Source organism: Arthrobacter sp. 05T420 (assembly GCF_056396305.1).
The window spans coordinates 115037-170632 of sequence record NZ_JBFTLG010000014.1 but is presented as its reverse complement, the minus strand read 5'-3'; the positions used below and the strand labels follow the sequence as shown (position 1 = coordinate 170632).

The following is a 55596-nucleotide window of genomic DNA, read 5'->3' as shown; positions in this document are numbered from 1 at the left end:
GGCGCTGCTGAACACATGCTGCTGGCGTTTTGGAGGGAACTCCCGCCGGCGAGCCAGCTTCGCTGGGCATACAGGCTGCTTGTCGAGGGCACGGCGCCGACGACCTGTGCCCATTGGTATCCGGTCGAGTAGAGCCCTGTCTTGGCGCCGATGCTGGCAAAGTAGGCGGCCATGCCCTCCAGATCGGCTCTGTTGGCGGCCTTGTCCTTTGACCAGGTGTTGTCAGTTTCGACGTCCAGCCACCAGGTGTAGGAGGCCGGGTTCTTGACCCCGCGGATGGTGGCGTCGTCGTAGGCCTTTGCGTACCCGTACATATAGGAGCACGCCGAGCCGACCGAGCCCTTGGTGCACTGGCCATAGGGGTTGGTCACGGTCTTCCCGGCATAGGTGTTGCTGGTGGGCCACCAGGAGCCGGCGGTCCCGGGGTTTCCGGTGTTTACGTACAGGGCCACGAGGGGCTGGCCGGTCCCGCCGGTGGACGTGGCCGCCCAGGACAGCTGCGTGGCCAGGCACGAGTTGGTGTTGTTCGCCAGACCGTTGTTCACACCGATGATCGCGAAGCTCTGGCCCTTGGGCAGAGGTTTGCCGCACTGCGGCCAGGACACGTCGACGCCGGGTCCCGCGGGCGTGACTGCGGCTGTGCCGGCCGAAGTCTTGGCGGCGGTGGTGTAACCGGCCTTCGTTCCGGTGACAGTGACGGTGATGGCCTTGCCGGCCTGCGCTGCGGCCAGTTTGTAGGTGGCGGCGGTCGCGCTGGTGATGACGACCCCATTGGCCTTCCACTGATACTTCAGGGTGACGGGTGCCGGACCCCATGTGCCTGGGACCGCGGTGAGGGTGTAGCCGGCTTTTGTCGTGCCGGTAATCGTCGGCACCGGGGCAGGATCGAGCGTGCCAGCGGCGATCGCTGCGGTGGGGGTCGAGGTCTTCGAGGCGGTGGTGTAGCCGGCCTTCGTTCCGGTGACGGTGACGGTGATGGCCTTGCCGGCCTGCGCTGCGGCCAGTTTGTAGGTAGCGGCCGTCGCGCCAACGATGACGGCGCCGCTCGCCTTCCACTGATACTTCAGGGTGACGGGTGCCGGACCCCATGTGCCCGGGACCGCGGTCAGGGTGTAGCCGGCTTTTGTTTTGCCCGTGACCGTCGGCACCGGGGTCGTCTTCAACGGCGCGGCGGACGCTGCAAGCACCGCCGTCGTCGTAGCCGACGCAGCGGATGCGGGGGCAAGCGGTGCCAGGGAAAGCATCATGCCCACAACCAGGAACAACGGAATTGGAAGAGTCCGGACGCGGTCGAATAACAGCATAAAAATTTCCCCCAAGTTGCCGCGCCCGGAACAGGCTGCGCTAGAGCCCGCAGAATTGCAGACAGCGTGAAGCAGACAGCGTGAATCTAGCACGGGGAGGTGTTCCTCAACGAGCATTTGCAGCTTTGCGGGCGACGGACGCACGCAAAGGTGCTCTTCAGGAACGCTGACTCCTGCCGCGCTTCCTGAGCGCAAAGAAGATGACGACAGCCGCGGCACCGCCGGCAACAAGCAGTGATCCCAGAGCGATTAGTGAAGTCGCACCTGCTTGCGTGGTCGGGGTGCCCTGGGCCGCCGGTGTGCTGGCGGGCGGGGTGGCTTGGGCAGACGGAGCCGTGAGGGACGGTGTGCTCCGGCTCGGAGTCCCTGCAGCAGAGCGAGAAGGAGGAGCTGTGGCGGCGGCAGGAGGGGCCGCTGTGAAGACGTCGTTGACCACTCCCATGATGAACCGGTCGCCGGGACCGAGTGTCTGCACTACCCGCGTTGAGGTCGCGAGTGTTGTGGAGACGCATCCTGCCGAAACCCGGTTCCCGGCGCCGAAGAAGATCGCGTAGTCGGCGCCCGGGATGGGCACGGTATCCGGCAGGCGGTTGTAGTTGATGACGGCAGCTTGCTCATATGTGCCCTGGTTCATCCAGTACCAAAGGTTCTCGTCAGCTGGGGATCCGCCGTCCACATAATTGTTGTAGGCGGGGCTGCCCGGTCCGCCCCACCGCGATCTCCGATTGACCGTGTGGTAAAGCAGTTTGGTGCCCGGATCCGCCTTGCCTAGGGCCTCGGTGGCCGAGAACGAACCAGTGGGTGACCGGTACTCGCCCTCCCGCAACTGTCCATGCGGGGCGAACCCGTTCTTGCCGATGAAACCGGTCTGCTGCCACTCCTGGACATACATGTCGCCGTTGCGTACACAGCCTGTGATCAGCACAGCGTTCTGTGACGCCTCGGCGGCAGTGACGAACACCACTCTGTTAGCCGCGCCGGTACTGTACCGGGTCTGGTGCGCGCTTAACTTTGCGCAGGGTGCGGTTTCCTGCGGCGATGCTTGGGCGGCGGGAGGGAGCGCCGGGAGGACCCCCATGGTGAGCGCAGTGAGCGCCGTGAGCGGCAGAATCCCACAAGTATGGCGTAGGGCCATGGCTTCATTTTAGACCGCATGCGTACGGCCCTGCCCCGGAATCCGGTAGCAGGGCCGTACGCATGCGGTGCTGAATCGAAAGCCTGGCGGCTACTCCGGAACCACCAGGGCGGGGGTGTCCTTCCGGATGGTCTCGCCCCGGAAGAAGCCCGGATGCAGCTTCACGGTCACCAGCATGACCACGACGCCGAGGGCCAGGATGCCGATGCCCAGGACGAACACCAGGCCCACACCGAAGACCTCGGAGCCGCTGCCGAATTCCGGCGCCCAGCTGTCCACGGCGGTCTGGAAGAAGACCACGGTGAGGACCAGACCGCCCAGGACCGGGAACAGCAGCCGCATGAAGAAGTTGCGGACGCTGGCGAACAGGCTGTGCCGGAAATACCACGTGCAGGCGAACGCGGTGAGGGCGTAGTAGAAGCAGATCATGAGGCCCAGGGCCATGATGGTGTCGTTGAGGACGTTCTCGCTGACCACCTTCATGACGGCATAGAAGCCGCCGGAGATCACGCCGGCAATCACCGTGGCGTAGCCCGGGGACCCGAAGCGCTTGCTGACGGATGCGAAGCGCGGCGGCAGTGCCCCGTAGTGCCCCATGGCCAGCAGGCTGCGGGCGGGGGAGGCCATGGTGGACTGCAGGGAGGACGCGGTGCCGGAGAGCACGGCCAGGGACATCAGGATGGCCAGCGGACCCATGACGGGGGAGGCCAGTGCTGCAAAGATGTTCGCCTGGTTGTCCGGGTTGTTCAGGCCGATGCCGTCGGCTCCGGTGCCGGCCACCATCATGGTGGCCACGATCACGGCGAGGTAGAGCGCCAGGACGGCGACCGCCGTCGTGGTTCCCGCCCGCCCGGCGGTGCCCCGGCCGCCCTTGGTTTCCTCGTTCACGGTGAGGCAGACGTCCCAGCCCCAGTAGACGAAGACGGCCAGTGACATCCCAGCGGTGAACTGCTCGAAGCTCTCGATCTTGGCCGGGTTGAACCAGTCCCAGCTGAACGCGAGCGAGGTGCCCGCGTCACCGGAGGCTGCGTGGCCGAGCGCCATGATGATGAAGACCGCCAGGACCAGCACCTGGAAGCCGACCATGCTGTACTGCACGAGCTTGGTGGCGTGCAGGCCGCGGTAGCTGACCCAGACGGCGAGTGCCACGAACACCAGGCAGGTAACAATGTTCACTGCCGTGTTCGAGGTCAGGTCCGCGAGCCCGGGGTTGTTGAACACCTGGGCCAGGAACAGATAGAAGAAGTCCACCGCGACGCCGGCAAGATTGGACAGGACGATGATGTTGGCGGCCAGCAGCCCCCAGCCGCCCATCCAGCCGACAAACGGGCCGAACGCCTTCGTGGCCCACGTGAAGGTGGTGCCGCTGTCCGGGGAATCGGCGTTGAGCTCGCGGTAGGCGAACGCCACCAGGATCATGGGGATGAACGCGACGATGAAGATCGCCGGCAGCTGCACGCCCACGGCGCCGACTGCCGGTCCCAGCGAACTGGTGAGGCTGTAGGCGGGCGCCACGGAGGAGATGCCCAGGACCACGACGGCCAGCAGGCCAAGCTGGCCGCCCTTGAGCCCCTTGCCCGTGATGCCGTGTTTGGAACCGGCCGGATCGACGACGTCGTGCGTGGTGATGCCGTCTTCACGGCCGATAGTTTGACTCATGGCTGACCTTTGTTCTGGGAGGCGGACGGTTGCTGTTGGGTGATGCAGTGGATGCCGCCGCCGCGGGCGAAGAGCTCGCGGGCGTCGATGCCCACCACTTTGCGGCCGGGGTAGGCGTCGGCGAGGATGCGCAAGGCTTTTTCGTCCATGGGGTCCCCGAACGTGCAGGCGATGACGCCGCCGTTGACCACCAGGTGGTTGATGTAGCTGTAATCGACGAAGCCTTCCTCGTCCGTCAGGGTCTCCGGGGCGGGGACCTCAATGATGTTCCATTCGCGGCCGGCCGCGTCCCGGGTGGTGGCGAGGTGGCTGATGATGTCCCGGCTGACCTCGAAATCGGGGTGCGCCGGGTTCTGCTGGGAATGGACCAACACGGTGCCCGGGGACGGGATGGCCGCGACGATGTCGACATGGCCGCGGGTGCCGAACCGTTCCGAATCCCGGGTCAGTCCGCGCGGAAGCCAGACGACGTGGCTGGCGCTCAGGGTCCGGGCCAGTTCTGCCTCGACGTCGGCCTTGCTGAGCCCGGGGTTCCTGCCCGGATCCAGCTGCACCGTCTCGGTGACAAGGACCGTGCCTTCGCCGTCGACGTGGATGCCGCCGCCCTCATTCACCAGCGGCGAGACGAGGTGGTTGGCACCTGAGCGTGCCGCAACGGCAGCTGCCACGAGCGAGTCCTTGTCCCATGCGGCCCAGTCCTGGCCACCCCAGCCGTTGAACACCCAGTCCACGGCGCCGAGCCGGCCGGCGTCGTCCAGGACGAAGGTGGGGCCGATGTCTCGCATCCAGGCGTCGTTCAGCGCCGCGGTGACCACCTCGATGTCCGGGTGGAGGTAGCGGGCAGCGGTCTCTGCATCCGCTGGGGCCACCAGCATGGTGACTGGTTCGAATTCCACGACGGCGTTCGCGACGGCGGCCCAGACGGAGCGGGCGGCGTGGGCTTCTGCCGCACTGTCGCCCAGCGTGTAGCCGCCGGTGGGGAACGCCATCCAAACGCGGTCCTGGGGTGCCGTTTCGGATGGCATCCGCCAGGCGCTCATGCCGTGACCTTCTGCGCCGTGGGGTTCAGTGCGGTGGGCTGCAGTGCGGTGGCCTCATACGCATCGAAGCCGAGCGGGGCGTCGGCACGTAACGGTTCGGTCAGCCGGGCGTAGGTGTCCGGCCGGCGCGTGGCCAGGAACGGGAAGAGCGTGAGCCAGTCCTTGCGCTGGTCAAGGTCCAGTTCCGCGACCAGGACGGCGGATTCGTCCCGCGGTGCCTGGGCGAGGATCCGTCCATAGGGATCGGAGATGAAGGAGGAGCCGTAGAAGTTCAGTGTTCCTTCACTTCCCCAGCGGTTGGGGACAACCATGAACAGTCCGTTGGCAATGCCGTTGCCCACAATGACCTGCTGCCACAACGGCTGGGTGTCGAAGTCCGGGTGGTCCGGCTCGGAGCCGATGGCGGTGGGGTAGACCAGGAGCTCCGCCCCGCCGAGGGAGTAAATCCGTGCCAGCTCGGGGAACCATTCGTCCCAGCAGGTGGGCATGCCCAACCGTGCGCCGCCGAGTTCGGCGGGGGCATGGACCTCGTAGGCGTCATCGCCGTCCGGGGCCTGGCGGAAGAACTTGTCCTCGTAGTAGCCGGCCGTGACGGGGATGTGCAGCTTGTGCGTGCGGGCCAGCAGTTCGCCGTCGGGGGATACCAGAATGGCAGTATTCAGGCCCAGGCCGTCGTCGGAACCGTCCGGGTTCTCCGCCTTCTGGTACAGCGAAGCGTGGACGCAGATTCCATGCCGGCGGGCCGCGTCCGCCGCGAAGCGGAAGGTGGGGCCGGTGAACAGGTCCTCGGCGATGTCCGAGGGCCGCGGGCGGCGGGCCCCGCCCCGGGCGGTGTCGTTTTCGGGAAGCGTGTCCGCAGGGTACCGGGACAGTGTGAGCTCGGGCAGGAAGACGACGTCGGCCCCCAACCGGGCGGCCCGCCCGATGCCTTCGTCCAGTTCGGCGTGCAGGGCCGCGGCGTCGGGCTGCCACCGGTGCTGCACGACGCCGACCCGGAGTGCCGGCCGGCTGGACGGTGTTGTGCTGGACGGTGTTGTGCTGGACGGTGTTGTGCTGGACGACGCTGGGCGGGCGGGGGAGTTCGGGGTGTCGAGGGACGTGATTTCGATCATGGCTACTCCAGTGAGACGGGGGTCACATAAATGAACGCTGTTCATTTAGTATTGGGCTGATTGCGGTGCGGGGCAAGACCTAATATGAATAAAGTTCATTTATTTATTGGCGGCCCTACGGGTGCACCGTGTCCGGGGATGCTGCCGGGCGCCGCTGGCCCTCGGTGGGCGCTCCGTAGGCGCGGGACATAAGGCCCTAGACCGCGGTTTGGACGCGGCGGACTCTGGGCGTATGACTCCAACGAACCCCGGGGCGGCTCCGGACATCAATCCCGCTCAACTCAAGGAACAGCCGACTGCAGTGGTGCGTGAGACTGTCCCGATGAATGCGCTCCGGGACTTCTTCGGCCGTGCCTTCGGCGCCGTCATGGGTGCGGTGCAGGAGCAGCATGTCCAACTGGCTGGACCTCCGTTCGCGCTGTACCGAGGCAAGCCGACCGACGTCGTCGACGTCGAGGCGGGGTTCCCCCTCGCGGCACCTTTCACAAATCCAAGCGGCGTGGATACCGCGGTGGTAGCCGGGGAACTCCCCGCATGCCGGGCCTACGAGGCGATGCACATCGGGCCCTACGAATCGCTACAGCAGACCTACGGCGCGATCATGGCCCGGATGCGGCAGGACGGTGCGAGTCCGGGCGAAGCAATGTGGGAGTACTACCTCACCGATCCCGGCGCCGAGCCCGACCCGGCGAAGTGGCAGACGCTGGTGGTCTGGCCGGTCGCCTGAACTGCCCTCGCGCTGGCCGCAGCCGGGGTTCCGGACAGGGCCGCTGCCCTGGGCTTCCGCACCCCCTCCGTCTCATTCTGTCTGATTGGCCACACTATTCCTCAACTCCGTGCATAATGTCCTAAACTGCTTCACTGAGGTGCCTGAAATGGCGCTGCGCAGCAACGAAAGTGAACCCCGATATGGCTACCGATTACGACGCCCCACGCAAGACAGAAGAAGAATCTCCCGCTGAGTCGCTGGAGGCCCTTCAGGCGTCCCGCAGCGGCGGCGCGCAGACTGCTGTGATCGACGTCGATGAGAACGACACCGCCGAAGGCATCGATCTTCCGGGCGCGGATCTGTCCGGCGAAGAGCTGACGGTCATTGTTGTTCCCGAGCAGTCCGATGAATTCACCTGCTCCTCCTGCTTCCTGGTCCGCCACAGGTCCCAGGTGGCCCTCGAAAAGAACGGCATGAAGTACTGCCGCGACTGCGAAGGCTAAGAACCTTCCCGCGGCCAGCTGCTCCGCAGCTGGCGATGCCCCGGAATCGACGAGACAGCAAGCCGCACGAAGCGCCGGACCCGCGAGGGTGCCGGCGCTTCGGCGTTTCTGGCAAAGCCCACGGCTGCGCGTGTTATCTGTTCGTGAAGGAAGGTCTCGGGATCTGTCTGTGAAATCCGTCCGTGACCAGGGACAGGCCTCATTAACGGTTGGGCGCCGAAACGCTTGAGGACCTCGCCCGCCGGTTCCGCGCCGCCTACGCTGGAAGCGTCTGACCTGCACTGACTGTTCAGCCAGCCCAAGAGCTCAGGCAGCACCAAGGGTGGCCCGCAGTGATGAAGATCCAGTTGAAGAAGTTCCAGGTGAAGAAGACCCACGCTTTGCTCGGGGCAGTGCTGATGGCAGCCGGTCTCGGGGTGCTTGCGCCGGCACCGGCCGCCGGCCTCGGGGAGCTTAGTCTGGCGCCGGCCGCCGCGGACCCGTACTGCGGACAGGTCTGGGGTTCGCTGAGCAAAACGGATCCGGCCATGAGCAAGGCCAAGGTGGTGAACGTGCGGACCGGTCAGCATTACTGTTTTGACCGGCTAGTCATTGACCTGAACGGCCCTGTAGCCGGCTACACCATCCGGTACGTGCCCCAGGTGGCACAGGACGGGTCCGGCCTGCCGATCCCGCTGGAAGGCCAGGCCTTCATTCAGCTCACGGTCAATGCGCCTGCATATGACGACGCCGGCAATCCCACCTACAACCCGGTGAACAAGAGTGAACTGACGGACGTGACCGGCTACCAGACATTCCGGCAGGTGGCGTGGGCTGGCAGCTTCGAAGGTTACAGCAGCCTTGGCATGGGAGTCCGCGCACGGCTGCCGTTCCGGGTCCAGACCCTGTCAGGGCCGGGCGCCGGGTCACGGCTCGTCGTGGACGTGGCGCACTTCTGGTGACGCCCGGGGCTGCGCAGCGTCGAGCTGCCCGGAGCTGCTCCGAGGCGCGCGCCTTGCTCCGCGGACTGGCTAGAGCAGGTGTATTGGCTAGAGCGAGCCGAGCTCGGCCCGGAGCGGGAAGTCACGGCCGTCCAGCACCAGCTGCGTGCAGCGGCCCGTGCCGGGGTTGAGAACGATCGGCGCCATGAGGTTGACCGTCGTGGAGCCGGGGGAGTGGTTGACCACGATCAGCACCTGGGGGGCCTCCTGCTCGTCGAGTTCCAGGGCCTCCAGCGATGCTGCCGGGATCGGTGGAGCGTAGCTCGGGGCAAACACGGCGGCGTCGGCCAGGAACAGCCGCACCGGACTGGACCCGGCCTCCAAGGCGTACAGTCCGGCCGCGCCCTCGACGCTCCGCAGCACGAAATCGTGCAGGTCCTCGAAGCCCGGCATGGGTGCGGTGAAAGTGAGGGGAAGGCTAGCGACGGGAGTGTCCATGACCGGGGCGCTCACCGCAGGAAGTCCATCAGGGTGGGCTGAAGCACCCGGGCCGTCGCGGCGAGGGCCACTTGGTAATTGGTCTCCTGAAGTTTCAGGTCCATGATGACGCTGCCAAGGTCTGCCGTCTCAATCCCGGTTTTCTGTGCGTCCAAGGTGGCCTCCAGTTCTGTGTTGGCGCTGCCAGCCCGATCCAGCCGCGCCTGGCGCGTTCCAATTTCCGAACGGCCGTTGACGATGTTCTTGAATGCCGTGTCCACTTGGGCGGCCCGGGGCGATGTGTCCGTCCCCGCCCGCAAGTCGGCGGCCATCTGGCTCACGATATCGAAGACAGAGCCGGTGCCGCTACCGAAGATCGCGGCACCGTCGGCGTCGACGCGGACGGTTTCCGTGGCGCTGATGCGGCGCTCCACGGGGCTCTTGGGCAGCCCGTCGAGCGCGGGCGGGGTACCGGTGAAGGCACTGGCGGCATCCGAGCTGCCGGCAAAGATGTTGCGGCCCAGATTCTTGCTATTGGCGATCGAAACCAGGTCCTTGGTCAAGGAGTCCAGCTCGTTGGCGATTGCGTCCTTGCCGGTTTGGTTGAGCGAGCCGTTACCGGCCAGGACCGTGAGATCCTTGATCCGGTGCATCACGTTGGTGGCTTGTTCCAGTGCGGAATCCGCCGCCGTGAGCCACGTGTTGCCGTCGTCAATGTTGCGGCTGTACTGGGCGTTGGCGGCGAGGAGGGCGCGGGTCTCGAGGGCCTGGGCGGTGGCGGCAGGATCGTCCGACGGGCGCGAGATCTTCTTGAGCGTGGTCGCTTTTTCCTGAAGCTCGGCCAGCCTGGACTGCTGGGTCTGCAGCGTACGCTGGGCGTTCGCGCTCATGGTCAGGTTGGTTACCCGGTTCAGCATGTGGCTACCTTCCTACCAATCCGGTGCGGTTGATCAGGACATCGAGGGCTTCGTCGACGGCGGTCATCACACGGGCTGCGGCCTGGTAGGCGTGCTGGTTGGTGAGCAGGCTGACGTTTTCCTCATCCAGGCTTACTGACGCCTGGGAGGACCGGCTTGTCAGGGCGGATACCTGAGCGGCATTGGTGAGTGTTTCGTGTTGCTGGGCTCCGCGGGACTGAACGCCGATGTTTGTGACAATGCCTGACCAGGCTTTGTCCGGCGAGGTTGAACCCGTACCGAGCTGCGAGATCTTGTCCGCGATGCTGGCGTCAAGGGCGCCGCCAGTCGACGCCTTGAGGGCGATGTCGGCGGTGTTTGCGGGTCCCTTGATGTTCAGCGCAGCGGGGCCGGCACCGGTGATAGTGAAGAAACCGACGCCGGTGGCGCCGGTGCCCGTGACTCCCGTCGCGTGGATAGGGTTCACGGCCGTGGCGAGGGCCGCGGCGAACTTGTTAAAGGACTCGGCGGCCTCGGCGATGGCGCCGCCGGAGCCGGGCGTGGACGGCGGTGTGGCGGCGGGCGCCAGCACGGACAAGGCGCCGGCGATTTCGCCACCGTCGACAGGTACGGCGACACCGCTCCGGTCTGCCCATTCAAGTTGAACCGGCGTTCCCATCCGGTCCGATGAGGAACCCGAGATGGCGAGCGTCCGGACTGACCCGCCGGTGACCAGCGCGTTGCCGCCGACAAGCACGTCGACTGTGCCGTCGGATTGCTCGCGGACAGTGCCCCCGACGAGTCCGGCAATCTTGTCCGTGAGCTTGGCCCGTGCATCGATCAGTTCATTGGCCGACCCGCCGGCGGCCAGGGTAGACCGGATAGTGGTGTTGTACGAAGCGACCTGGGCGGCGGCCGCGTTGACGGCGTCCACATTGTCGGAGACCTGGGCGCGGGTCCTGCTCCACTGCGAGTCGAGGGCCTGGTACGCGGAGGAGATCTTGTCCGTCACGGAGTTAGCGGCATTGAGCAGAAGCCCTTTCGGGCCGTCCTCCGTGGGCTGGTTGGCAGCGGCTTGCCACGCGGACCAAAAACCCTGCAAAGCGGTCGAGATGCCGTTCTCTCCGGGCTCCTGAAGCACGCCTTCAATGCCCTGCAGAGCGGACGAACGAACACTTGCGTAGCCGGCTTGGGCTCCGGCCGAGCGGACGGTGCCGTCGAGGAAGCTGCTGCCGAGCCGTGCGATGGCGTCCACCGAAACACCCTGGCCGGGCTGCAGTGTACCGCCGCTGAAGAGCCCGCGGGCAGGCGCGGCCAGCGAGGACTGCTCTACACGTTGACGGGTGTATCCCTCGGTGGCGGCATTGGCGATGTTCTGCCCAGCCACGTTCATGCCTTGCTGGGCAGCGGTCAACCCGCGGTAGGCGGTGTTCAGGGCGCCGAAGGTGCTCATGGTCGCTTCCTTAGAATTGCTGGTCGAAGATGCGGGAACCGGCGGATTGCCCGGTCTTGCCGTGGGCGTCGTAGGTGCCGGCTGCGGCCGCGGGGTTGAGGTCGGCAAGCGACTCCTGCGTGGAGCGCACCGCTGTGCGCAGGTACTGCTCGTTGGAATCCCGCAGTTCCTTGATTAGGGCGGTCTGGCGGGTCAGTGCCGTCAGGTGCGCAGTAAGGACCTCGGCCCAAGCGCCTTCCGGGGCGGCGGCGGCGAGTTCGGCCAGCGAGGCGTCGGTGGGGAGTCCCCAGACCTCGGCGACGACGGCCGCTTCGATGGTGCGGGCCAGGCTCGCCTGGGAGAGGTGACCCAACACCTGCTCCACTTCCTTGGTCCCGTGGGGCAGCCAGCGGGACTTGCCCGAGGTCAGCAACAGCTGTTCTTCCTCAAGCTTGAAAGTCAGAACGTCCAGGAGTTCACGCTCCCGCCACAGCAGGGCTGAAAGTTCGTGGATGGCCATGGTCCGGACGGCTCCCTCATGTGTGAATGGTGCGAGTGACTGGTGCGGTGGTGTCCCGAAGCGTCTATGTCATCGTGCGGACGATGCGCCAACAGCTGGGCTCGTAGAAACTATCGGCGGGGCCGGGGGATCCGTTAGCGGAATAAGACTGGTAACACGGGGAATTTGGCGCGAAGGAAAATCCGAAAACAATTTTGGATTTCTCCTTACCTGTGCTTCCCAAGTGGCGATAACTACTCCTGAAGGCCCACGGACGGGCCATCGCATACAGTCCCACTCACGGAGGAAACATCATGGGCTTCGTTATTAACAACAACCTCGCGGCTAACAACTCGTACCGTAACCTCAACGCTACTCAGAGCGACCTTTCCAAGTCATTGGAGAAGCTGTCCACCGGCCTGCGCATCAACCGTGCAGCTGACGATGCAGCCGGTCTTTCAATCTCCGAGGGCCTGAAGTCTCAGGTCAGCGGTTCTGCCCAGGCAGCCCGCAACGCTCAGGACGGCATCTCGGTTATTCAGACCGCGGAAGGCGCCCTGACCGAGGTCCACTCCATTCTGCAGCGTATGCGCGATCTCGCTGTCCAGGGCGGTAATGACACGAACAATGGCGACGCTCGCACAGCGATCCAGACCGAAGCTGACGCCCTCGGCAAGGAACTCGACCGCATCACGACGTCGACGAACTTCGCTGGAATCAAGCTGCTCGATGGTTCGGCAGGCGCTGCGACGAACGGAAAGCTCAGCATCCAGGTCGGCGCGGATGGCTCGGCCGACAATGTGATCTCGGTTGATCTCGGAAACGCTGCTACCAGCATCAACACGGGCGGCAAGACGTTCTCCTCGACGACCGGTGCTACCGACTTCAAGGTGGACACGGCTGCGAACGCAACGCAGACCATCGCCGATCTTGACGCCAGCATCAAGGCGGTTTCCACGCAGCGTGCTGACCTCGGCGCCTCCCAGAACCGCCTCGAGCACACGGTTAAGTCCCTGAATGTTGCCGGCGAAAACCTGCAGGCCGCTCAGTCCCGCATCGCCGACGTCGACATGGCTCAGGAAATGGTCAAGTTCACCAAGGCCAACATCCTGTCCCAGGCTGGCACCGCCATGCTGGCCCAGGCAAACCAGTCCAGCCAGGGTGTTCTTTCCCTCCTGCGCTAAGCCCGGTTCCGGCAGTCCGGTAGTCCAGAAATGAGTCTGCCACCCTGATCGGACGAAGAGACACCCCCGATCACTATGCTGCGGAAGGGCCGGACGATGGCATAACCATCGTCCGGCCCTTACGTGCAGTATTTGTATTTAGAAACAGCATCAGCAACAAAGCAGATTTTGACAGCAAGGGGAGGCAGCGATGGGGATCTCACTCGACGGACTGGCCAGCGGGCTCGATACCACCGCGCTTATCAGCTCCATCATGCAGTCGGAAGCAATCCCGCAAACGCTGCTCAAGAACAAGTCCTCGGACATCCAATCCATGGTGTCCGCGCTCCAGGGACTCAACAGCAAAGTAGCCGCCCTCGCGACGCAGGCCACGGCCGCAGCCAAGCCGGGCGCCCTGGACCTTTACACCGCGACTACGAGCAGCGACAAGGTCGTGGCCACCACTACTGCCGCCGCCAAAGCAGGCTCCATCGACTTCCAGGTAAACCAGCTGGCGCAGACCCAGGTCACCGTGACACCCAAAGTGAACGCCGTGGTTGGGTGGCCGTACACCACCATGACGATCAACAGCGGGGGCAAGGACTATACGATCGAGCCGCTCGGGAGCAACCTCGACGACGTCGTTACCGCAGTGAACGCCGCGGGCGCCGGCGTAACTGCAACAAAAGTGGCCGTCGGCGGCGGGGACTTCCGAATCCAGTTCGCCGCCACGAAGTCCGGCGAGGCCGGTGCCTTCACTATTTCCGATGCCGGCACGACTTTCACGGATGTCAAGACCGCTCAAGACGCAGAGATCACCCTCTGGCCGACGAGTCCAACTGCCGCTCAGGTCGTGAAATCTTCGACCAACACCTTCACCGACCTTCTGCCTGGCGTGACCCTCACCGCCAAAGAAGTGACCGCCGCTCCCGTGACCCTCACCGTTGCCCGGGACGACGCCGGGATCACGAAGCTGGCCTCGAATCTAGTCGACGGTGTCAACGGCATTTTCTCCCTCGTGGCGAGCAAAACCGCGGTGAGCACTACGACCAACACCAGCGGCACCACCACGAGCGCCGGGGTTTTTGCGGGCGACAGCACCGTGCGTTCGGTGAACCAAAGCATTCTCTCGGCCGCATCACTGCCAGTCGGCACCCCGCCGCGGTCGCCGTCGGAAATCGGCATCAGCATCACCAAGACCGGCACCATGGAATTCGACGCCACAAAGTTTGCTGCCGCCCTGGCCGCTGATCCCGCAGGCACTGCGGCTAAGGTCCAGGAGATCGCCGGGCGCATCGCCAGTGCGGCCACCGCGGCGTCGGACAAGTACGACGGCACGCTGACCACCACCATCACCGGCCAGCAGTCCGAGGTCCGTGACCTTGCGAATCGGATCGGCGACTGGGACACCCGCCTCGCCTCCCGCCAAGCCACCCTGAAGAGCACCTACTCGGCCCTTGAGGTCGCGCTCAGCAACATGAAGGCCCAGCAGACGTGGCTCTCCTCCCAACTCGCCGGCCTCTCCTCAGGAAGTAGTTCAGCATGACCACCACGTCCTACGGAAGCGCGGCTCAGCGCAACCAGTACCTCGAGGACTCCGTCCTCTCGGCCCCGCCGGCGCGCCTGCTCACCATGCTCTATGACCGCCTCCTCCTGGATCTTGGCCGGGCGGAGACAGCGCAGCAGGGAGCCAACTGGCCCGTCGCCTCGGTAAACCTCCTGCATGCCCAAGCCATCATTGCCGAGCTCGTGTCGTCCTTGAAGACTGATTCCTGGGATGGCGCCGACGGGCTGATCGGCGTCTATAACTACGCCTTTACGGCCCTGGTCAACGCCAACATCCAGCGCGACCCGGCTTTGACCCGCGAAGCCATCGAACTGTTGGAACCCCTGCGCCAGGCCTGGCACGAGGCCGCGGCCGTCATCCCGGCGCCTGCCACCGCCAGCCGCGGAACCGCCGCAACCTTCCCCGCCGCAGCCCCCACCGCCTTCTCGGCAGCCAGAGCCTGGAACTCCCAGCCCGGAACAGGTGGCGGGAGCCTCGGTTTTGGCTGAGCGGGCTGACGCGGATACCGGCCTTGGGGAAGCCGGTGACAACCACACCGCCGCAACCCTGCCCGAATCCGCGGCCGCTGACACAGCCCTGACGGCTTGGACGGCTATCTTGGATGTGCTCGAAATGGCGGTGCAGGCCGCCGAACGTACCCTGAAGGATCCTCTGGGCCCGCTGTCCGCCGCAGCGCCTCACCACGTGGCGCCGCTGCCCGTGGAACGCTGGACACCGCCTTCCCGGCCCGGACCGTTGCCGGCGGCCGCGCGGCGTCGCGCGGCCGCGCTGGCCGCAGCCCAGGAACGTGTTGCCCACCGGCTCGATGAAGCCCGAATGGACGTGGCCCGTCAGCTCCAAGCGGTGTCCTCAGTGCCCGGTGTGGGCGAGTCTTCGGCCGCGATCTACCTCGACGTCAACGGCTGAAATCTCCTCAGCTCAAATCTTCGAAAGAACTGTTGCATTTTCACCTAACGCGGCGCTGACCAGTGCCGATAACCACTGTTAGAGCACGGATCGCTCGCTTACCGGCCACGGATCGGCCACCCCCACCTTTCCCAGGCAGGACTCTGTGCTCGAATCCGTGACTTCCGCCGCCTTGGCCAGTGCCATGGACGGGCTGGCATTGCGCCAGCGCACCATCGCGAACAACATCGCGAACATCAACACGCCAAATTACCACGCGAAGCGCGTCAGCTTTGAGGACGCCCTCGCGGCGTCGGTGAAGTCCGGCGACGGCAGCGTCCAGGCAACCACGGCAGAGTCCCTGGAGCCCACCCAGCTCAACGGCAACAACGTCAACTTGGACACCGAAACGCTATCCAACATCGACACCGTGCTGCGCTTCCAATTCGCCGCCCGCGCCGTCAACACCGAATTCACCGCCGTTCGCTCCGCCCTGAGGACCAGCTGATGACTTTCGACGCTATCGGCATTGCAGGCTCCGCCCTCACCGTCCACCGCAAGTGGCTCGATGCTGTCTCGGACAACCTCGCCAACATGAACAACGCCTCGGCCACGTCCGGCCCTGCCTTCCAGGCCCGGTACGTCGAGGCCGCCGAAGGCTCGGAGGGCTCGGGCGTGTACGTCAAGAGCACCCAGCTCGGAAACGCCGCGGGCAGGATCGTCTACCAGCCGGATCACCCGCTGGCGGACGCCAACGGCAACGTCAAGTACCCGGACATTGACATGGCCGAACAGATGGGCGCGCTCATCATCGCCCAGCGCGGCTACCAGGCAAACGCACAGGTAGTGGATCGCGCCCGCGAAACTTACATGGCCGCCCTTGAGATTGGACGCTCCTAATGACTGTCGCCCCCATCGCCCCCGTCCAGGGTGTCCTGCCAACAAGCTATGTCACCGGCGCAAGCAACGGAGCGGCCCCGGTTGCCGGCACGGACGGCTCCGCCTTTGCAACGTCCCTCACCGGCGCGGTGGATAACCTCCAGCAGCTGCAGTCGACGTCGAACCAGCTGGCTGTCTCTGCCGTCACCGGCAACCTGGACGACATCCACACCGCGACGCTGGCCGCTACCCGCGCCCAGGTGACGCTCGAGCTCATGGCCACCGTGCGCAATAAGGGCGTTGACGCCTTCAACGAGATCATGAGGATGCAGGCCTGATGCCTCCGCAGATAACCGCCTTCTTCCAGCGCTTCGGCGCGAGCCTGAAGAGCTTCACCGCCGGCCAGCGCACCTTGGCCGTGCTTGGCGCTGCCCTGCTGGTGGTCGGCATTGTGGCTTTGTCCGCCTGGCTCACCCGCCCGGTGCTCACCCCCCTGTTTTCCGGCCTCCAGATCACCGACGCAAACGGCATCGTCGAACAGCTCCGCAAGGACAACGTTCCGTACGAGCTCAGCGACGGCGGATCCACCATCCTGGTGCCGCAGGACAAGGTCTACGACGAACGCCTCAAGGCCGCGGCCGCGGGCCTGCCGACTGCCGCCGCCACCGGGTACTCCCTGCTGGACAAGATGGGCGTGACGTCCTCGGAGTTCCAGCAGTCCGTGACGTACAAACGCGCCCTCGAGGGCGAACTTGCCAGCACGATCTCCGCCATGGACGGCGTGAAAACCGCCGCCGTCCGGCTCGCCATCCCCGAAAAGACGGTGTTTGTGTCCAAGACCCCGGACACCACCGCCTCGGTGTTTATTGAAACCGACGCCGGAGCCACCCTGTCCAGTGACCGCGTGCAGGCGATCGTCCACCTGACCTCTGCCGCCATCGAAAACCTCAAACCCGCCAACGTCTCCGTGGTCGATTCCCAGGGCAACGTGCTGTCCACTGTTGGCGGCGGGACCGCAGGCTCGTCCACCAAGCAGGCCAGCGACTACCAGCAGCGCACTTCGGACGCCGTCAAGGCCGTCATGGACCGCGTAGTGGGCCCGGGGAACTCCACGGTCGCCGTCGCCGCCGATGTGACGGGCGAATCCGCACAGCAGAAGAGCGAAACTTTCTCCAACACCGCCGGCGCCCTGCCGCTCAGTGAATCGTCCAAGACCGAGAAATACACCGGAACCGGGGGAGGGGCCGCCGGCGTCCTCGGCCCGGACAACATCGCTGTGCCTGGCAACACAAGTGGAAACGGCAACTTCGATTCCTCCACCGCGACCAAGAACAACGCCGTCAACAAAGTCACCGAGGACCGGGTCATCCCGGCCGGTGCCATCAAGCGGCAGACCATCTCCGTAGCCGTCAGCCAGGCTGCCGCCGGCGGCCTGAACCTCGCTTCGCTGAAGAACCTGGTCACCTCCGCAGCCGGAGCCGACACCGCGCGCGGCGACGTTGTCACCGTTGAGGTGGTGCCGTTCAGCACCGCCGCCGCCGACGACGCCGCCAAAGCGCTCGCCGATGCCAAGGCCAACGCCGAAGCCGAAAAGCAGGCCGCGTTCTTCGGCACCATAGTCACCGCGGGCAGCATCCTGCTGGGCCTGCTGATCCTGGCCCTGGTGGTCACGATCATCCTGCGGCGGCGCCAGAAGCGCGAGCCCGTGGACCTCGGCGAACGCCTGGACCTGGAGATCATGCCCGTGGCACCGCCCGTGGTGGCCCTTCCCCCCGCCCCAGCGACGTCGGCGATCCCGATCACCGCCCTGCCCCCGCTTCCCGGCCCGAGCATCGAGCAGCTGGAATCCGAGCGCCGCCGGTTTGAGATCGACAGCATGGTCGCCGCCAACCCGGAGCGGGCCGCCGATTACCTGCGCAGCCTCATGGATGACAGGCAATCGGTATGAAAACAGCCGATACGCTCCTCTCCGGCACCCAGCGTGCCGCCGTCGTCCTGATGCAGATGAGCCCCGAGAATGCCGCCAAAGTCATGGCCCAGCTCACGGACACCGAGGCGGAGGAAATTGCCGGGGAGATCGTCAAGCTCCGCAAGGTGGACCCGGACGTCGCCGAGCAGATCATGAAGGACTTCCACCAGACCGCGCTGACCAGCCCGCGCCAGGCCCGGGGCGGCCGGGAACTGGCCGAGGGCTTGCTGGAGGCGTCCTTTGGCTCGGAAAGGGCCGCCGGACTCATGAACCGTCTCACGGTCAACATGGCCGGCAAGTCCTTTGAGTTCCTCGAAGACATCGAGCCCGTGCAGGTCCTGGCCCTGATCGACGGCGAACTGCCGCAGACCATCGCCCTGGTCCTCGCCCACCTCAGCCCGCGCAAGGCCTCGGCCGTGATGTCCGGGCTGCCCGGCTCCCTGCGCGCCGACGTCGCCCTCAGCATCGCCACCATGGGATCCGGCGCGCCCGAGGCGATCGGGATCGTCGCCGATACCCTCAAACTCCGCGGCGGCGCTGCTGTGTCCCAGCAGGCCTCCAAGGTGGTCGGCGGCATCCAGCCGCTGCTGGAGATCATCAACCGGACAGACGCCGGCACGGAACGGTCCGTGCTGGACGGCCTGGACCTGCTCGATCCCGACCTTGCTGTGGAGATCCGGGCCCAGATGGTCACCTTCGACGACATCGTCAAACTGGAGCGCCGCGACGTGCAGCTGGTGCTGCGCGGACTCGACGCCGCCGTCCTGGCGATGGCCATGAAGGGCGCCTCCGAGCCGGTCCTGGAGACCATCACCACCAACGTCTCCGGGCGCAACCTGGAAATCCTCGAATCCGAGATCGCCGGCCTGGGGCCGCTGCGGGCCTCGCAGATCGAAGAGGCGCGGGCCGCCGTCGTCCGGTCCATCCGCGAGCTCGAGGCCGAAGGCCAGATCACCATCCAGCGCGGGGACGAGGAAGACTATGTCTACTGACAGCGGCGCTGCCCCTGCCCCGGCGCGCATCGTCTTCCCCTCGCTGCGGTCAAGTGGCCCGGCCGCCGAGCAGGCTGGCTACACCGAGGGCCACGCCGCCGGCTATGCAGCCGGGGTGCGTGCCGCTGCGAAGGAACAGCGCCGCTGGCGGGACCGGATGGCCGCCGAACAGGCCGCCTCCCTGGCCGCCGGGCAACAGGACCTGGACCGTGCCGTACGTGCCCTTGCCGTCGCGCGGACCGATTTTTCGCACCGCAACGTGCAGGCCCTGCAGGACGCCGAGGAAATCCTGGCCCGCACGGCCCTGGAACTGGCGGAGGCCATCCTCGGCTACGAATTGGCCGAAGGCACCCGGACCGCCCGTGCCGCCCTGGCCCGCGCCCTTTCCGGGAACGATGCCGCAACGGTGCTGGCCATCCGGCTGCACCCGGCGGACATCGATGTCCTCAGCCGGGAAGGCCAGGACCTGCCCGCCGGGCTGCCGCTCATCGCGGACCCCTCCCTGGGCCGCGGCGACGCGAAGGTCGAGTACCAGCAGGGCTGGTTCGATGCCAGCCTCCGCACAGCCCTGGGGCGTGCCCGCACGGCACTGTTGGGAGAGGCGCAGTTGGGAGAGGCACAGTTGGGACAGGCCGGACAGGCCGACGCCGATCCTTCCGGCGGCATTGCCGCCGGAATTCCCGGTGATTATCCCGGCGGCGCTTACCGGGGACAGGGATGATCGCCGAGTGGCGCCCGAAGGGTGCCGACTATGCCGCCGCGCTGGCCGCGGCTGCTCCGCAACGGGTTGGCGTCGTCACTTCAGTGATCGGTCTGGGCCTGGAAGTGTCAGGACTGGATTGCGCGCTGGGTGACCTCGTGACCGTGGGGGAGAACCCGGGCCTTGACGCCGAAGTCGTCGCCGCACTGGACGGCTCCGTGCGCTGCATGCCGCTGGGTCGGCTGGCCGGCGTGGCCGCCGGTGATCCCGTCCGTACCAAGGGCAGCGCGGTGCTGGTTCCCACCGGGCGAGGTCTGTTCGGCCGCGTCCTTGACGGCCTGGGACGGCCGATCGACGGCAAGGGCCCACTGCTCAGCGGACCGCGCGTGCCGATCGACAACGAGGCGCCCAACGCCATGAAACGCGCCCGCATCGACACCGCGCTGCAGACCGGCGTGCGCGTCCTGGACACCATGACGACGCTCGGCAAGGGCCAGCGCATGGGCCTGTTTGCCGGCTCGGGCGTCGGCAAATCCTCCCTGCTCTCCATGATCGCCCGGGGTACCGACGCGGAGGTCTCGGTGATCGCCCTCGTGGGCGAACGCGGCCGCGAAGTCCGTGAATTCCTCGAGGACGACCTCGGCGCCGCCGGCCTGGCGCGCTCCGTGGTGGTGGTCGCCACCTCCGACGAACCAGCCCTCATGCGCATGCGCGCAGCCTTCACCGCCACCAGGATCGCCGAGTCCTTCCGTGACCAGGGCCAGGATGTGGTCCTCATGATGGACTCCCTCACCCGCGTCGCCATGGCCCAGCGCGAGATCGGCCTCTCGGCCGGCGAGCCCCCGGCCACCCGCGGCTACCCGCCGTCGACCTTCTCCATCCTGGCGCGGCTGCTGGAACGCGCCGGCACGGCCGAAACCGGCTCTGTCACCGGCATTTACACCGTGCTGGTGGATGGCGATGACCACAACGAGCCCATCGCCGACGCCGCCCGGTCCATCCTGGACGGCCACGTGGTCCTGGACCGCAAGCTTGCCATCACGGGCCACTTCCCGTCCGTGGACGTGCTCGGCTCCGTGTCCCGGGTGGCCAGCAAGGTCAATTCGCGGCCCCAACTCGAGTCAGCGGCCACGCTCCGCCGGGTCCTCGCGGCCCGCAAGGCGGCGCAGGACCTGATCGACGTCGGCGCCTACCAGACCGGGACCAACCCGCTGGTGGACGCAGCGCTGAACCACGAGCACGACGTCAGCGGTTTCCTCCAGCAGCCGATGGACGAATCCACGGCCCACCCCGAGTCCTGGCAGCGGCTCGGCCACCTCACTTCGATCCTGGGAGCAGCAGCATGAACCGCGAATTTTCTCTAGCTGGCCTCCTGCGCCTCCGCCAGCTCCAGCAGGACCAGGCGGCGACCGGGCTGGCCCGCGCGCGCTCACGTTCCAGCTCCGTGCGGGTACGCGAGGCCGCCGCCCGCCGCGAGCTTGCGGCCACGGATGACCCCATCTCCAGCTCGGCATCCTTGCGCGCTGTGGCCGCCGCCCGCTCGTCCTCGCACAGCATGCTCGCGGACCTGCAGAACCTCACGCACCTGGCCGAGGTTGACGAGGCCAAGGCCCGCGCGGAGTTCATCGCGGCCCGGACACGGTCCGTGGGGCTGGAAAAACTGGAAGCCCGCCACGACGCCGAGGTCAACTCCGCGGACCTGCGCGCCGAACAATCCGCCCTGGACGAGATCGCCTCGACGCTCTGGCACCGCGACGAACTGCAGGTGAAGCCATGAGCATGACCGAAGCGATCAGCCGGATGCAGGGCATTCAGTCCATGATTGCGGAACTGACCCGGCCCGCGGCCACGGAAACAAGCGCCGCCAAGGCTGCGGCGGCGACCTCGCTCGCGACCGCGACGGGCACAGGCGACTCCGGCACGTTCACCCAGGCACTTGCCGCGGCGTTGGGCGGGAACGGCACAACCGATGCCGCTTCCCTCACGGACGGCCTGGGCCTCGGCACGTCACTGGGGCTCGGCGGCACGACGGCGGCCGGGACCGCCGCGCTCACTGGCGCCCAGTCCACGGGAACCGTACACACCGGCGGTGCCGCGACGGGCAACGACGTCGTGTCAGTGGCAAAGAAGTACATCGGTGTTCCCTATGTGTGGGGCGGAACCAATCCGGCCACCGGCATGGACTGCTCCGGCTTCACCCAGCGGGTCTTCAAAGACCTCGGTGTGGAGCTTCCCCGCGTGGTGAGCGACCAGATGCGCCAGGGCACCCCGGTGGCCTCCCTCGCCGAGGCGAAACCCGGAGACCTTCTGGTGAGCTTCGGCGGCAACCACATTTCCATCTACCTGGGCAACGGGAAGGCAATCGACGCTCCCGTGCCCGGCAAAACCATCCAGATCCGCGACGCCTGGGAGCAGCAGTCCAACCTGACCTCCATCCGGCGCATCGTTCCCGCAGGGACGGCATCATGAAGGCCGCAGCATCGATGGCTCTCGCGGCTGCGCCGGCAACTGCCGCACCGGCCCGGGCAGCCCGGCAGGGCACGGAACCGCGGGGCGGCAACGGGAACCCGGAGGCCGCGTCCTTCGACGCCGTCCTCAACGACGTCCAGGGTGCAGAAGGCAACGGCAGCGCTGCCGGGCCGGGCACCGCCACTGAAGTACCGGTGACCGACGACGGGGCGCCGGAACGTCCGGAGCGCGACGGCGGCGCGGATCTCGCTTCGCCGGCCGGCCCCGCCGGAAACCCCGTGACGGCTGACGCCGCCCCTTCTTGGGCCGCTCCGGGAACCGATGCCGCCTCGGCTGCCGGCCCTGGGCCTGCGCAGATTGCCTCAGTCCAGGTCGCCCCAGTCCAGGTCGCCCCAGTCCAGTACGCACCGGCTCAGCTCTCCTCGGCCCAGTTCGTCTCCCTTACCCAGACAGGACCGTCAGCCCAGGCCCGTGCGTCAGCGCAGCCCGGACAGGCAGCGCAGGCCCTTGCGCCGGCGTCGGATCGTATCGATCGTTCCCCTGCTCCGGGACAGGCCGGCGTCGCCTCCGTAACCGCGGCCGTTCATCCGGCCGTTCCTCCCGCCGTTCTTCCCGCCGCGGTGGCGGCCGCCGCCGCCCAGGGCCCAGTTATCGCGGCCACTGGATTGTCCGCGACGCTGCAGCAGAGGCCTGTCTCCGTCCCCGACCGGACCGTGCGGGAGGGCAACCCGCCCGCCGGTGCGGCCGCACAGACCATGGGCGCAATCCCATTTGCCGGGGCTGCCAGCGGATCCATTGCGCCCGGCGGCCTGCCAGCCACCGCCCCGGTTTCCGCCCCTGCAGCTGCCCCTGCCTCCGCCCAGATTTCTACACCGGCCGCCGCGTCTGCCATCGCTGTGGCCTCTCCGTCGGTTTCATCGGTCTCCGGCACGGAGGGGACCACTGCTGCGCCCGATCTCGCCCAGGTGGCCAGCGGGTCGCCCGCGGCTGCATCTACCGGTGGGGCCCCGGCCGCCACCGTGGAGGCGGCCCCCGCCGCCTCCACCACACCGGCCAAAGCGGTAGCAATGACCGCGTCAGGACTTGGCGGACGTGGTTCTGTGCATGAGGCTTCGCCAGCGGGCACCGCCTCAGCGGCTACCGGGCCCGCGGGCAACGGGACAGGCGCCACCGCTGCAACCACCGTCGTCGCTGCCGTCGCGCCGCCCGCGTCCGGGCAAGCCCGGACCGCCACGACCCCCACGACCGCCGCCGCCAGCGCCGTGGGTAGCGCCGTGGCTCCCGCGGCCGCTCCGGCGCGCGCCGACATCCTGTCAGGTCCGGCCGCCGCGCCGGCGGGCAAGCCCGCAGAGACACCGTCCGCTCCGGACAACACGGGCCCGGCGCTGGCTGTAACACCCGCCCAGCCGCCCACGGCCGCAACGGTGAGTCAGCCTGCGTTCCAGCCCGCAGCACAGCCTGTGTCACAGCCTGCGTCCCAGCCGGCCCCCCAGTTCGCGGCGGCCCTCCAGCCGCAGCTGGCCAAACCGCTCTTCACGCTCGTGGGGGCGCCGCACGGCCAGCACATCATGACGCTCAAGGTCAGCCCTGAAGATCTCGGCCCGCTGACGGTCCGGGCCCAGATCGACGCCGCGGGCGTCCGGATTGAGCTCTTCGCCCCGGGCGACGCCGGACGTGAAGCGGTCCGCGGCATCCTGCCTGACCTCCGCAAGGAACTCCGCGAGGCCGGATTCGGGGCCAGCCTCAGCCTTTCAGATCACAGCGGCCCGGGAGGCTCCGGACTGAGCGGGGGCCACAACGGCACCGGCCAGGACCGGGCAGGCTCCGGCGCCCAGTTCGCCGCCGGCCGTGACCCCGGCGGTGGCGGCTCCGGCCCGGGCGGCCGGAACGGGCCGTCCGAGCCGAGGCCCGGACACCGCTGGGACGCGCTGGCCGATGATCAAGCCCTGCGCACCGCCAGGAAATTGAACGGCCCCCAAACCACCCTCGACATTCTTGTCTGACACGAAGGAACGCGACTTATGACGATTCAGCCGATCGCATCCCAGCCGGTAACGGCGGTGGGGGAGGCCTCCCAGGCATCCGCCGTGCGGACACCTGCGCAGAGCATGGATGCCAACGTGTTCATGCAGTTGCTCGTGACGCAGCTCAAGAACCAGAACCCGAGCGCGCCCATGGACACCAACCAGATGATGAGCCAGACACTCCAGCTCTCCATGATGGAAAAAATGACCGAGCTGACCACCAACAGCAAGGAGGGATTCTCCCTCCAGATGCGGACGGCAGCCGCCCAGCTGATCGGACACTCGGTCGGCTACACCCTCGCGGATGGCACCACCGGGGCCGGCATCGCCAAGTCCGTCTCCTACGCGGGCTCGGTCCCGTCCGTCATGATCGGCGACCTCGCCGTTCCCCTCGACTCCGTCACCGGGCTCACTGCTCCGGCCGCTTCCTAACCAGTTTCTTCACCCGTAGAAAGGCAGTTCCCATGCTCCGCTCGCTGTACTCCGGAATCTCGGGCCTTCGCGCCCACCAGACCATGCTGGACGTTACCGGCAACAACATCGCCAACGTCAACACCGCCGGCTTCAAGGCCTCCTCCACCCAGTTCCAGGACACCCTGTCCCAGCTGCAGCAGGGCGCCACCGGCCCGCAGCCCGCGACCGGCGGCAGCAACCCGGCCCAGATCGGCCTCGGCGTCCGGGTGGCCGGTGTCACCACCAACTTCTCCCAGGGCTCTTCGCAGAGCACCGGCCGCGCCAGCGACATGATGATTTCCGGTGACGGCTTCTTCGTCACCAGCAAGGGCGGCAGCCAGCTGTTCACCCGAGCCGGTGCGTTCAGCCCGGACGCGGCTAACCAGCTGGTGAGCCCCGACGGCGGCATCCTGCAGGGCTGGACCGCCACCAACGGCGTCATCAACGCTGGCTCTCCGGTCGGCGACATCACGCTGAACCCCAACACCATGGTGGCCAAGGCCACGGATACGGTGACGCTGGACGGGAACCTGCCCAGCGACGTCGCAAATGGCACCAAACTGGACCGTGTCGTCAATGTCTACGACGCCAACGGGAAGGAAAGCAGCCTGACGCTGACGTTCACCAAAACGGGGGCAGGCTGGGATGCTTCCGGCGACGGCGGCGCAACAAACGCGGGTTCCCTGGCCTTCACCAACGGGAAGCTGAACGCTGGTGCCCCCATCGCCATCAACGGCATCACGATCGACGTCTCCAAGGTCTCCGGCTACGCCACCATGAGCTCGCTGGCCGTCAGCGGCCAGAACGGTGCCGCCGTCGGCAAGCTCGAGTCCTACTCGCTGGGCAGCGACGGCTCCCTGATCGGGTCGTTCAGCAACGGCATCAAGCAGGTCCTGGCCAAGATCGCCCTCGCCAAGTTCACCAACCCGGCCGGCCTGGAGAAGGCCGGCGGCTCCTCCTACGTGGCAACCGGCAACTCCGGCGGCGTGCAGCTCGGTGCCGCGGGCGACCCCGGCATCGGCACCCTGACCAGCGGCTCACTGGAAATGTCGAATGTTGACCTGTCGCAGGAGTTCACCAACCTGATCGTTGCCCAGCGCGGCTTCCAGGCCAACGCCCGCATCATCACCACCTCCGATGAGGTCCTGCAGGAACTGACCCAGCTCAAGCGCTAGTCCCCCTGCCGCTAACCCCCCACCCCCCGCGTTGCCCTATCACGTACGGCTGTCACCTTTTAGCAGCCAAAAGTGATAGGGCAACGGGTCTGTTAAGGCAGAGGGCAGGGGGCACGGGCGGGGCCCGGGGGCTCGCCGTCAGGCAGCCTGCCAGGACACGGGAAGTTGTTTCACTCCATAAACGATTGTGCTTTCCATCCGCTCCAGCTGCGCCCCGGGAGCCACGGCCAGCCCGGGCAACCGGGAGAGCACGGCCTGCAACGCTATCCTGGCCTCGAGACGGGCCAGGGGCGCGCCGAGGCAGAAGTGGACGCCCTGCCCGAAGGCGAGGTGCCGGTTCGGTGAGCGTCCGACGTCGAACACCTCAGGGTGCGGGAACTGCTCCCCGTCACGGTTCGCCGAGCCGATCCAGGCCACGATCGGGGAGCCCGCAGGTATGGGCAGGCCGCGCAGGGTCGTGTCGACGGCGGAGATCCGGTACATGGACTGCACGGGGGAGCGGTACCGCAGCACTTCTTCGATCGCCTGCGGGAGCAGCGCCGGCTCGGCGATCAAGCGCTCCGCTGTGCCCGGCGCTTCGGTGAAGCACAGCACCGCATTGCCGATCAGGTTGGTGGTGGTTTCATTGCCGGCAACGAGCAGGAGGGCGCAGAATCCGAGCAGCTCCATGACGCTGAGCTTCTGCCCGTCGATCTCGGCGGCGAGGAGCGCGCTGATGAGATCATTGCCCGGCCGGCGGCGCCGCTGCTCGATCATGCCCGTGAAGTACTCCGCCATTTCCCGGTGCGCGGCCATGTGCCCGGTCTCGTCGGCGCCCGGGCGGGTCTGGCTCACGATCACGTCGGACCACTGCTTGAACCGGTCCCGGTCCGCGGCCGGGATGCCCATCAGCTCCGCGATCACGATTACCGGCAACGGATAGGCCAGCCGGTCGATCAGGTCCGCGGCGCCGGCACCGACCACCGGGTCCAGCAACTCGTCGCTGAGTTCCGAGATCCGCGGGCCGAGCGCTTCCACTGACCGTGGGGTGAACGCCTGGGACACCAGGGACCGCAACTGGCGGTGCCTGGGAGGGTCCGTGTTAATCAGGCTGGCGGCGAAGAGCTGGCCCGTTTCGGAGGGGTTGTCCCCGCCGATCCGGGAAGAAAACGTGGCGTGCTCGGACAGGACACGCTGCACGTCGTCGTAGCGGAACACGTGCCACACCCCGGTCTCCTGGTCCTGGAAAACGGGTTCACTGTGGCGCATGGCTTCGTAGCGGGGAAACGGGTTCAACGGCTGCTCCAGAGCCGGAAATGGCACCATGGCTGGCCTTCCTGACGAGGCGGACGGCCGTCGCTTGCTGGGACTGGACCAACTTGCAAGGGACGAGTTGCCACCGAGCAGGCGTCCGACGGGACGGGCCGCGCGGCCCCGTCAGCCCCCACCCTAATACGGCGGAACAGCCTTGGCATGGGGATTCTGGCCCAACTCCGCCACCTGGCGGAACCGGCACGTTGCCGCGGCGCCTAACGAAGGGGCCGGTCCTGCCGACAGTACGGAGGAGAACACCCTTCCCCTCACAGAGCAGAATCGGCCCATGATCGTCGTCACACGCCTCAACGGAACGCGCTTCGCGGTCAATCCGGACCTCATTGAACGCATCCACGAGAGCCCGGATACGCACTTGGTGACGCTCGACGGCGCCGCCTACGTGGTGCTGGAAAGCCTCGCCGAAGTGGTGGAGCTCATCGCCGACTACCGGGCATACATCCTGAGCAAGGCCCGGGACTTTCCGGCCATCACCGGATATCCACTCAGCCTGGTCCGGACCGACGATCAGGACGACGACCCCTCCGACGACGGCGCCGGCCCCACGGCGCCCGCGCAACCCAGAAAGTAACGATGGATCCCGCAACAGTCATCGGACTGCTCCTCGCCTTTGGCTCCGTTATCGCCATGGTGTCGCTCGAGGGCGCCAGCCTGTCAGCGCTGCTCCTCCCCGCCCCCATGATCCTGGTCTTCGGTGCCACGCTCGCCGTCGGGATCGCTGGAAACACCATCAAGGATGTTCTCCAGGCGTTCAAAGCCCTCCCCAAGATGTTCCTCGGCAAGACCGCCAAGCCGCAGGAAAGCATCGACCAGATGGTCCGCTTCGCGGAGAAAGCCCGCAGCGAGGGCCTGCTGTCCCTGGAAGAGGAAGCGGCCAGCGTCAAGGACCCCTTCCTGGCCCGTGCCCTGCAGAACATAGCCGACGGCACCGACGCCGAGGACCTCCGGATGCTGATGGAGGACGAGATCGATTCGAAGGCCCGCAGCGACCACGCCAACTCCAAATTCTTCGCGAGCCTCGGCGGCTACGCTCCCACCGTGGGCATCATCGGCACCGTGGTGTCCCTGACCCACGTCCTGGAAAACCTTTCCACGCCGGACCACCTTGGCCCGATGATCGCGGCAGCCTTCGTCGCGACCCTGTGGGGCCTGCTCTCGGCCAACTTCATCTGGCTTCCGTTCAGCGCCCGGATGGCCCGGCTCTCGGAGCTGGACATCGAACGGATGACGCTGCTCATGGAAGGCATGTTGTCGGTCCAGTCCGGCGCCCAGCCGCTGCTGCTCGCCGAACGGCTCCGCGCCATGGTCCCAGAGCACCAGCTCAAGGCCTCCGGCGGCGGCGGTAAGAAGGCCGGCGCGGACAAGTCCGACAGGATGGACGAGGCCGCGTGAGCCCCCGGCGGCGCGGGCGGAAGAAGCCGGAAGAACACCACGTCGACGAACGCTGGATGGCGTCTTACATGGACATGGTCACCGTGCTGATGTGCATGTTCATCGTGCTGTTCGCGATGTCCACGGTGGATGCCAACAAGTTTGAAAAGCTCCGCAACTCCCTGGCCACCGGGTTCGGCGCGGTCGCGTCGGAAACCGTGGACACGGCGTCGGGTACGGTGGTGCCGCCGGAACTCGTGAACGAGGACCTTGAGGCCTTCGCCGCCGTCAAGGGCGCGGCAACCGCATCCCCCGAGAAAAACATGGCAGAAGCGGTCAAAGAAGTAAACAAGCTCAAAGAGCTGCAGAAGAAAATGCAGGCCGGGCTGGCAGCCGCCGGGCTAAGCGAGAACGTCGAGTTCCAGATCGACCAGCGCGGCCTGACGGTCAAACTCGTCGGATCACAGGCCTTCTTCAAACCCGACCGGCCCGAGCTCACCTCCCGGGCCACCCGCGTGCTGCAGGTCATCTCCCCGGTCCTGAAGCCGGCCCACATGGAAATCATGATCGAGGGCCACGCTGCGAACGGCATCACCTCCTACCCCTCCACGTGGGAACTGTCCTCGGCGCGCGCCGTCAACGTCCTGCGGTACATGGTGGACAACGGCCGCATTGCCCCCGGCACTATCGGCGCCGTCGCGTTCGGATCGGCCCGCCAGGTCAACGACGACTCCACCCCGGCGCTCATGGAGCGCAACCGCCGGGTGGACATCGTGGTCCTATCCGACAAGCCCGACGTCGTCCGGGCGCTGATCCCGGAGGCATTGAAACAGAGCGGGAAGTAGGCGGATATTGCCTTCGGGTATTGGCTACTGCTTTGCCTGCGATTGCCTGCCATTGCCTGCCTGCAGGTATTGCCTAAGGCGTACTGCTTACGCCACGAGTTCCCTTGCCGATAGTGGCAACCGTGAGTGTTCTGGATGAGCGGGAAGTGGCACGGGAGCGGACCGTCAGTGTCTATGACTTCCGGCGTCCCGCGACGCTCGCCCGGGAACACAGCCGAGTACTGGAGCTCGCCTTCGAGACCTTCGCGCGCCAGTGGGGCACGCAGCTCACCGCCAAGGTCCGCGTCAAGTCCGTGGTGCGCCTTGAAGACGTCAGCATGCTCAGCTACGACGAATACGCCGCCTCGCTGCCCGCCGTCACGGCCATGGTCCTGTGCACCGTGGAAGCCCACGATTCCAAGCTCGTAGTGCAGTTCCCCGGCCCGGCCGCCCTCGGTTGGGTCAACCGCATGCTCGGCGCCTCCACCGATTCGCCCATGCCGGACCGCAAGTTCACCCAGATCGAACAGGCCCTGGTCAAGGGCCTCATGGACGAGGCCCTCGAAGACCTCGGCTACTCCCTGGGCCCGCTGCTCAGCGAGGCCGTCCGGGTGGACACAATCCAGTACAACTCCCAGTTCGCCCAGGCCGCCGCGCCGAGCGAACTGATGATCGTCGCCTCTTTCACCATGAGCGTCGGCGACGTCAACGCCCCCGCCACCCTGGCCGTTCCGGCCGGCATCCTGCTGGGACGGCTCAAGAAGGTCAACCCGACCGACTCCCGCGACGACGCGCCCGCGCGCATCAGCGCCCAGCTGGAGCAGGTGCCGGTGGAACTCTCGGTGCGGCTCTCGACGTCGTTCGTCACCCCGAGCCAGGTCCTGGGACTCGCAGTCGGCGACGTCCTGACGTTGCCGCACCTGGAAAACAGGCCCTTTGATCTCACCCTGGACGGAACCCGGCTGGCAACCGCCGCACCGGCCCGCAACGGCTCCCGCGCGGCCGCAGTAATTGTCACAATCGAGGAGAACCAACGATGAGCATCACCCTGACCAAGCACGAATTGTCGGCGGAACGGCTTGTCGAGGAGCTGCCGAGTCCGGTAGCCCTGAAAGTTGTCGCCCTGGTGCCTGCCCGGTCCGCGGCGGCCTACGCCCGGCAAGCAGTCACGGCGACCTTCGTGGGCGCGGTGACGGCTGACCTCGCCCTCATGCTCAGCGACCGCACCTTCCTTGACGAGGCCGCCGGGGCAGGGTCCCAGCTGGGGCACGTCTCTGTGACTGACGTCCTGCGCCCCGCGATGGAAAGCGCCAGCTCTGTCTTCGGCGCCGGTGTCCTGTCCGACCTGCGCGAATCCGACGTCTCCGGGCTCCTCTCGGACCCCGACACGGCCGTCTTTGAACTCTCCGACGGCAGCAACGCCGCGGCCTGGTTTGCCGTCCGGCTCCGCGAACACGGCACCAGCCAGGACCGCTCCGGGGACTTGTTCGCCGGCGGCGACACGGTAGCCGGCCGGCTCGGCCGCATCAACAACATTGAAATGGCCCTGACCGTGGAGATCGGACGCACCCGGATGTCGGTCCGGGACGTGCTTTCGCTGGAGCCGGGCAAGATCATCGAACTGGACCGCTCCGCCGGCGCCCCGGCCGATGTCCTGCTCAACGGCCGCCTGATCGCGCACGGCGAAGTTGTGGTCCTCGACCAGGACTACGCGGTGCGGATCACCCGGATCCTCGACGTCGCCGAGGGGCTCAGCTGAATGGACGCACTGATCCTCGGGCTACGGGTAGTCGTGGCCCTGGGCGCGGTGCTTGGCCTCATGTGGTTCCTCCAGCGCCGGCTGGGCCAAGGCGCCGGGCGGCGCCGGGCTGACCGCGCCCTGACCATCGTCGGCCGGCAGAGCCTCGGACAGAAAGCCTCCGTGGTGGTGGTCGACGCCGCCGGGCAGCGCTTCCTCCTGGGCGTCACCGAGCACGCCGTCAACGTCCTGCACACGGGGGACATCCCGCCCGAACCCGAAGAAGTCCCGGTCCCCGGCATCAGCCGCGGCCTCGGCGATTTCGCCCGGATCCTGGCCGAGGCCAGCCCGCTCGCCGGAAACCACTTCAGCAGCCGGCCTGCAGGGCCCACCGGTGATGCCGCCGCCGGCGACGGCGCTGACGGCGCAGATGAGGCCGCCGACGGCGACCGGGACCTGCCGCCGTCCCGCCGCAGCTCCCTTCACCGCAACTCCCATGCCCGCGGCCCCGCCAGCCGCGGCGGCGCAAGCAGCGCTTCGGGCCATCCGCCCCTGCACGGCTCCATTCTGGCCGGCTCCACCTGGAAGCAGGCAGCCGCCGCGCTCAGGAGCGGACGACGCAATTGATCTTCCCGCTCGCCACCGGCACCACCCGTCCGCGAACCGCTGTCGCACAATCCCTCAGGCTCCTGGGCCTGGGGGTCGCCGTCGTGCTCTTTGCCGTCCTCCTGCTGTGGCTCAACGCCACGGCCGGCCACGCCGCCCCCATCGACCCCGTGGCGCCGGTACCGCCGGCCGACCCCGCCAGTCCCGACGGCGGGAACGTCAACATCCAGATCAACGGGATGGACGGCAAACCCTCCACCGCAGTCCTGACCCTGATCGGGATTACGCTCCTAGCCGTTGCACCGTCGCTGCTGCTGATGATGACGTCCTTCACCAAGATCTTCGTGGTCCTGGCCATGACCCGCAACGCGCTGTCCCTGCCGTCCATCCCGCCAAACCAGGTCCTGGCCGGGCTGGCCCTGTTCCTCTCGATCTTTGTGATGTGGCCCGTCATCAACGAGATGAACAATCTCGGAATCCAGCCCTACCTCAACGGCAAGCTGGACTTCAACGGTGCGGTCAGTGCCGCGTCGGGTCCGCTGCAGCACTTCATGCTTGCCCACACGCGGGAAGAGGACATCGCCCTGATGTCCCGCGCCGCCGGCGCCGAGAACCCGGCCACTCCTGAGGCCGTCCCGCTGCAGACCCTGATCCCGGCGTTCATGATCTCCGAACTCCGTGCCGCGTTCATCATCGGCTTCGTCATCTTCATACCTTTCCTCGTTATCGACCTCGTGGTGTCCGCTGCCCTGATGTCCATGGGCATGATGATGCTGCCGCCGGTCATGATCTCGCTGCCCTTCAAGATCCTGCTGTTCGTCCTCGTGGACGGCTGGGGCCTGATCATCACCGCACTCGTCCAGAGCTACGCGGGTTCAGGATGAACGCTAACGCGGTCCTGGACATCTGCCTCCAGGCCATGATTGTGGCCGCGAAGCTCGCCGCGCCGGTGCTGGTCACGGCGCTGGTGGTGGGCCTGGCCATTTCCCTGCTGCAGTCCATCACGCAGCTGCAGGAAGCCACCCTGTCCTTCGTGCCCAAGGCGGCCGCGGTTGCCGTGGCCCTGATCGTCTGCGGACACTGGATGATCTCGGAGATGGTCTCGTTCACAAACGACCTCTTCGCGAAGATCCCGTCCCTGCTCGGAGGCCTGTGAGGTGGGCATCCCCATCGACCCGACCTGGCTGGAAGTACTGCTGCTGGCTACGGTCCGGATGACCGCCTTCCTGATCGTGGCTCCGCCTTTCTCCCACCAGGCCTTTCCGGGGCGTGTGAAGGCGATGCTGGGACTGGGGCTGGGCCTGGCGGTGACGCAGCGCATGGTCGGGGGCTACACGCCCCGCGACACTGCCGGATTCGTCACCGGTGTGGTCCTGGAGCTCGTCACGGGTCTCATCCTTGGCTTCCTGGTCCTGGTGATCTTCTCCGCCATCCAGTCCGCCGGCAGTCTGATCGACCTTTCCAGCGGATTCCAGATGGCGCAGGCCTTTGATCCCCAAATGATGGTCAACGGCGCTCAGTTCACCCGGCTTCTGCAGATGGCGGCGCTGGCCCTGTTGTTCGCCTCGGACGGCTACCAGCTGGTCATCACGGGCCTTACCGGCAGCTTCGCGGCCCTGCCGCTGGCCGGGGGCATAGACCTGGCCCAGCCGGTGCAGGCCATCATCGCGGCAGTGTCCGGCATGTTCCTCGCTGCCGTGCAGATCGCTGGCCCCCTCATGGTGGTCCTGTTCCTTGCCGACGTCGGACTCGGCCTGCTGACCCGCGTGGCGCCGGCGCTGAACGCCTTCTCACTCGGTTTCCCGCTCAAGATCCTGCTCACTCTGATGCTGGCCGGCTTCATGTTCGTGGCCCTGCCCCGGATCGTTTCCAGCCTCGCCGGACAGGCGGCCAAAGCCGTGCTGGGGGTGGGCTGATGGCGGATTCACAGGAAAAGACCGAGCAAGCCACCGACAAACGGATGAAGGAGGTCCGCTCCAAGGGCCAGCTTTCCCGTTCCCAGGACCTCACCGCCTGGGTCGGAGTCGGCGCCGCCGCGCTCATGCTGCCCAGCACCGTGGACCGGGCCGCCAGCGCCGCCACGGACCAGCTCTTCAGCGTCCGCGGGATCATGTCCGCCCCGGATCCCGGCAAAGCCGTCCGGGCGCTGGAAGACGGGTTCGCGTCCATCGCTGGGATCATCGGACCCCTGCTGATCGTCGTGTTCCTGGCTGTCCTCGCCGGTTCCGCCCTCCAGGGCGGTGTCCACCTGAAGAAATTCAGGCTCGAATTCGAACACTTCAACCTGCTCAGCGGGATCAAGCGGCTTTACGGCGCCCAGGCGGTGTGGGGTGGCCTCAAGGCGCTGCTGAAGGCCACGGTGGTGGGGCTGGTGTTGTACAGCGTGGTGCAGGGGCTGGTCCCGGTGCTTTTGACCGCGGGAGGACTGCCGGTTGCCGGCGTCACGGCCGCCGCGGCGGGCGGCGTTGCATCGCTGGTCCAGTTTGCGGTGGCCGCCGGAATCGTGCTGGCCGCGGCCGACTTCTTCGTCGTGATGCGGCGCAACCGCAAGAAGGCCCGGATGTCCAAGAAGGAAGTCCAGGACGAGAACAAGAGCAGCGAGGGCGACCCGCTCATCCGGTCCCAGCGCCGGGCGCGCCAGATGGCCATGAGCCGGAACCGCATGATCGCCGCCATCGGAGACGCCGACGTCGTCCTGGTCAACCCCACTCACGTGGCGGTGGCGCTCAAGTACGATCCGGGCAAGTCCGCGCCCCGCGTGGTGGCCAAGGGCGCCGGCCATGTGGCTGCGAGGATCAGGGAAGAGGCCGAAGAGAAGAACGTCCCCATGGTCCAGGACATCCCGTTGACCAGGGCCCTGCACGGGGCCTGCGAGCTGGGGGACGAGATCCCGGTGGACTTTTACCGGGCAGTTGCCGGAGTCCTTGCCTTCGTCATGGCCCTCAAGGCCCGGGGCGCCGGCGCCGGGATGCACCGCATGACCAGCACGGCCGCGGCCATATGAGAAGCGGCAAGCCACACACCGTGAAACACGGCAAGCACCGCAGCACCCAACACACCGTGACACGCGGCATGAACACCTTGGGAACCAGCGTCTGTGAAAGGACCGCACCATGAACAACAGGCTGAACCGGCTGGCGGTGCCCATCGGCATCGTGGGGATCGTGCTCCTGCTGGTGGTTCCCGTGCCCGCGCCGCTGCTCGACTTCCTCATTGTCTGCAACATCCTGCTGGCGTTGCTGGTCCTGCTGACCAGCATGTTTGTGAAGAAGCCGCTGGACTTCTCCGTGTTCCCGTCCCTGCTGCTCGTTGCCACGCTGTTCCGGCTGGGCCTCAACGTCGCCTCCACCCGCCTGGTCCTGGGCAACGGGTACGCCGGGCAGGTCATTGAGGCCTTCGGCAAGGTCACGGTGGGGGGCTCCATGATCATCGGCGCCGTCGTGTTCCTCATCCTCGTCGTGATCCAGTTCGTCGTGGTCACCAAGGGCGCCGAGCGCGTGGCCGAGGTGGGCGCCCGGTTCACCCTCGACGCCATGCCCGGCAAGCAGATGGCAATCGACGCCGACCTCAACGCCGGACTCCTCACCGACACCCAGGCCCGGGAGCGGCGCGCCGAGGTCTCGGCCGAGGCCGACTTCTACGGTGCCATGGACGGCGCCTCGAAGTTCGTGAAGGGCGATGCCATCGCGGGCATCATCATTATCATCATCAACTTCATCGGCGGCATCGCCATCGGCATGGTGCAGCGCGGCATGGAAATCGGCGATGCACTGAACACCTACGGCCTCCTGACCATGGGCGACGGGCTCGTCACACAGATCCCGGCACTGCTGATGGCCGTCTCCACGGGCATGATCGTGACCCGGTCCAACGCTGAGTCGGACATGGGCCGGACGGCCTCCACACAGCTGCTGCAGTCGCCTAACGCGCTCATGATCGCCGGCGTCGCCGCCATCGCCATGGCCTTGATTCCCGGCATGCCGCCCCTGCCGTTCATCCTCGTCGGCGTAGGCCTGATCATCGCCTCCCGCCGGACCGCCGCAAACCAGAGGCTGGCGGAGACAGCCCGGGAAGCCGAGTCGACCGCGCTGAACTTCCCGGAAATGGATCCGAACGAGAAACTGCTGGAGGATATGCGCGTCCACCCCGTGGAGATCCTGCTGGCACCGGATCTCGTGGACATGGTCTCCGGCGCGTCCGACGACCTCCTGGCCCGGGTCCGGTCGCTCCGGCACAAGATCGCCATGGAGCTGGGCCTCGTCATCCCGCCCGTGCGCACCAGGGACAGCGTGGACCTGCCGCCGGCCACCTATTCCATCCGGATCGCCGGCGTGGAAGCCGGGCGCGGCACGGCCCCGAGCGGCCAAATGCTGGCGCTGGGCGAAAACCTGGACTCCCTGCCCGGCCCGGCCATGATCGAACCCGTGTTCGGCCTTGCCGGCAAATGGATCCCGGGGGAAATGCGCCACAACGCCGAAATGACGGGCGCCACCGTGATCGACCGGGTCTCCGTCCTGGTCACCCACCTGTCCTCCATCGTCTCGGCCAACGCTGCCCGGCTGCTGTCCCGTGAGGACGTCCGCGTGCTGACCGAGGGCGTGCGCAAGCAAAGCCCCTCCGCCGTCGACGAACTGACCCCGGCCCTGCTCTCCCTGGCCGAGCTGCAGCGGGTTCTCCAGGGCCTCCTGGATGAGCAGGTGCCCATCAACGACCTCGCCCGGATCTACGAGGCCCTCACGCTCCGGGCCAAGATTTCCACGGACCCGGAATCGCTGGTGGAAGCCGCCCGGCAGGCCCTCGGCCCCGCTCTTACGGCCAAGTTCATGGACGGGCCCGTGCTCAACGTCATCATGATCGACCCCGTCCTCGAACAACACATGCTCGAGGACATGCGCCCCGCGGAAGGCGGCAGCCAGATCGTCATGGGGCAGGACAAGCTCGATGCCGTGCTGCGCTCGGTCGGCTCCGCCGTTGACGCAGCGGCCGCCGCCAACCGCCAGGCCGTACTCGTGTGCGCACCGGCGCTCCGGCCCGCCATCCACCGTCTCATCGGTGCGCAGCCCGGGTCCGTGCCCGTGTTGTCCTACCGCGAGGTGACCTCTGCCAACGTCCGGATCGAAACAGTAGGAGTGGTGCGCCATGCCGAACCGCTATCGGCTTAAGGGAGCCTCGCTCGAGGAAATCCGCCGCAAGGCAGAACAACTCTACGGACCCGCGGCCCGAATCGTGTCCGCCGAACGCGTCATCAGCCCGGGAATCGCCGGTCTCTTCGCCCAGGACCGCTACGAGGCCATGATCGAGATCCTGTCCAAGCACGAGGTGGTGACCGGTGAGGTGGTGCCCGACGCCGACATCCTGGCCGCAGGCGAGCCGGGCCTGGCCGCAGGCGAGCCGGGCACGGCCGCCGGTGGGCCGGGCACGGCCGCCGGTGGGCCCGCCGGGGGTCCCGCCGGTGGGGCCGCCGGGGGTCCCGCCGGAGTGAGCACCGCCGGCAAGGATGACGCCGGCACAACTTCCGCAACGCCGGCCCGGCCGGCAGCCCGGGCCGGAGCGCCGGCGGTCCCTGCGACGGCACCGGCCGCCCCAGGCCCAACTCGCCCGCTGCCGTCCCATCAGCTCCCGTCCCATCAGCTGCAGGGCGCCGCCATCGCCGCACTGCTGGAAGAGGCAGACGCCGTTGAGCTGAGCCTGCACCGGCCCGCAACAGCCGGCGTATCCACCGAGTCGCCGGACTTCGCAGAACTTCTCGAACAGCTCGGCGCCGGGCTCCGGACCCCGGCGGAACCGGCCGCCGTCGTCGGTAACCCCGGGCGGCCGGCTCCCTCGGGCGATCCGGGCCCCGCTGCCGTACCGCCCGCTCCCGGACTTCCCGGAGCCAACGACGGCGGTCGGCTGGCCTCAGCTGCTGCGCCGGGCAGCTCGCCGGGCAGCGCGGCGGCCCGTGCGCCGGGCGCCCCTGCTCCGCTGACCGGCGTCGGCGATCTCGTGGTCCTGATCGGGCTGGGGGAGGACGCCATGGACACTGCACTGACGATGTCTATGGCGGCCGGGGGTGCCGATGTGCGGACCGCCGGCGAACTCTCCGCGTATGGCCACCTGCACGTGGACGGACGCCAAAGCGCCACGGCCGCACGCGCCCACGCCGTGGTGACGGAGCGCACGGTCCTGGTGGCGTTCGGACTCGGCAAAGCCCGTCACGCCCTGGCCCGGGTGCAGTCCGTAGCCGCGCTCTCGGCCGACCAGATCTGGGTAGTGGTCGACGCCGGGCGCAAGCACGAGGACACGGCGCGCTGGGTCAGCGTGCTGTCCGCCCAGCTCAACGTCAGCGCCGTAGCCGTGGTCGGCGCCGCGGAGACCGGGTCACCCGAAAGCGTCAACGGCCTGGGACTGCCTGTGGGCTGGATCGACGGGCGCCCGGCTGGGCCGGCTCCGACATGGCAGAACCGGCGGGAATCGTCCGACGCTCCCCGCGCGGAAGGGTAGATTGAGAGGATGCTGGTACTTACACGCAAGCCGGGCGAACAGATCATGATTGGCGACGGCATCGTCATCACGGTTCTGGAAGGGCGCGGCGACGGTGTTCGGATAGGCATTGAGGCACCCCGCGGTGTGCCCATCCAGCGCCGGGAAGTCATCGAAGCCATCGCGGCTGCAAACCTCGCGGCGGCGGAAGCTGGCCCTGACGCCGAGGACGCGCTGCGCGGGCTCGTTCCCCCGCGCCCCACTCCCGCCGAGGGCTGAGGAACCGCACCGGATCAGTCCTGGTCCCCGCCCAGATACTGGGCCAGGAGCGGCTGGGCTGAACGTCGCACCACAGCCACGGACCTCTCCAGGTTTCCGCCCGTGGTGAGCTGATCCAGCAGCCCTGCCGTCCCCGCCGGACCTGGGCGTCCCGGCAGGGGGAGGGTCCGCAGCGCCTCTTCGTTAACACGGGCGGCCTCGCCAAGCCGGGCCAGGAGTGCGTGCAGGGCCTCCAGATGCTCGCGCAGGATCTCGGACCAAGGCCCGGCGGGTGCGGCAGCAATCAGTTCGACGAGCGTGGTCTGCGCCGGCAGGCCCCACAGGGCCGCCACAGCGGCAGATTCAACACTCCGGGCCAAGGCTTCGAACCGCAGGCGGTCCAGTACGGTTTCAATCTCGGAGGCCATGAAGTTCAGCCATTCCAGATTTCCGGCCACGATGTGCAGACGCTGCGTTTCCAGCCTGAACAGCAGTAACTCCAAGTGCCGCCGCTCCTGCCACAGTGCCGCGGAGAGATCGCTTGCGCTCATTGGCCCCATTCTCTTTCCGCCCCGTGAATCACAGCTTTGGGACGGTCACCGCATTTTTTGCCAAGCTTTTCCCTGAGGGTACACGCAGACCTTGGATCAGGTGATAAGTTTCCTCCATGGGTGCTGCGCCCTACTTGCGAACGCTGACTCCAATGGGGGGAGCACCGGTCGGTTTGGGTGCGGCTCTCGGCGTTTTAAGGGTCTAGGACCCTTCGGATCCGGTCTCATGGGGGGACACAGTAGTGAATCGCGTGGAACGCAACGAGATGGTCACGCAGCACCTTCCGCTGGTGGGGTATCTCGTCTCAGATTTGTGCTCGAAAGCGTCACACCTTTCTCGCGATGACTTGGCCTCGGCCGGTGCTATTGCCTTGATAACGTCGGCCGATTCGTTCGACCCTGACCTCGGGGTGCCCTTCGGCGCATTCGCGCGTCGGCGCATCCTGGGCGCCTTCGCGGACGAGATGCGGGCCAGTGACTGGGCCACCCGCTCCGCCCGCCGGCGGATCAAGGAAACCATGTCCGTGCAGGAAACCCTGGCGTCCGCCCTGGGCCGCACCCCCACAGTGGAGGAGATCGCCTCCGCCCTGGGTGTCCAGCAAAGCGTTGTGGAGGCCGCACTCGCGGATGCCTCGCGCACGCTGACGCCCCTCGACGAGGCCGTGGTGGATACCCTCGCCGCCGAAACGCTCACACCGGAACACTCCGTGCTCGCTGACGAACGGCTCCAGTACCTGCGGGCCGCCGTGAAATCCCTCCCGGAACGGATGCGCTACGTGGTGGAGGAGATCTACTTCGGCGACCGGACGGTCAAAGACCTGGCCGCGGAACTCGGATCCACGCATGCGGCGGTGTCCCAGCAGCGTTCGGAGGCCATCCGGCTCATGCGCGACGGACTGACCGCACACTACGCCGACGACCCCGAGCAGGCCTTCGAACCTCAGTCCAGGATTACCCCGAGGCGCCGCAACGACTACCTCACGCAGCTCTCCCAGTCCACCTCCGGCGGCATCACACGGGCCGTGTTCACTGGCGGCCCGGCTCTCAACGAGGCAGTCTAAGCCTCCCCGAAACGGTTAGTAAGCCGACTTAGTAAGCTAACCGAGAAATTTCTCCCCGAACCGTCGCGGCCGGTCGCTGCCCTGCGGTAGCGTCGAAAGCATCGGCCGGGGTGCCTGCAAGTGGCGCCCGCGGCCCGCAAGGTACCGGTTCTATCGAGGAGGACGCATGAAAGCAACACCTACACTGACGGCCAACCTGCAGGCGGTCCTAGTGGACCTGATCGAACTCCACGTTCAAGGCAAGCAGGCGCACTGGAACATCGTTGGGACTAATTTCCGGGACCTGCACCTCCAGCTGGACGAGATCGTCGACGCCGCCCGGGAATTCGCGGACGACCTCGCCGAGCGCATGCGCGCCCTCCACGCCCTGCCGGATGGCCGCAGTTCCACGGTTTCCAAGTCCACGGCACTCGCCGAGTTCCCCACCGGCCTGATCAACACGAAGGACGCCATCGAGCGGATTGTCGCGGCCCTCGAGGCGGCCGTCGGCACGATGCGCAAAGTGCACGATGAAGTGGATGAGGAAGACCCCACCACCGCTGACCTCCTGCACGCGTTCATTGCCAAGCTTGAGCAGTATGCCTGGATGGTGAATGCCGAGACCATGCGGGCAAACGCCAGCGTGACCACTCCGGACAAGAAGTAGGGCTCCCACCAGTCCGCTCCTAACAAAAGAGCAGCGCCCGGTGCCGGGTTTCTCCCGGCGCCGGACGCTTTTGTCTAAGCTATTTGGCCTTCGGCACCGTCCGCAGGACAACGGCGGCGAGGACGCAGGCCCCGGTCATCAGGACCAGCGCGATTGACGCCGTGACGTGGACCCCGGAGTCGAAGGCCGTGCGTGCGGCCGCCGTTACTGCTTCCGCCAGGGGAGCCGGAAGCATCCGGGCGAGCTCCACCGCGCCGGCGAGGGTTTCACCGGCCTGGCTGGTGGCCGCGGCCGGGGCGAGCTCGGCCACGCCCGAGGGGAGCCGGAGGTTGCCCTGGTAGGAGGCCGTCAGGATCGAGCCGAGGATCGCCGTGCCCAGAAGGGACCCCACTTCGTAGCCGGTTTCGGAGATGGCCGCGGCGGCCCCTGACTTGTCAGCAGGCGCAGCGCCCAGGATCAGGTCATTGGAGATCGTCTCCGCGGCGCCCACGCCCAGGCAGAGAACCATCAGTGCGGCCAGGAGCAGGGACGGGCCGTGGCTGTGGTCGCCAAATGCCACCAGGAAGTAGCCCGCCGCGCTCAGCAGCAGCCCGCCGGCCACAACAAAGCCAGGCCGCACCTTTCGCACCAGTGGCACCACCAGCAGCCCCGCAACAACCGTGGCGATGAGGGCCGGGACCATGGCGACCCCGGAGGCCGAGGGGGACTGGCCCTCCAGCAGCTGCAGGTGCTGGGCCAGGAACAGAATGAAGCCATTGAAGGAGAACAGCGCCAGGACATTGGCAATGATGGCCGTGCTGAAGACCGGGTTGCCGAAGAGGCTGACATCGAGCATCGGCGCCGTACCCTCCCCACGGGCAAGTACGCGCTGCCGCCGGATGAACACATAGCCCATGAGCAGGCCGGCTCCGATGCTTGCGAACGCCTCTGGTGCCGGTCCGTGGGTGGCGAGGGTCTTGATCCCGTAGACAACGGGCACCATGACCAGCAGCGACAGCACAATGCTGGGCACGTCCACGCGCCCGGGCTTCGTGTCGCGGGATTCCGGTATCAGCGCCGGACCGAGCAGCAGCAGGGGCAGGATGATCGGCACCGCGACCAGCAGGACGGCGCCCCACCAGAAGTGTTCCACCAGCCAGCCGCCGGCAATCGGGCCGAGGGCGGCGCCGCCGGAGAAGCCTGCAGCCCAGATCGCCACAGCCAGCCTGCGCCGGTTGGGCTCCGGAAAGATGTTGCGGATCAGGGAAAGCGTGGACGGCATGAGCATGGCACCGAAGAGGCCAAGCCCGGCACGGCCGGCGATCAGCCATTCGGCGCTCGGTGCGAATGCCGTGGCGGCCGACACCGCGGCAAAACCTGCGCTGCCCACGAAGAGCAGGCGGCGCCGGCCGATCCTGTCGCCCAGGGAGCCCATCGCCACCAGCAGTCCGGCCAGGACCAGTGGATAGGCATCGACGATCCAGAGCAGTCCGACACCGGAGGCGTCCAGGCTGGTGGCGATGGCCGGCAGGGCGAACGTCAGGGCGGTGTTGTCCACGGCCACGAGCAGGACGGGGAACATCAGCAGGGCCAGAGCCACCCAGTCGCGCCACGGGGCGCGGGGGCCGGTGGCCGCCGGGGTGCTGGTGACGGCGGTGATGGATGGGAGGCTCATAGGACGTAACTATACCGTCTGGACGGTACAGTTAAGAAATGGGCGTGCGGGCAGGCATGATGGGAGGCATGCCCAGGAAACCTGTCGCCCGCGAGGCCGTACTCGATGCCTTCGAAGCACTGCTCATCGAAGTCGGTGAACGCGCTGCGACACTGGACGCCGTCGCGCGCCGGGCCGGCGTCTCCAAGGGCGGCCTGCTCTACCATTTCCCGACCAAGGAAGCGATGATCGCGGTCCTGCTGGAACGGCTGGACCGGCATCTGGCTGCGGATGTTGCCGCCATGGCGGCGGCCCCGGAAGGGGCGGCGGTGTACTTCATCAAGTCCTCGGTGTGGGCGGACACGCCCATGGACCGGGTGTTCGTGGCGGCGACGAGGCTCGCCGAAGTGGCGCACGGGGAGACCCTCCGCCGCTTCGCCGCCGCCCAGGCGGGCTGGCTGGAACTGCTGGCGGCCGACGTCGGACCCGCCATGGCGAAGGCCGTCCTGTACATGGGGGACGGGCTGTACTTCAACGCCATGCTGGGCCGGGGCCCCGGCGGACCCCTTCCGGAGGTCGAGGCGGAGGTCGAGAGCCTCCTCGCCGCCGTCGAGCGGCTGCGCCGCTAACACCGGCGCCCTCCCCGGCGAAGCCGCGCCGAACTCGCCGGAAGCATGCGGCTTTCGCCGGAAAATTACGGCGACCCCGCAGCTGTCCGGCGAATTCGCGTTCGCGGACCCACCCGGCGCGGCTCCTCGCCCGTAACCTGGGTGCGCCGGTCGCCGGGAGTTTGCGGACACGCGCCCGGCATAGGACAATGAGAGCTGTGACTGTTGTCACCCCCAATTGAATACGCCTTTGATCTGCGGCGGGAGAGTCCTGCAAGTAGGTACAAGCAGGCGCCGTAGGAGCAAATCCTCCCCAGGAATCTCTCAGGCCCATGTACCGCCGCGGCAAGGCATCTCTGGAAAGTAGCAGGCGTGTCCCGGACATGCTGTGCTCACCGACGGTGCAAGCGGAGCCCTGAAACTTAGGCTGCGCGGAAACTCTCAGGTCCAATACAGAGCGGGGAGGAACCCGAATCAATGTGGCGTACCCTGCGCCGCCTGAGTTATGGAGTTCCTTGTGACTGTTACCCCAGCCTCCACGTCCTTCGTTGACCGGCACATCGGCGCGCGCCGCCAGGCCGACGTCGACGCCATGCTGAAGGCTGTCGGCTACGACACCGTCGACGCCCTGGTGGACACCGCCGTTCCGAAGGACATCCGCCAGGACTCCGACCTCGCGCTCGCCGCCGCCCTCAGCGAGGTCGAGGTACTGGCGGAGCTGCGCAAGCTGGCCGCGAAGAACAAGACCGCCGTGCAGATGATCGGCCAGGGCTACTACGACACGCTCACCCCGCCGGTGATCCGCCGCAACATCCTCGAGGCCCCGGCCTGGTACACCGCGTACACGCCGTACCAGCCGGAGATCTCCCAGGGCCGGCTCGAGGCCCTGCTGAACTTCCAGACCATGGTCCAGGACCTGGTCGGCCTGCCGATCGCCAACGCCTCCCTGCTGGACGAAGCAACCGCGGTCGCCGAGGCCGTGCTGATGATGCGCCGTGCCAACAAGAACAAGACGGCTCACGACGGCAAAACCGTCCTCGACGCCGACTGCCTCCCGCAGACCATCGCCATCGTCAAGGGCCGCGCCGAAGCCCTCGGTTTCGAGGTCGAGGTCGCCGACCTCTCCAGGGGCCTGCCCGAGGGCGTCATCAACGGCGTCGTCTTGCAGCAGCCGGGCGTCTCCGGCCGCGTGTTTGACCACACGGCCGTGATCGCCGACGCCAAGGAACGCGGCGCCCTCGTCACGGTCGCCGCCGACCTCCTCTCCCTGACTCTCATCACGGCCCCGGGCGAGCAGGGCGCGGACATCGCCGTCGGCTCCGCCCAGCGCTTCGGTGTGCCGTTGTTCTTCGGCGGGCCGCACGCCGCCTACATGGCCGTGCAGAAGGGGCTGGAGCGCTCCATGCCCGGCCGCCTGGTGGGTGTCTCCAAGGACAACGCCGGCGTCCCGGCCTACCGTCTGGCGCTGCAGACCCGCGAGCAGCACATCCGCCGCGAGAAGGCCACGTCCAACATCTGCACCGCCCAGGCGCTGCTGGCCATCGTGGCCTCCTTCTACGCCGTCTACCATGGCCCGGACGGCCTCAAGGCAATCGCCGAGGCCGTCCACGTCCACGCCAAGACCATCGCCGCTTCCCTGAAGGCCGCCGGCCTTGACGTGCTGCACACCTCCTTCTTCGACACCATCACCGTCTCCGTCCCGGGCCGGGCGGCAGAGATCATCGCGGCCGCCGACGCCAAGGGCGTCAACCTGCGCGCCATCGACGCCGACACCGTCGGCATCTCCGCAGATGAGGCCACGACCGTGGAAATCGTCGCGGATGTCATCGCCGCGTTTGGCGCGTCCGTGACTGACACGACTGCAGGCACTGACACTGCGTTTGGCCTCGACCCCGCCGTCGAACGCACCTCCGACTACCTGCAGCACCCGGTGTTCAACACGCACCGTTCCGAGACCCAGTTGCTGCGCTACATCCGCCGGCTCTCGGACCGCGACCTGGCCCTGGACCGCACCATGATCCCGCTCGGTTCCTGCACCATGAAGCTGAACGCCACGGCCGAGATGGAAGCCATCTCCTGGCCGGAGTTCGCCTCCATCCACCCCTTCGCCCCGGAATCCCAGACCGCCGGCTGGCGCGAACTGATCGAGGACCTCGAAGCCCAGCTGACCGAGATCACCGGCTACGACCAGGTCTCCATCCAGCCCAACGCCGGTTCCCAGGGCGAGCTCGCGGGCCTGCTGGCCATCCGCGGCTACCACCACTCCCGCGGGGAGGCCCAGCGCAACGTCTGCCTGATCCCGGCCTCCGCCCACGGCACCAACGCGGCCTCCGCGGTGCTCGCCGGCATGAAGGTCGTCGTGGTGGCCACCGCCTCGGACGGCACGATCGACCACGCGGACCTGTCCGCGAAGATCGAGGCCAACAAGGACGCGCTGTCCTGCATCATGATCACGTACCCGTCCACGCACGGGGTGTACGACGCCGACGTCCGCGAGGTCTGCGACGCGATCCACGCCGCGGGCGGGCAGGTCTACATTGACGGCGCCAACCTCAACGCCCTCGTCGGGCTGGCCCAGCCGGGCATGTTCGGCGGCGACGTCTCGCACCTGAACCTGCACAAGACCTTCTGCATCCCGCACGGCGGCGGCGGACCGGGCGTTGGCCCGGTCGCGGCCAAGGCGCACCTGGCCCCGTTCATGCCGGGCAATGCTGCGGACCCGGCCAACGGTGCCGACGGCACCCCGATCTCCGCCTCCCGCTACGGCTCCGCCGGCGTCCTGCCGATCTCCTGGGCCTACGTGAAGCTGATGGGCGGCCAGGGCCTCACCGAGGCCACCAAGTCGGCGCTGCTCGCGGCGAACTACATCGCGGCGCGCCTGAACGACTCCTTCCCGGTGCTCTACACCGGCGAGGGCGGCCTCGTGGCCCACGAGTGCATCCTGGACCTGCGCGACCTCACGGCCAAGACCGGCGTGACCGCCGAGGACGTGGCCAAGCGCCTGATCGACTACGGCTTCCATGCCCCCACCCTCGCGTTCCCGGTGGCCGGCACCCTGATGGTGGAGCCCACCGAGTCCGAGGACCTGGGCGAGATCGACCGCTTCATCACGGCCATGGTGGCCATCCGCGCCGAGATCGACCAGGTGGCCAAAGGCGACTTCACCGTGGAGCACAGCCCGCTGCGCAATGCCCCGCACACCGCCGCTGCCGTCATCAGCACGGACTGGACCCGCGAATACCCGCGCGAACAGGCCGTGTTCCCGGTCCACACGCTCCGGCAGGACAAGTACTTCCCGCCGGTCGGTCGCATCGACGGCGCCGCCGGGGACCGCAACCTAATCTGCTCGTGCCCTCCCCTCGAAGCCTTCGAAGAAGACACAGCAGTCCACTCCGACGACTCCGCCAACCCCACCTCTGACAACTAGGGACAGCCAACGATGACTGAGAACTACACGGCCCTGTACGAAGAGCACAAGAAGCTCGGCGCCTCCTTCACGGACTTCGGCGGCTGGCAGATGCCGCTGAAGTACAGCTCCGAACTCGCCGAGCACCACGCCGTCCGCAAGTCCGCGGGCCTGTTCGACCTCTCCCACATGGGCGAAGTCTGGGTCACCGGCCCGGACGCCGGAGCATTCCTGGACTACGCCCTCGTGGGCAAGATCTCCGCGATGGCCATTGGCAAGGCCAAGTACTCGCTGATCTGCAACGAGGACGGCGGCATCATCGACGACCTCATCACCTACCGCCGTGGCGAGCAGAAGTTCCTGGTGGTCCCCAACGCGGGCAATGCCAGGGTGGTCGCAGCAGCCATGGCTGAGCGGGCAGGTTCTGCCCAAGAAGGCGGGTTCGACGTTACGGTCCAGGACGCCTCCGCCGGGACCTCGCTGATCGCGGTCCAGGGTCCCAAGGCCCAGGAGATCCTGTTGCGCCTGGTTCCCGCCGCGCAGCACGAACTCGTCACCGGTCTGAAGTACTACGCCGCCGTGGAAGTCCCCTTCATGTTCGGCGGCGCCAGCCAGGACCTCCTGCTGGCCCGCACGGGCTACACCGGTGAAGACGGCTTCGAGATTTTCGTTGCCAACGACGACGCCGCCGCCCTCTGGCAGGCGCTCGTCGCCATCGCCGAAGACGGCGAGCTGACCCCCGCCGGGCTGGCGTCCCGCGATTCGCTCCGCCTCGAGGCCGGCATGCCGCTCTACGGCAACGAGCTCTCCCTCGAAGGCGATCCGTTCGCCGCCGGCCTGGGCCCCGTCGTCGCGTTGTCCAAGGAAGGCGACTTCATCGGCAAGGCCGCACTGGCCGCCAAGAAGGAAGCCGGCGCCGGCGCCACGACGGGCCGCAAGCTCGTCGGGCTCAAGGGCCTCGGACGCCGGGCTGGCCGCGGCCACTACCCGGTCCTCAAGGACGGCAACGTCGTTGGCGAAGTGACCTCCGGCCAGCCCAGCCCCAGCCTCGGCTACCCGGTCGCGATGGCCTACGTCGACGTCGAGCTCACCGAGCCCGGCACCGCCCTGGACATCGACCTCCGCGGCAAGGCCGAGCCCTTCGAAGTGGTCGCACTGCCCTTCTACAAGCGCCAAAAGTAGCCCCCCGGGCCGGGGCTGCGTGACAAAAGGTTGCGTTAGCCCGTCGAGCCCGACATCCTCTGCATGCTCGGTCGCGAAGACGCCCGCTGAGCGGACGTGACGCTCCCGAAGGGGCCCACGCTGTCCGGGTTCCCTGACCGAGCTTGCGAGGTTAGGGGGTCGGCGGGGAGCATGCTGCCGGATGTCGGGCCCTAAGGGGCCCTGCTCACCTCGGGTTCAACTCACCTCCCGTACAAGGCACCGCTGGAAGCGCCTTCGAAAGCCAAGGTGCTGGGGGATATACGGCCTACCGCGGCTCTGGTTTGTCCCAAGCTCGATCATTGGGGGTTGAGCTTGATGACACTCTTAAAGCCAAGATGTAGCCAGGCCCTAGAAGAATATGAACGGCCACGGTTTCTTCCGGGACAGGTGTCTTTTCGAAACTGTTGGCGTCCAGAACTGAACTGAATATCGGCGGGTGAGGGGATTCCGGAAGCGTGCGTCTAAGGGAGCGACGCGTCCGCCCAGCGGGCGCTTTTCGCGACCGAGCACGCGGAGGAATTGCCTCATCCGCCACCCAACCCGAGCAGTCCCGCCGCGTAACCCGGCCACAATTGATGTAGCCCACGACTTTCAAACGTAAAGGAAAAACACATGGCAAAAGTTGCCCCTGAACTGCAGTACTCCGACGAGCACGAATGGGTTGCGCGGGAGGCCGGGAACGTTGTGTCCATCGGCATCTCCGCCGTGGCCACGGACGCCCTCGGCGACATCGTCTACGTGGACCTGCCCGAGGTCGGCACCGCGGTGACAGCGGGGGAGACCTGCGGCGAGGTCGAATCGACCAAGTCCGTCTCGGACCTCTACGCCCCGGTCACGGGCGAGGTCACCGAAACCAATCCCGCCGTCGTCGATGACCCCTCGCTGATCAACAGCGACCCCTACGGCGCCGGCTGGCTGTTCAAAGTCGCCGCCGCATCGGATGGCCCGCTGCTCTCGGCAGAGGACTACGCGTCCAAGAACGGCGGCGAACTGTGAGCGGGGCAGTGACCGGGACCGTGGCGTTTGAGCAGGTCGTTTCGGCGAGTCTGGACGCGGACCTGTCGGTGCTGGATCCGGAGATCGCCGTGAAGATCGATGCCGAGCTGACGCGACAGCGGGACGGCCTGGAGATGATCGCTTCGGAGAACCACACCGCCAGGGCTGTGATGCAGGCGCAGGGTTCGGTGCTGACGAACAAGTACGCGGAGGGCTACCCGGGCAAGCGCTACTACGGCGGCTGCGAGCATGTTGACGTGATCGAACAGCTCGCCATCGACCGGGTGAAGGCCCTGTTCGGTGCGGAGTACGCGAACGTGCAGCCGCACTCGGGCGCGCAGGCCAACGCTTCGGTCATGCATGCCCTGATCCGTCCGGGCGACACGATCATGGGCCTGAACCTGGCGCACGGCGGGCACCTGACGCACGGGATGAAGATCAACTTCTCCGGCCGGCTCTACAACGTCATCCCGTACCAGGTCCGCGAGGAGGACCACCGGATCGATATGGCCGAGGTCGAGCGCCTGGCCCTGGAGCACAAGCCACAGCTGATCGTGGCCGGCTGGTCCGCGTACGCCCGGCAGCTGGACTTCGCCGAGTTCCGCCGGATCGCCGATTCGGTGGGCGCCTACCTGATGGTGGACATGGCGCACTTCGCCGGACTGGTGGCGGCCGGGCTGCACCCGTCCCCGGTCCCGCACGCCCACGTCACCACGTCCACGACCCACAAGACCCTCGCCGGTCCGCGCGGCGGGATCATCTTGTCCAACGACGCCGACATTGCCAAGAAGATCAACTCGGCGGTGTTCCCCGGGCAGCAGGGCGGGCCGCTGGAGCACGTGATCGCCGGCAAGGCCGTGGCGTTCAAGATCGCTGCGTCCCCGGAGTTCAAGGAACGCCAGGAGCGGGTCCTGGCCGGTGCCAGGATCCTCGCGGAGCGTCTGGTCCAGCCGGACGTGACCGCGAAGGGGATCAACGTGATCTCCGGCGGCACCGATGTGCACCTGGTCCTGGTGGACCTGCGCGAGTGCGAGCTCAACGGGCAGGAAGCCGAGGACCGCCTCGCGGAAATCGACATCACCGTGAACCGCAACGCCGTCCCGTTCGATCCGCGTCCGCCGATGGTCACCTCCGGGCTGCGCATCGGCACCCCGGCGCTGGCCACCCGCGGCTTCGGCGAGGCAGCCTTCGCCGAGGTTGCGGACATCATCGCGGCGGCTTTGATCGCCGACGCCGGCGCGGACCTGTCCGGCCTGCGCACCCGGGTGGAGGCCCTCGCCGCCGCCCACCCGCTCTACCCCTCGGTTGATAACCTCGCCTAAGCGACGTATGACTGAAGTAAGACACGACGCCGGGCGGGCCGCGGCCACAAGCCGTCGCCCGGCGTCGTGCAACGGCGGGACTGCCGCCTACCTGCGGCCGCACCGCCTTCCGGCAAGACCCTCTGCCGGGCCACAGCAAGACCTAGTTAGGAACCGACAATGGCTGTTGGAGTCTTCGACCTCTTTTCCATCGGAATTGGGCCGTCCAGCTCGCACACCGTGGGGCCCATGCGGGCCGCGGCCGTCTTTGCCGAGGAACTTAAGTCCCTCGGCAAGCTGGCGGAGGTGGCGTCGCTGCGGGTGGACCTTTACGGCTCCCTGGCTGCCACGGGCCACGGGCACGGCACCATGACCGCCATCCTGCTCGGACTTGAGGGCTTCCACCCCGAGCAGATCCTGCCCGAGGAAGTGGAGGACCGGCTGGCCACGATCGCCGGGACCGGCACCCTGCAGCTGGCCGGATCAGTGGCCCTGCCGTACGGGGTGAAGGACATGGTCCTGCGGCCGCTGACCATCCTGCCCCGGCACACCAACGGCATGACGTTCACGGTCTCGGACGCCGCGGGCGAGACCCTGCACCAGGCCACGTTCTTCTCCGTCGGCGGCGGCTTCATTGTCCGCGAGGGTGAGGAGGACGCGGCCCTGAAGGAACTCGCGGAATCGAAGAAGGAACTTCCGCTGCCGTTCCGCACGGCCGCCGAACTCCTGGGCCGCTGCCAGTCCAAGGGCCTCTCGATCGGTGAGATCATGCTGGTCAACGAGCGCGCCTCCCGCACCGAGGCCGAGATCCGCGACGGGCTGCTGCACATCTACTCGGTGATGGAAGGCTGCGTCGAGGTCAGCCTCAAGCGCGAGGGCCTGCTCCCGGGCGGGCTCAAGGTCCGCCGCCGCGCCCCGGACTGGCATGAGCGGCTCATGAAGGAAACCCGCGGCCAGGACCCCGACTACCGGGATCCGAAGTACTGGCAGGAATGGGTCAACCTGATCGCACTGGCCGTCAACGAGGAAAACGCCTCGGGCGGGCGCGTGGTCACCGCGCCCACCAACGGCGCGGCGGGCATCATCCCGGCCGTGCTCTACTACGCGCTGCACTTCGCCCCCGGCATGGACAAGGCAACCCAGGCCGACCGCGACGACGTTGTGTTCAAGTTCCTGCTCACCGCCGGCGCGATCGGGGTGCTCTACAAGGAGCAGGCCTCGATTTCCGGTGCCGAGGTCGGCTGCCAGGGCGAGGTCGGCTCGGCGTCCTCGATGGCGGCCGCCGGCTTGGCCGAGGTCATGGGCGGCACCCCCCAACAGGTGGAGAACGCCGCGGAAATCGCGATGGAGCACAACCTGGGCCTGACGTGTGATCCGATCGGCGGGCTGGTCCAGGTCCCGTGCATCGAACGGAACGCGATCGCCGCGGCGAAGGCCATCAACGCCGCCAAGATGGCCCTCTGGGGCGACGGCACCCACCGGGTCTCCCTGGACGAGGTCATCGTCACCATGCGCGAAACCGGCAAGGACATGAGCTCCAAGTACAAGGAAACCGCGATGGGCGGCCTCGCCGTCAACGTCGTGGAGTGCTAGGGAGCTGATCGAGGCGGGTGGCGCTGAATGGCGCCATCAGTTGTGCAGCGCCGCCCACAGGTTCAGTGAGGATGCGAACACGATCCAGGACAGGTAGGGCAGCATCAGCAGTCCTGCCGTCCGGCTGATCGGACCAAAAAGCACCACCGTCACGGCCACGGCCACGGCCAATGCCACGATGATCCCGAACGCGATCCACAGCGCCGGCGTCCCGAGCACCGGGTAGAGGGCAAAGAAGACCGGAGTCCAGAGCAAGTTCAGCACCAGCTGCACGCCGTAGGCTGTCAGGGCCGTCTTGGACCGCGCGGCGCGGCTGCGCCAGACCAGCCACGCCGCGACTGCCATGGCGACGTACAGGACCGTCCAGACCGCCCCGAAGACCCAGTTTGGTGGCGACCAGGGTGCTGTGTCGGCCGTGGCGTACCAGCCGTTGACGTGGTTGGCCGTGGCCAGGCCGCCGAGGGCCGCAACCAGCGCCGACGCGCCGAGGAACAGGAGCAGCGCGACGACTTGGGAGCCGGCGCCGAAGCCGCTGCCGGCGCCCCGCGAGCGGCCGCCGGGTGCCCCGGGCCGGCCTTCCAGTGGTTGTTGCTGAGCCTGCATGAGACCAGCGTAACCGCCTTGCCGGGACCGGCGGCAGGGTGCGGACCGATAGACTTGGGGCTGCATGTCCGCATGCCGCCGAAGCTCGTACCGCAATGATTGGATACCGCACCCTTGCGTGAATTCACTGCCCGCTTTGCCTCTGCCGAGGAGATTGCCAGCTGGGATGCCCTCGTCACCGCGAACCCCAACGGCGGCAATCTCCTGCAATCCGAAGCGTTCGCCGAGGTCAAGCAGCACTTTGGCTGGAAGCCACTGCACCTGGTCTATGAGTCGGCCGATTACACGAGCTACAACCTGGTCCTCGAGAAGTCGTTTCCGCTTCTCGGCAAGCTCTGGTACCTGATCAAGGGACCCGACGTGGCGTCCGTCGATGACATCCCCGGGATCGCCGCGGCGAACGCGGACTTCGTCAAAAAGGCCAAGCTGGGCGTCTTTGCGATCAAGATCGAGCCGGACATCATTCTCTCGGACGAGGCCGTGCGGATCCTCGAAGGGGCGGGTCTGGTCAAGACCCACAACCTGCAGCCCAACGACTCCACGGCGCTGCTCGATATTGCGCCCGAGGAAAACCAGTTGCTGCGCAATCTCCACTCCCGGGGCCGAAATGCCGTGCGCCGCGCCATCCGCGAGGGCGTGGAGGTCCACAACGCGGAGCCCACGGAAGAGAACTTCCGGGCCATGTATGCCCTGATGACCACCACGGTGGAAGCCAAATCCCAGGTCCGGGTGCGCGAGTACGAGTACTACCGCCGGTTCTGGACCAACTTCCTCGCCCGTGACCAAGGCAGGCTGATGTTCGTGTACGAAAACGGCGTGCCCTCAGTTGGCGCGTTCGTGATCAACTACGGCCGCAAGGGAACGTACAAGGACGGCGGCTCCCTGCAGAAGCGCGGCCAGTACGGCGACTCGCACCTCGTGCAGTGGACTGCGATCAACCAGGTCAAGGAACTCGGCTGCACCGAATACGACTTCTGCGGCACCCCGCCAAGCGACAAGCTCAAGGACACATCCAACCCGTTCCATGGGCTGGGCCTTTTCAAAACCAGCTTCAGCAAGACCGTGACCGACTTCGTCGGCTGTTACGACCAGGTCCTTAGCCCGCTGAAATACAAAGCCTGGATGACGGCGGGGGAGCGCGTGGCACGCCAGCTCTACACCCGGCGCACGGGCCAACAGTTCTACTAACCCGAGACAAACACAATCAAGGACAGCCTTGGACAGTGAGGAGGCCGGAATGAACAACGGAATCGACGGCCACCGCAGGCCACCCACGGACGGCCTGCCCCGGACGCAGCCGATGTCGCCCGTGGAGGTGCGCCAGAACGCGGCCGCGAAGCGCATGTTGCGCAGGCTGGTCCAGGGCGAGAACCCGCCCACGGCGCCCATGAGCATCGTGGACCGGCTCGCCGGCAGCCCCTATGCGAACCCGATGATCCAGGTGGGCGGCGTCGACGCCTCGGCCCGCAAGACGATCGACTTCGCGCTGCATTTGGCGGAATCGATGTTCCGGTACGGCGCCGGAGCCCTGGAAGTCGAGACCAGCATCATCGCCATCACGGCCGCCCTGGGACTCAAGAACATCGAAGTGGACATCACCAACCAGTCGGTGGCCATCAACTATGCCCCCAAGGACCAGACGCCCATAACCTTGCTTCGTGTCGTGCGGTCCTGGACCAACAACTACGCGGGCTTGGCCAAGGTGCACCAGCTCGTCACGGACATCGTCTCCGGCGGCGTGGGACGCGAGGAGGCTGTGCGCCGGCTCGACGAAATCACCCACAGTTCCAAGCCATTCCCGCGCTGGATGGTCACTGTGGCATTCGGCGTGTTCTCGGCCGTCTTCGTCGGTGTTCTCGGCGGCGACCTCGGAGCCTCTGCCGTCGCCTTTGTCTCCAACCTCATGGTCAGCCTGCTGGCCAGGCAACTGGGGCGGTGGCGCACACCTGACTTCTTCGTCACAGCCTCGTGTTCCTTCCTGGTCACTTTCATCGCCCTGCTGTTATGGCGTTTCGGCGGCATGGTAGGAATCCAGATTCCGCCAGCCATCGTGGTGGTCGGCGGAATCCTGCTGCTACTGCCGACCGGCCGGCTCGTCTCCTCGGTGCAGGACGCGATCAACGGCTTCCCGGTCACGGCGGCCGGCCGTTTCGTCTCCACCATGCTAACCTTCGGTGCGCTCGTCGCCGGCATTGCCGTCGGCTTCGTTGTCGGAGACATGACCGGCATGAAGGCGATCAATGTCACCGAAACATTCCCCCCGGCATATCCGTGGTGGGCCGTGGTCATCATGATCGCCATCGCTGTGCTGATGATCGGCATAACGGAACAGACCAGCTGGACGCTGCTGCTGCCGACGGCGGCCGTGGGGGTGGTGGGCTATCTGGTCCTGATCGGCGGTGATGCTCTGGGCATCGGGTCCCGCTTCGCACCGGCCGTCGCGGCTGTGGTGATTGGCCTGCTGGCCCGCGTGGTGGCCCTCCGGATGGGCGCTCCCCAGCTGGTCGTGGCCGTCCCCGCAGCCCTGATCCTGCTCCCCGGGCTCACTATATTCCGGTCCATGTATGTATTGACCATCGAGGAATCGGAGATTCTCATGGGCGCCGGCGGGATGCTCAACGCCGGGGCGATCGTGCTCGGTGTCGCCGCCGGCATCGTGCTCGGTGACACCTTGGCGCGGCCGCTGACGCGGAGCCTGGCGAGCAACGAGCGGCGCAGGGCCCGTCGCCGCTAGGTAGTCCGGAGGGATCTAGCCGCTGGACCTGGTAACGCCAGATCTTGTGGCTGGATCTGGCGCTCTTAGATCTTGCGCCGTTAGATCTAACGTTTTAGATCTTGCGCCGTTAGATCTTGCCGATGGGGAGCTTTTTCTCCGCCTGGAAATCGTCCTCCATGCGGCCCCTGGCCCAGTAGCCCGAGAGGGAAACCTGCGCCCGCTCCAGCCCGCGCTGCACGTAAAAAACCTCCCGCAGGCCTTTCATGTAGCCCCGCTCGCCGTGGGCAAAGACCTGCACCCGCCCCTCAGGCCACTCGGCATCGCGCACGGCCGTGACCAGCAGTTCGCTCTCTCCGGCGGGGACGCCGCCGCGCAGGAGCCAGCGCAGTTCGACGCCGGCCGGTCCGGCGATGGGCTGGATGTCGGCGTCGCTGTCCACCTCGAGCAGGGCCAGGCCGCGGGCATCCTCCGGCAGGGATTCGATCGCGGCGCCGATGGCCGGCAGGGCGGACTCATCGCCGGCAAACAGGTACCAGTCCGCCGCCGGATCCGGGTTGTATCCGCCGCCCGGGCCAGTGAAGGTCAGGCGATCGCCGGGCTGGGCGGCGGCCGCCCAGGGGCCAGCGAGGCCCTCGTCGCCGTGGATCACGAAATCGATGGCCAGTTCCTGCGCCGCCGCGTCCACCCAGCGGACCGTGTAGGTCCGGGTGTGCGGCCATTGATCGCGCGGCATCGCTTCCCGGACGG

General features: G+C 67.1%; 56 protein-coding genes and 2 riboswitches (2 of these 58 only partly in view). Of the genes, 42 read left to right on the top strand and 14 right to left on the bottom strand.

All coding sequences use genetic code 11. The annotated features are described in order from the left end of the window. The 5 genes from AC1DEM_RS14910 to AC1DEM_RS14890 all read right to left on the bottom strand — a co-directional run. Positions 1-1304, bottom strand: partial view of a hypothetical protein gene (locus AC1DEM_RS14910; protein ID WP_476885089.1) — the 5' portion only. The gene continues 76 nt to the left of window position 1, outside the view; only the first 1304 of its 1380 coding nucleotides appear in the window; it begins with the start codon at positions 1302-1304; its stop codon lies beyond the left edge, outside the window. A gap of 157 nt (positions 1305-1461) precedes the next feature. Then, positions 1462-2268: a hypothetical protein gene (locus tag AC1DEM_RS14905; protein ID WP_476885088.1), complete on the bottom strand. Its 807-nt coding sequence runs from the start codon at positions 2266-2268 to the stop codon at positions 1462-1464. Between the two features lie 261 nt (positions 2269-2529). Next, complete coding sequence (locus AC1DEM_RS14900) at positions 2530-4098, bottom strand: APC family permease (RefSeq protein ID WP_476885087.1); 1569 nt, start codon at positions 4096-4098, stop codon at positions 2530-2532. Continuing rightward, complete coding sequence (locus tag AC1DEM_RS14895) at positions 4095-5138, bottom strand: agmatine deiminase family protein (RefSeq protein ID WP_476885086.1); 1044 nt, start codon at positions 5136-5138, stop codon at positions 4095-4097. Before AC1DEM_RS14895 ends, AC1DEM_RS14900 begins: the two co-directional genes overlap by 4 nt. Continuing rightward, a complete protein-coding gene (locus AC1DEM_RS14890) occupies positions 5135-6250 on the bottom strand; it encodes a nitrilase-related carbon-nitrogen hydrolase (RefSeq protein ID WP_476885085.1) in 1116 nt (371 codons plus the stop codon). Before AC1DEM_RS14890 ends, AC1DEM_RS14895 begins: the two co-directional genes overlap by 4 nt. A gap of 232 nt (positions 6251-6482) precedes the next feature. Here AC1DEM_RS14890 and AC1DEM_RS14885 point away from each other — a divergent pair, with 232 nt between their 5' ends. The 3 genes from AC1DEM_RS14885 (at position 6483) to AC1DEM_RS14875 (ending at position 8403) form a co-directional block, all read left to right on the top strand. Beyond that, positions 6483-6977 (top strand): GyrI-like domain-containing protein, encoded by a 495-nt coding sequence (locus AC1DEM_RS14885; protein ID WP_476885084.1) that lies wholly within the window; start codon positions 6483-6485, stop codon positions 6975-6977. Positions 6978-7159: 182 nt separating this feature from the next. Beyond that, complete coding sequence (locus tag AC1DEM_RS14880) at positions 7160-7462, top strand: DUF4193 domain-containing protein (RefSeq protein ID WP_277527784.1); 303 nt, start codon at positions 7160-7162, stop codon at positions 7460-7462. A gap of 362 nt (positions 7463-7824) precedes the next feature. Further along, positions 7825-8403, top strand: a complete 579-nt coding sequence (locus AC1DEM_RS14875) for an AMIN-like domain-containing (lipo)protein (RefSeq protein ID WP_476885104.1) — start codon at positions 7825-7827, stop codon at positions 8401-8403. 87 nt (positions 8404-8490) lie between these two features. Here the strand turns inward: AC1DEM_RS14875 and fliW are convergent, their stop codons facing one another. Genes fliW through AC1DEM_RS14855 form a run of 4 tightly spaced genes read right to left on the bottom strand, consistent with a single transcriptional unit; the run spans position 8491 to position 11707 of the window. Then, positions 8491-8880, bottom strand: a complete 390-nt coding sequence (fliW, locus tag AC1DEM_RS14870; protein WP_476885083.1) for a flagellar assembly protein FliW — start codon at positions 8878-8880, stop codon at positions 8491-8493. Positions 8881-8891: 11 nt separating this feature from the next. Next, on the bottom strand, positions 8892-9776 hold the full coding sequence (gene flgL, locus AC1DEM_RS14865; protein WP_476885082.1) for a flagellar hook-associated protein FlgL: 885 nt from the start codon (positions 9774-9776) through the stop codon (positions 8892-8894). 4 nt (positions 9777-9780) lie between these two features. After that, positions 9781-11208, bottom strand: coding sequence for a flagellar hook-associated protein FlgK (gene flgK / locus AC1DEM_RS14860; RefSeq protein ID WP_476885081.1), 1428 nt, complete (start codon positions 11206-11208; stop codon positions 9781-9783). Positions 11209-11218: 10 nt separating this feature from the next. Then, positions 11219-11707, bottom strand: a complete 489-nt coding sequence (locus AC1DEM_RS14855; protein WP_476885080.1) for a flagellar protein FlgN — start codon at positions 11705-11707, stop codon at positions 11219-11221. 293 nt (positions 11708-12000) lie between these two features. Here AC1DEM_RS14855 and AC1DEM_RS14850 point away from each other — a divergent pair, with 293 nt between their 5' ends. The 16 genes from AC1DEM_RS14850 to AC1DEM_RS14775 all read left to right on the top strand — a co-directional run bounded on the left by AC1DEM_RS14850 (position 12001) and on the right by AC1DEM_RS14775 (position 25962). After that, positions 12001-12870 (top strand): flagellin N-terminal helical domain-containing protein, encoded by an 870-nt coding sequence (locus AC1DEM_RS14850; protein WP_476885079.1) that lies wholly within the window; start codon positions 12001-12003, stop codon positions 12868-12870. Positions 12871-13060: 190 nt separating this feature from the next. Then, positions 13061-14395, top strand: a complete 1335-nt coding sequence (fliD, locus tag AC1DEM_RS14845) for a flagellar filament capping protein FliD (protein WP_476885078.1) — start codon at positions 13061-13063, stop codon at positions 14393-14395. After that, positions 14392-14904: a flagellar export chaperone FliS gene (fliS, locus tag AC1DEM_RS14840; RefSeq protein ID WP_476885077.1), complete on the top strand. Its 513-nt coding sequence runs from the start codon at positions 14392-14394 to the stop codon at positions 14902-14904. The genes fliD and fliS overlap by 4 nt, the downstream gene beginning before the upstream one ends. Beyond that, the gene (locus AC1DEM_RS14835) at positions 14897-15322 is read left to right on the top strand and encodes a hypothetical protein (RefSeq protein ID WP_476885076.1); all 426 of its coding nucleotides are present in this window, start codon (positions 14897-14899) and stop codon (positions 15320-15322) included. Before fliS ends, AC1DEM_RS14835 begins: the two co-directional genes overlap by 8 nt. Positions 15323-15467: 145 nt before the next feature. After that, entirely contained in the window at positions 15468-15809 is a 342-nt protein-coding gene (locus tag AC1DEM_RS14830) for a flagellar basal body rod protein FlgB (RefSeq protein ID WP_476885075.1), read from the top strand. Continuing rightward, positions 15809-16201 carry a flagellar basal body rod protein FlgC gene (locus AC1DEM_RS14825; protein WP_476885074.1) on the top strand — a complete coding sequence of 131 codons (393 nt, stop codon included), beginning with the start codon at positions 15809-15811 and terminating at the stop codon, positions 16199-16201. Before AC1DEM_RS14830 ends, AC1DEM_RS14825 begins: the two co-directional genes overlap by 1 nt. Then, positions 16201-16518 (top strand): flagellar hook-basal body complex protein FliE, encoded by a 318-nt coding sequence (gene fliE, locus AC1DEM_RS14820; protein ID WP_476885073.1) that lies wholly within the window; start codon positions 16201-16203, stop codon positions 16516-16518. Before AC1DEM_RS14825 ends, fliE begins: the two co-directional genes overlap by 1 nt. Continuing rightward, a complete protein-coding gene (fliF, locus tag AC1DEM_RS14815) occupies positions 16518-18128 on the top strand; it encodes a flagellar basal-body MS-ring/collar protein FliF (protein WP_476885072.1) in 1611 nt (536 codons plus the stop codon). Before fliE ends, fliF begins: the two co-directional genes overlap by 1 nt. Then, entirely contained in the window at positions 18125-19141 is a 1017-nt protein-coding gene (gene fliG, locus AC1DEM_RS14810) for a flagellar motor switch protein FliG (RefSeq protein ID WP_476885071.1), read from the top strand. The genes fliF and fliG overlap by 4 nt, the downstream gene beginning before the upstream one ends. Beyond that, on the top strand, positions 19131-19862 hold the full coding sequence (locus tag AC1DEM_RS14805; RefSeq protein WP_476885070.1) for a FliH/SctL family protein: 732 nt from the start codon (positions 19131-19133) through the stop codon (positions 19860-19862). Before fliG ends, AC1DEM_RS14805 begins: the two co-directional genes overlap by 11 nt. Further along, a complete protein-coding gene (locus AC1DEM_RS14800; RefSeq protein WP_476885069.1) occupies positions 19859-21187 on the top strand; it encodes a FliI/YscN family ATPase in 1329 nt (442 codons plus the stop codon). Before AC1DEM_RS14805 ends, AC1DEM_RS14800 begins: the two co-directional genes overlap by 4 nt. Next, the gene (locus AC1DEM_RS14795) at positions 21184-21618 is read left to right on the top strand and encodes a flagellar FliJ family protein (RefSeq protein WP_476885068.1); all 435 of its coding nucleotides are present in this window, start codon (positions 21184-21186) and stop codon (positions 21616-21618) included. Before AC1DEM_RS14800 ends, AC1DEM_RS14795 begins: the two co-directional genes overlap by 4 nt. Further along, entirely contained in the window at positions 21615-22310 is a 696-nt protein-coding gene (locus tag AC1DEM_RS14790; protein ID WP_476885067.1) for a C40 family peptidase, read from the top strand. Before AC1DEM_RS14795 ends, AC1DEM_RS14790 begins: the two co-directional genes overlap by 4 nt. Continuing rightward, positions 22307-24313, top strand: a complete 2007-nt coding sequence (locus tag AC1DEM_RS14785; protein WP_476885066.1) for a flagellar hook-length control protein FliK — start codon at positions 22307-22309, stop codon at positions 24311-24313. Before AC1DEM_RS14790 ends, AC1DEM_RS14785 begins: the two co-directional genes overlap by 4 nt. A gap of 18 nt (positions 24314-24331) precedes the next feature. Then, entirely contained in the window at positions 24332-24766 is a 435-nt protein-coding gene (locus AC1DEM_RS14780; RefSeq protein ID WP_476885065.1) for a flagellar hook assembly protein FlgD, read from the top strand. Between the two features lie 32 nt (positions 24767-24798). Then, positions 24799-25962, top strand: a complete 1164-nt coding sequence (locus AC1DEM_RS14775) for a flagellar hook protein FlgE (protein WP_476885064.1) — start codon at positions 24799-24801, stop codon at positions 25960-25962. A 138-nt stretch (positions 25963-26100) separates the two neighbouring features. Here AC1DEM_RS14775 and AC1DEM_RS14770 read toward each other — a convergent pair whose 3' ends face one another. Further along, entirely contained in the window at positions 26101-27267 is a 1167-nt protein-coding gene (locus AC1DEM_RS14770; RefSeq protein WP_476885063.1) for a cytochrome P450, read from the bottom strand. A gap of 274 nt (positions 27268-27541) precedes the next feature. Between AC1DEM_RS14770 and AC1DEM_RS14765 the strand changes: the two genes are divergently transcribed. From AC1DEM_RS14765 to AC1DEM_RS14705, 13 genes are all read left to right on the top strand, one after another. Next, complete coding sequence (locus tag AC1DEM_RS14765) at positions 27542-27844, top strand: flagellar FlbD family protein (protein WP_277527762.1); 303 nt, start codon at positions 27542-27544, stop codon at positions 27842-27844. A 2-nt stretch (positions 27845-27846) separates the two neighbouring features. Beyond that, the gene (locus tag AC1DEM_RS14760; RefSeq protein ID WP_476885062.1) at positions 27847-28665 is read left to right on the top strand and encodes a motility protein A; all 819 of its coding nucleotides are present in this window, start codon (positions 27847-27849) and stop codon (positions 28663-28665) included. After that, positions 28662-29489 carry an OmpA/MotB family protein gene (locus AC1DEM_RS14755; protein WP_476885061.1) on the top strand — a complete coding sequence of 276 codons (828 nt, stop codon included), beginning with the start codon at positions 28662-28664 and terminating at the stop codon, positions 29487-29489. The genes AC1DEM_RS14760 and AC1DEM_RS14755 overlap by 4 nt, the downstream gene beginning before the upstream one ends. Before the next feature lie 122 nt (positions 29490-29611). Further along, the gene (locus AC1DEM_RS14750) at positions 29612-30508 is read left to right on the top strand and encodes a flagellar motor switch protein FliM (protein WP_476885060.1); all 897 of its coding nucleotides are present in this window, start codon (positions 29612-29614) and stop codon (positions 30506-30508) included. After that, positions 30505-31227 carry a flagellar motor switch protein FliN gene (gene fliN, locus AC1DEM_RS14745; protein WP_476885059.1) on the top strand — a complete coding sequence of 241 codons (723 nt, stop codon included), beginning with the start codon at positions 30505-30507 and terminating at the stop codon, positions 31225-31227. Before AC1DEM_RS14750 ends, fliN begins: the two co-directional genes overlap by 4 nt. Then, a complete protein-coding gene (gene fliO / locus AC1DEM_RS14740) occupies positions 31228-31833 on the top strand; it encodes a flagellar biosynthetic protein FliO (RefSeq protein WP_476885058.1) in 606 nt (201 codons plus the stop codon). Further along, entirely contained in the window at positions 31830-32696 is an 867-nt protein-coding gene (fliP, locus tag AC1DEM_RS14735) for a flagellar type III secretion system pore protein FliP (RefSeq protein ID WP_476885057.1), read from the top strand. Before fliO ends, fliP begins: the two co-directional genes overlap by 4 nt. Beyond that, positions 32693-32968 carry a flagellar biosynthesis protein FliQ gene (gene fliQ, locus AC1DEM_RS14730; RefSeq protein ID WP_090582752.1) on the top strand — a complete coding sequence of 92 codons (276 nt, stop codon included), beginning with the start codon at positions 32693-32695 and terminating at the stop codon, positions 32966-32968. The genes fliP and fliQ overlap by 4 nt, the downstream gene beginning before the upstream one ends. Position 32969: 1 nt before the next feature. Further along, positions 32970-33728 (top strand): flagellar biosynthetic protein FliR, encoded by a 759-nt coding sequence (locus AC1DEM_RS14725; protein WP_476885056.1) that lies wholly within the window; start codon positions 32970-32972, stop codon positions 33726-33728. Beyond that, complete coding sequence (locus AC1DEM_RS14720) at positions 33728-34816, top strand: EscU/YscU/HrcU family type III secretion system export apparatus switch protein (RefSeq protein ID WP_476885055.1); 1089 nt, start codon at positions 33728-33730, stop codon at positions 34814-34816. The genes AC1DEM_RS14725 and AC1DEM_RS14720 overlap by 1 nt, the downstream gene beginning before the upstream one ends. A gap of 109 nt (positions 34817-34925) precedes the next feature. After that, positions 34926-36974 (top strand): flagellar biosynthesis protein FlhA, encoded by a 2049-nt coding sequence (locus tag AC1DEM_RS14715; RefSeq protein ID WP_476885054.1) that lies wholly within the window; start codon positions 34926-34928, stop codon positions 36972-36974. Further along, entirely contained in the window at positions 36952-38295 is a 1344-nt protein-coding gene (locus tag AC1DEM_RS14710; protein WP_476885053.1) for a hypothetical protein, read from the top strand. Before AC1DEM_RS14715 ends, AC1DEM_RS14710 begins: the two co-directional genes overlap by 23 nt. A 9-nt stretch (positions 38296-38304) precedes the next feature. After that, positions 38305-38553, top strand: coding sequence for a carbon storage regulator (locus tag AC1DEM_RS14705; RefSeq protein ID WP_476885052.1), 249 nt, complete (start codon positions 38305-38307; stop codon positions 38551-38553). Between the two features lie 14 nt (positions 38554-38567). On the opposite strand, the gene flgN is transcribed toward AC1DEM_RS14705, so the two are convergent. Beyond that, a complete protein-coding gene (flgN, locus tag AC1DEM_RS14700; protein WP_476885051.1) occupies positions 38568-39083 on the bottom strand; it encodes a flagellar export chaperone FlgN in 516 nt (171 codons plus the stop codon). A gap of 242 nt (positions 39084-39325) precedes the next feature. On the opposite strand from flgN, the gene AC1DEM_RS14695 reads away from it, so the two are divergent. Both AC1DEM_RS14695 and AC1DEM_RS14690 read left to right on the top strand, forming a co-directional pair. Next, a complete protein-coding gene (locus AC1DEM_RS14695; protein WP_476885050.1) occupies positions 39326-40144 on the top strand; it encodes a sigma-70 family RNA polymerase sigma factor in 819 nt (272 codons plus the stop codon). 166 nt (positions 40145-40310) lie between these two features. Further along, positions 40311-40790, top strand: a complete 480-nt coding sequence (locus tag AC1DEM_RS14690; RefSeq protein ID WP_476885049.1) for a Dps family protein — start codon at positions 40311-40313, stop codon at positions 40788-40790. A gap of 79 nt (positions 40791-40869) precedes the next feature. On the opposite strand, the gene AC1DEM_RS14685 is transcribed toward AC1DEM_RS14690, so the two are convergent. Next, on the bottom strand, positions 40870-42444 hold the full coding sequence (locus tag AC1DEM_RS14685) for an MFS transporter (protein WP_476885048.1): 1575 nt from the start codon (positions 42442-42444) through the stop codon (positions 40870-40872). 68 nt (positions 42445-42512) lie between these two features. Here AC1DEM_RS14685 and AC1DEM_RS14680 point away from each other — a divergent pair, with 68 nt between their 5' ends. From AC1DEM_RS14680 to AC1DEM_RS14655, 6 genes are all read left to right on the top strand, one after another. After that, positions 42513-43052 (top strand): TetR/AcrR family transcriptional regulator, encoded by a 540-nt coding sequence (locus AC1DEM_RS14680; RefSeq protein WP_476885047.1) that lies wholly within the window; start codon positions 42513-42515, stop codon positions 43050-43052. Between the two features lie 230 nt (positions 43053-43282). After that, a riboswitch (glycine riboswitch) is annotated at positions 43283-43381 on the top strand. 1 nt (position 43382) lies between these two features. Then, positions 43383-43497: riboswitch (glycine riboswitch) on the top strand. A 39-nt stretch (positions 43498-43536) separates the two neighbouring features. Next, positions 43537-46458, top strand: coding sequence for an aminomethyl-transferring glycine dehydrogenase (gene gcvP / locus AC1DEM_RS14675; protein ID WP_476885046.1), 2922 nt, complete (start codon positions 43537-43539; stop codon positions 46456-46458). A 12-nt stretch (positions 46459-46470) separates the two neighbouring features. Further along, positions 46471-47619 (top strand): glycine cleavage system aminomethyltransferase GcvT, encoded by a 1149-nt coding sequence (gene gcvT, locus AC1DEM_RS14670; protein ID WP_476885045.1) that lies wholly within the window; start codon positions 46471-46473, stop codon positions 47617-47619. A gap of 633 nt (positions 47620-48252) precedes the next feature. Next, the gene (gene gcvH, locus AC1DEM_RS14665) at positions 48253-48636 is read left to right on the top strand and encodes a glycine cleavage system protein GcvH (protein WP_476885044.1); all 384 of its coding nucleotides are present in this window, start codon (positions 48253-48255) and stop codon (positions 48634-48636) included. Beyond that, positions 48633-49958, top strand: a complete 1326-nt coding sequence (gene glyA, locus AC1DEM_RS14660; RefSeq protein ID WP_476885043.1) for a serine hydroxymethyltransferase — start codon at positions 48633-48635, stop codon at positions 49956-49958. The genes gcvH and glyA overlap by 4 nt, the downstream gene beginning before the upstream one ends. A gap of 159 nt (positions 49959-50117) precedes the next feature. After that, positions 50118-51530, top strand: coding sequence for an L-serine ammonia-lyase (locus AC1DEM_RS14655; RefSeq protein ID WP_476885042.1), 1413 nt, complete (start codon positions 50118-50120; stop codon positions 51528-51530). Between the two features lie 36 nt (positions 51531-51566). Here the strand turns inward: AC1DEM_RS14655 and AC1DEM_RS14650 are convergent, their stop codons facing one another. Beyond that, the gene (locus tag AC1DEM_RS14650; protein ID WP_476885041.1) at positions 51567-52133 is read right to left on the bottom strand and encodes a TspO/MBR family protein; all 567 of its coding nucleotides are present in this window, start codon (positions 52131-52133) and stop codon (positions 51567-51569) included. Between the two features lie 114 nt (positions 52134-52247). Here AC1DEM_RS14650 and AC1DEM_RS14645 point away from each other — a divergent pair, with 114 nt between their 5' ends. Then, entirely contained in the window at positions 52248-53321 is a 1074-nt protein-coding gene (locus AC1DEM_RS14645; RefSeq protein WP_476885040.1) for a lipid II:glycine glycyltransferase FemX, read from the top strand. A gap of 49 nt (positions 53322-53370) precedes the next feature. Continuing rightward, positions 53371-54867: a threonine/serine exporter family protein gene (locus tag AC1DEM_RS14640; protein ID WP_476885039.1), complete on the top strand. Its 1497-nt coding sequence runs from the start codon at positions 53371-53373 to the stop codon at positions 54865-54867. A 109-nt stretch (positions 54868-54976) separates the two neighbouring features. On the opposite strand, the gene AC1DEM_RS14635 is transcribed toward AC1DEM_RS14640, so the two are convergent. After that, a protein-coding gene (locus tag AC1DEM_RS14635; RefSeq protein WP_476885038.1) for a siderophore-interacting protein crosses the window boundary here: on the bottom strand, positions 54977-55596 show its 3' portion. Its footprint extends 220 nt past the window's final position; only the last 620 of its 840 coding nucleotides appear in the window; the start codon falls outside the window, past its right edge; it ends in the stop codon at positions 54977-54979.

Bases quoted from the DNA above. Each gene is read 5' to 3' on its own strand.
- AC1DEM_RS14880 (WP_277527784.1), top strand. From the start codon at position 7,160: ATGGCTACCGATTACGACGCCCCACGCAAGACAGAAGAAGAATCTCCC.
- AC1DEM_RS14890 (WP_476885085.1), bottom strand. From the start codon at position 6,250: ATGATCGAAATCACGTCCCTCGACACCCCGAACTCCCCCGCCCGCCCA.
- flgL (WP_476885082.1), bottom strand. From the start codon at position 9,776: ATGCTGAACCGGGTAACCAACCTGACCATGAGCGCGAACGCCCAGCGT.
- fliD (WP_476885078.1), top strand. From the start codon at position 13,061: ATGGGGATCTCACTCGACGGACTGGCCAGCGGGCTCGATACCACCGCG.
- fliF (WP_476885072.1), top strand. From the start codon at position 16,518: ATGCCTCCGCAGATAACCGCCTTCTTCCAGCGCTTCGGCGCGAGCCTG.
- flgN (WP_476885051.1), bottom strand. From the start codon at position 39,083: ATGAGCGCAAGCGATCTCTCCGCGGCACTGTGGCAGGAGCGGCGGCAC.
- gcvP (WP_476885046.1), top strand. From the start codon at position 43,537: ATGGAGTTCCTTGTGACTGTTACCCCAGCCTCCACGTCCTTCGTTGAC.
- AC1DEM_RS14770 (WP_476885063.1), bottom strand. From the start codon at position 27,267: ATGGTGCCATTTCCGGCTCTGGAGCAGCCGTTGAACCCGTTTCCCCGC.
- AC1DEM_RS14650 (WP_476885041.1), bottom strand. From the start codon at position 52,133: ATGCAGGCTCAGCAACAACCACTGGAAGGCCGGCCCGGGGCACCCGGC.
- gcvT (WP_476885045.1), top strand. From the start codon at position 46,471: ATGACTGAGAACTACACGGCCCTGTACGAAGAGCACAAGAAGCTCGGC.
- fliS (WP_476885077.1), top strand. From the start codon at position 14,392: ATGACCACCACGTCCTACGGAAGCGCGGCTCAGCGCAACCAGTACCTC.
- AC1DEM_RS14710 (WP_476885053.1), top strand. From the start codon at position 36,952: ATGCCGAACCGCTATCGGCTTAAGGGAGCCTCGCTCGAGGAAATCCGC.
- AC1DEM_RS14785 (WP_476885066.1), top strand. From the start codon at position 22,307: ATGAAGGCCGCAGCATCGATGGCTCTCGCGGCTGCGCCGGCAACTGCC.
- AC1DEM_RS14765 (WP_277527762.1), top strand. From the start codon at position 27,542: ATGATCGTCGTCACACGCCTCAACGGAACGCGCTTCGCGGTCAATCCG.
- fliQ (WP_090582752.1), top strand. From the start codon at position 32,693: ATGAACGCTAACGCGGTCCTGGACATCTGCCTCCAGGCCATGATTGTG.
- AC1DEM_RS14715 (WP_476885054.1), top strand. From the start codon at position 34,926: ATGAACAACAGGCTGAACCGGCTGGCGGTGCCCATCGGCATCGTGGGG.
- AC1DEM_RS14790 (WP_476885067.1), top strand. From the start codon at position 21,615: ATGAGCATGACCGAAGCGATCAGCCGGATGCAGGGCATTCAGTCCATG.
- AC1DEM_RS14680 (WP_476885047.1), top strand. From the start codon at position 42,513: ATGCCCAGGAAACCTGTCGCCCGCGAGGCCGTACTCGATGCCTTCGAA.
- fliO (WP_476885058.1), top strand. From the start codon at position 31,228: ATGGACGCACTGATCCTCGGGCTACGGGTAGTCGTGGCCCTGGGCGCG.
- AC1DEM_RS14705 (WP_476885052.1), top strand. From the start codon at position 38,305: ATGCTGGTACTTACACGCAAGCCGGGCGAACAGATCATGATTGGCGAC.
- AC1DEM_RS14855 (WP_476885080.1), bottom strand. From the start codon at position 11,707: ATGGCCATCCACGAACTTTCAGCCCTGCTGTGGCGGGAGCGTGAACTC.
- AC1DEM_RS14775 (WP_476885064.1), top strand. From the start codon at position 24,799: ATGCTCCGCTCGCTGTACTCCGGAATCTCGGGCCTTCGCGCCCACCAG.
- AC1DEM_RS14850 (WP_476885079.1), top strand. From the start codon at position 12,001: ATGGGCTTCGTTATTAACAACAACCTCGCGGCTAACAACTCGTACCGT.
- AC1DEM_RS14685 (WP_476885048.1), bottom strand. From the start codon at position 42,444: ATGAGCCTCCCATCCATCACCGCCGTCACCAGCACCCCGGCGGCCACC.
- fliW (WP_476885083.1), bottom strand. From the start codon at position 8,880: ATGGACACTCCCGTCGCTAGCCTTCCCCTCACTTTCACCGCACCCATG.
- gcvH (WP_476885044.1), top strand. From the start codon at position 48,253: ATGGCAAAAGTTGCCCCTGAACTGCAGTACTCCGACGAGCACGAATGG.
- AC1DEM_RS14805 (WP_476885070.1), top strand. From the start codon at position 19,131: ATGTCTACTGACAGCGGCGCTGCCCCTGCCCCGGCGCGCATCGTCTTC.
- fliN (WP_476885059.1), top strand. From the start codon at position 30,505: ATGAGCATCACCCTGACCAAGCACGAATTGTCGGCGGAACGGCTTGTC.
- AC1DEM_RS14640 (WP_476885039.1), top strand. From the start codon at position 53,371: ATGAACAACGGAATCGACGGCCACCGCAGGCCACCCACGGACGGCCTG.
- flgK (WP_476885081.1), bottom strand. From the start codon at position 11,208: ATGAGCACCTTCGGCGCCCTGAACACCGCCTACCGCGGGTTGACCGCT.
- AC1DEM_RS14760 (WP_476885062.1), top strand. From the start codon at position 27,847: ATGGATCCCGCAACAGTCATCGGACTGCTCCTCGCCTTTGGCTCCGTT.
- AC1DEM_RS14900 (WP_476885087.1), bottom strand. From the start codon at position 4,098: ATGAGTCAAACTATCGGCCGTGAAGACGGCATCACCACGCACGACGTC.
- fliE (WP_476885073.1), top strand. From the start codon at position 16,201: ATGACTGTCGCCCCCATCGCCCCCGTCCAGGGTGTCCTGCCAACAAGC.
- AC1DEM_RS14795 (WP_476885068.1), top strand. From the start codon at position 21,184: ATGAACCGCGAATTTTCTCTAGCTGGCCTCCTGCGCCTCCGCCAGCTC.
- AC1DEM_RS14800 (WP_476885069.1), top strand. From the start codon at position 19,859: ATGATCGCCGAGTGGCGCCCGAAGGGTGCCGACTATGCCGCCGCGCTG.
- AC1DEM_RS14720 (WP_476885055.1), top strand. From the start codon at position 33,728: ATGGCGGATTCACAGGAAAAGACCGAGCAAGCCACCGACAAACGGATG.
- AC1DEM_RS14690 (WP_476885049.1), top strand. From the start codon at position 40,311: ATGAAAGCAACACCTACACTGACGGCCAACCTGCAGGCGGTCCTAGTG.
- AC1DEM_RS14885 (WP_476885084.1), top strand. From the start codon at position 6,483: ATGACTCCAACGAACCCCGGGGCGGCTCCGGACATCAATCCCGCTCAA.
- AC1DEM_RS14825 (WP_476885074.1), top strand. From the start codon at position 15,809: ATGACTTTCGACGCTATCGGCATTGCAGGCTCCGCCCTCACCGTCCAC.
- fliG (WP_476885071.1), top strand. From the start codon at position 18,125: ATGAAAACAGCCGATACGCTCCTCTCCGGCACCCAGCGTGCCGCCGTC.
- AC1DEM_RS14895 (WP_476885086.1), bottom strand. From the start codon at position 5,138: ATGAGCGCCTGGCGGATGCCATCCGAAACGGCACCCCAGGACCGCGTT.
- AC1DEM_RS14655 (WP_476885042.1), top strand. From the start codon at position 50,118: ATGGCTGTTGGAGTCTTCGACCTCTTTTCCATCGGAATTGGGCCGTCC.
- AC1DEM_RS14780 (WP_476885065.1), top strand. From the start codon at position 24,332: ATGACGATTCAGCCGATCGCATCCCAGCCGGTAACGGCGGTGGGGGAG.